The sequence below is a fragment of the Bacillus sp. EKM206B genome, from assembly GCF_011066015.1.
GTDB classification, from domain to species: Bacteria; Bacillota; Bacilli; order Bacillales; family Bacillaceae; genus Bacillus; species Bacillus velezensis.
On record NZ_JAAMNL010000001.1, the window covers coordinates 520,270 to 577,115 of the forward strand.

Below are 56,846 nucleotides of genomic sequence, written 5' to 3' on the forward strand. Positions count from 1 at the left end.
CGACGGAAGCAGCGCATCCGCTTTCAGCTCGCCGTTTTTGATTTGTGTTTTTAATTGTTCCATAATCTGAAAGTAAATCGGAATCGGAGATTGTTTATCAATCTGCATAGGTCAAATCCTTTCAATCGCCGCCCGCAGCCTTTTCATCAATCAAGACCGTCACATCCGGATGCGCGTGCAGGGCGGAGGCGGGGAATGCTTCGCTGAGGCGCCCGTCCAGAAGCTGCTTCACCGCTTGGGCCTTGCTTTTTCCGGATGCCATGATCAAAATCCGTTTGCCGGACAAAATCGTCCCGATCCCCATTGTCAGGGCTTTTACAGGGACTTGATCAATTGACGGAAAGTACCGCGCATTCGCCTGTCTTGTCTCTTCATTCAGCTCAACGACATGGGTTCGGGATTCAAATGGCGTCCCGGGTTCATTAAAGCCGATATGGCCGTTGTGTCCGATGCCTAAAAGCTGTATATCCGCTCCGCCGAGTGTTTGAATCAATCGGTCATAGCGTCCGCATTCGGCATCAAGATCGTCTGCCCGTCCGTCAGGGAGAAAGTGGCGGTCCTTTCGGCTGTCGATATGTGCAAAAAAATGTGTATTCATATAATAATGATAGCTGTTTTTGTCCTCGGGAGAAAGCCCGGCGTATTCATCAAGGTTGATCGTCGTGACATTTCGGAATGACAAGCCCTCTGAGCGGTGCATCCGCACAAGTTCTTTGTATACGCCTTCAGGAGTGCCTCCCGTCGCAAGGCCGAGAACGGCATCCGGCTTTTGTTTCACTGTTTCAGCGATAATCGATGCGGCTTTTTCACTTAATTCTTCATAATGTCTGCATGTGATAACGTTCATGTCCAATCAGCCTCCCTTGAGATATATGCGGTGTTTCCGCGGCAAATCGTTGCCAGCACGCCGCACTGTCCGTCCGTCAGAACAACGTCGGCGTCTTTTCCTTCGGCGATGCTTCCTTTACGGTCGAATATGCCGAGGCGGCGGGCCGCATTTGCCGATGTCATATTTGCTATATCCAGCCATGAGCAGTTTGTAAACCTGCGCATGAGCGCTGCGCCTTCATTCATTTTTAAAATGGAACCGGCCAGCGTCCCGTCAGAGAGAAGCGCCGTGTCCCCGCGAACGGTGACTTTTTGTCCGCCGAATTCGTATTCTCCGTCCTTAAGCCCTTTTGCCCGCATGGAGTCTGTAATCATGATCAGGTTTTTGCTTCCTTTCGCCAAATAGGCAAGCTTAACGGCCAAAGGATGGGAATGAATGCCGTCGGTGATCAGCTCCGCCGTGATGCGGCCGCAGGCGAGAGCCGTACCGATGCCCCCCGGCTCACGATGATGAAAGGAGCTCATGGCGTTGAAGAGGTGCGTCATATGCACCGCCCCGGCATCCGCCGCTTTTTGTAAAAGCTCGGCTCCTGCGTCTGTGTGTCCCATTGACGGGATGATGTTTTGGTCTTTTAAATAACGGATCAGGCTGAAATCAGGATCTTCTTCCGGCGCAAGCGTCACAATTTTGATCATCCCTCCCGAGAGCCGCTCCCATTTCTGAAAGAGCCCGGCATCAGCAGGAGTAATCCATTGTTTCGGCTGTGCTCCCGCCTTTTTCGGAGAGACAAATGGTCCTTCTAAATGAATGCCGATCAACTCAGCGCCTTTTTGGGCCTGCGGTGAGGAAGACGTCCATTCTTTGGCGTTGACGAGCGCTTTTTCAATGTTTTCGTGCTGCTGTGTGATTGTTGTCGCTAGAAAAGAGGTTGTTCCTTCTTCGGGCAGCCGGGCGGACATTGTATCAAGTGCTGCAACATCAGCATCCATCGTATCCGCGCCGTATCCGCCGTGAATATGAATATCAATCATTCCGGGAAGCGCATACGAGCCCGCGGGCGCCTTCCATTCCTTCTCATACGTTTCTTGCGGTCTTGTTTTCCCCGCGTAAGAAATGATGCCGTTCTTTATACCAAGAAATCCGTTTCGGATGATTTCTTCTTCTGTTACGATGTCCGCACCGCTGATTAACAAGCTTTCAGCCACTTTAAAACACGCCTTTCTGGTTAGTTGTTAGTTTTATTTTACTCCTTTTCAGACTAGTTATCTATACCAGTTATGCCGGAATTGTATAAATCTGTTTTGGTTCAGACGGTAAAGTGATAAAATATAACTGTTCAAAGCTCGGAACATCCCAGAACAGGAGGAACATATCTTGGCAAAGGTTCGGACCAAAGACGTAATGGAGCAGTTCCATTTAGAATTGATCAGCGGAGAAGAAGGGATTAACCGCCCGATTACGATGAGTGATTTATCACGGCCCGGTATTGAAATCGCCGGTTATTTTACATATTACCCGAGAGAACGGGTGCAGCTTTTAGGAAAAACGGAGCTGTCATTTTTCGATCAGCTTCCCGAGGAAGATAAGAAACAGCGGATGAAATCGCTGTGCACCGATGTGACGCCGGCTATCATACTTTCCAGAGATATGCCGATCCCGCCGGAGCTTGTAGAAGCTTCTGAGCAAAACGGCGTGCCTGTGCTCAGATCCCCTCTGAAAACAACCAGGCTGTCAAGCAGACTGACGAATTTTCTTGAGAGCCGTCTCGCGCCGACAACGGCCATTCACGGCGTGCTTGTGGATATATACGGCGTCGGCGTGCTCATTACGGGAAAAAGCGGCGTCGGTAAAAGTGAAACAGCGCTGGAGCTTGTCAAACGAGGCCATCGTCTTGTCGCGGATGACTGCGTTGAAATCCGGCAGGAGGATCAGGATACCCTTGTCGGGAACGCGCCTGATCTGATTGAGCATCTGCTCGAAATCAGGGGGCTCGGCATTATAAATGTCATGACGCTGTTCGGAGCGGGCGCCGTCAGAAGCAATAAAAGAATTACAATCGTCATGGACCTTGAGCTTTGGGAGCAAGGGAAACAATACGACCGTCTCGGACTTGAAGAAGAAAAAATGAAAATCATTGATACGGAAATTACAAAACTGACCATTCCTGTCCGCCCGGGGCGGAATCTCGCCGTTATTATCGAAGTTGCGGCGATGAACTTCAGATTGAAGCGGATGGGCTTAAATGCTGCCGAGCAATTCACGAATAAGCTGGCGGATGTCATTGAAGACGGCGAACAAGACGAATAGGAGTTGGCAATGATATGAATGAAGCAGGAACACCAATCAATCCGATTGCCTTTCAGCTCGGGCCATTATCCGTGCACTGGTACGGAATCATTATCGGCGCGGGCGCGTTATTAGGGCTTTGGATGGCCATGAGGGAGAGTGAAAAGCGGGGGCTGAAAAAGGACATTTTTATTGATCTTGTTCTTTTCGCCATCCCGATCGCAATCATTTGCGCAAGGGCATATTATGTGCTTTTCGAGTGGAGCTATTACTCGGAACACCCCGGGGAAATCATTAAAATTTGGAAAGGCGGCATCGCGATTCACGGCGGATTAATCGGCGCAATCGCGACGGGAATCGTCTTTTCAAAAATAAGAGGCATCTCATTCTGGAAGCTGGCGGATATTGCCGCGCCGAGTATTCTGCTTGGCCAGGCCATCGGGCGCTGGGGGAACTTTATCAACCAAGAGGCTCACGGTGAAGCGGTCAGCCGGTCATTTTTGGAAAGTCTGCATCTTCCGGATTTCATCATTAATCAGATGTACATAGACGGACAATATTATCACCCGACGTTTTTGTATGAATCGCTGTGGAGTTTTGCGGGCGTCGTGATTCTGCTTCTGCTCCGCCGCGTGAACCTGCGCAGGGGCAATCTGTTTTTGACGTATGTGATCTGGTATTCGATCGGCAGATACTTTATTGAGGGAATGCGGACGGACAGCCTGATGCTTACGAGCCAGCTTCGGATCGCGCAGGTCATTTCCATTGTGCTGATTGTACTTGCGTTTATTTTAATGATTTTCAGACGCATGAAGGGGTATGCCGATCAGCGGTATGCCGACACGGACTGACGTCTGAAATCGGAAAGGACATAAGATGACTGATAAACGTGTAACCGCCATTTTATTTGATCTCGACGGCACGCTGATTGACACGAATGAACTGATTATCGCTTCTTACCTTCATACGCTTGATCATTATTGCCCGGGGCAGTTTAAAAGGGAAGATGTGCTTCCGTTTATCGGCCCGCCTCTGTATGAAACGTTTTCAGGCATTAATGCTGAAAAGTGCGATGAGATGATCAGCATGTACAGAGCATTCAACCATGAAAAGCACGATGAGCTCGTCACGGAGTACGAAACGGTTTATGAAACGCTGGATGAATTGAAAAAAGCGGGCTATCAGCTCGGGATTGTCACCACAAAGCTGAGGGATACAGTCAATATGGGATTGAAGCTGACAGGCATCGGGGCGTTTTTCGATACTGTCGTCACGCTTGATGATGTAAAGCATCCGAAGCCTGACCCCGAGCCTGTGCGGCTTGCGCTCAGCTGGCTTGGGTGCGATCCGTCGGAAGCCATAATGGTCGGTGACAATTATCACGATGTCATGGCGGGAAAAAACGCCGGCACGAAAACAGCCGGCGTCGCGTGGACGATTAAAGGCGCACAGACGCTTTCCGCCTATGAACCCGATTATATGCTCGAGAAAATGAGTGATTTATTGCACATCACCGGAGTGAAGTAATCCGTGAGAAAAACAGACCGCCATCCGGTTTCAGGTGCAAATTCATTGTGGCATGTTTATCAGACGGTTCCCTTTCTGAAGGTGATGAAAAATTTCATCATCATTCAGATCGCAAGGTATACGCCGTTTTTAAGCGTGAAAAACTGGCTGTACCGAACCTTTTTGAAAATGAATGTCGGAAAAAAGACGTCATTCGCGCTGATGGTGATGCCGGATATCATGTTTCCCGAAAAAATCACTGTCGGAAAAAACAGCATCATCGGCTACAATACGACGATTTTGGCTCATGAATATTTAATACATGAGTACCGGACCGGTTTTGTCACAATCGGTGACGAGGTGATGATCGGGGCAAACACAACCATTCTGCCCGGCGTCACCATCGGGAGCGGAGCCGTTGTATCAGCCGGCACGCTGGTGCACAAAGATGTCCCGGCCGGGGCGTTTGTCGGAGGAAATCCGATGCAGGTGATCTATACGGACGAAGAAATGAAAGAACGAATGGGAAAACCCCGCTGATTAACGTCAGCGGGGTTTTTTTATGACTTGATCACAATGGCCTGGCTGCCCATCTGCTTCCAGGCTTTTTCAAAGTCAGACCGATCTGTTTTTCTGTTTTTATAGCCGTAGGGATCATTGACGTATACATAATCGTGATCATAACCGGTGACGGCTACGCTATGCATGCTGAACGTAACGTCGATCTTTCCGTTCGGCGTATTCCAAGTCTGCATATTATCAACCGGCTTAAAGGATGTGGTGGTAATCACCCAGACCGGCCGCCCTTTTTCAAGCTGGCGGTACACTGAAGAAATGTCTTTTCCCGTCAGATCGTATACTTTGTTTCCCGCATATTCTTTGGCAAGTTTATCAATCGGCTCATGATAAACGCCTAAACCCGGGCCGTTTTCCATATCTCCGGCAAATCCTTCATTCGGATCTCCCTTCAGCCCGCTGCTGTATGTGAGCGGAACTTTATTGATTTTATCCGCCAATGTATTTTTTGATACATGATATCCGGCATTGTTCAAAATCATGGCAAGGCTTGTCACCTCACAGCCATTGTAAAGTCTGGGAGAATCCATCTGTCTGTACAGAACGACATTCAGCGGTGACGCGCTCCCTTTTAACGGTGTTTTCTCATCAGGCTCGTCGGACTGCTGATTGAAAAAATTCAAATGAATATCGTTTGTATAGATGTTATATCCCAGATAGACAAGGACGGCTGTCAGAATCAGCACACATAATGTTCCAAGCGTCTTCATTATCAATTCTTCTCCCTTGTTTCTGTTGAAGCTATTCTATGTATTATAGCACTTCTGCTCAATATGATTCGATCGTTCCGATATGTTTACAGGTTTGTTCATTCTTTAGCCATGTTTATGGAAAAGAATAGGCGGACATTGGGCGTTGCAATTCATTCTTTTATCTGCTAACATATTATCATATTAGCGAACTAAAGGATTCGGAATTTTCCTTCAGACAAAGCGGAGGTGTAAAAGGCAAATGTTTATGTTTGAGAAACCGCATGGCATGAGAGATACGCTGCCCGGTTTATACGAAGCCAAGAAAAAAGTCCGTTCCACACTGACGGATTTAATTGATAAATGGGGTTATCAGTTTATGGAGACGCCGACCCTTGAATTTTATGAAACAGTAGGCGTCCAGTCAGCCATTGAAGAACAGCAGCTGTTTAAGCTTCTCGATCAGGACGGAAAAACGCTTGTGCTTCGGCCTGACATGACCGGACCGATTGCCAGGGTGGCGGCGTCTAAGCTGCACAAACACAATCATCCGCTCAGAGCGGGGTACGCGGCAAGCGTCTATCGCGCTCAGGAGCGGGAAGGCGGACGTCCGGCCGAATTCGAACAGGTCGGCGCGGAGCTGATCGGCGACGGATCAACAAGCGCGGACGCCGAGGTGATTGCGCTGGCGGCCGGCGCTTTGAAAAACGCGGGATTGCACCGGTTTAAAATCGCGATCGGCCATGCCGGACTCGCTGATGAGCTGTTTGTCGAGGTTCTGGGCAATGCCGAGCGGGCGGATGTTCTGCGGCGCTTTCTCTTTGAAAAGAATTACGTGGGATACAGGGAACATGTCAAATCGCTTCCGCTTTCTTCAATAGATAAAAGCCGGCTGCTCGCACTTCTGGAATTGCGAGGCGGGAAAGAGATCTGCGCCAAAGCGGAGGAGATCATCGGCATCTCCGGACAAAGCTTGATTCAGGAGCTGGAAGACCTGTGGGACATTCTTGAGGATTACGGATGTGCCGAGCATATTCGCCTTGATCTGAATATGGTAAGCCATATGAGTTATTACACGGGAATTTTATTCGAAGTGTATGCGGCAAATGTCGGTTTTGTCATCGGAAGCGGCGGACGCTATAACAATCTTCTCGGCCATTTCGGCAGTCCCGCTCCCGCCACGGGTTTCGGGCTCCGTATCGACAGGCTGATTGAAGCGCTCGGCATCCAGGAAGAAACTAGTGAAGCGGACGCCGTGATTTTCAGCAAGGAGCAGCGGGCGCAGGCCATTTTATTCGCGGAGGAAGAAAGGGCGAGAGGCAGAAAAGTCGTCCTGCAGGATCTGGCGGGCATTGAAAATATCGATCATATGACAAAATCATTCGCAAACGTCACATACTTTATCGGTGCCAGAAAGGAAGAGCAGAATGGGTAAGGTACTCACAATGGCAATGCCAAAAGGACGGATATTCGAAGAAGCGGCCGGGTTGCTGCGGCAGGCCGGGTACAGGCTGCCCGAGGAGTTTGAAGAATCGAGAAAGCTGATCATTGACGTTCCTGAAGAAAATCTCCGCTTTATTCTGGCAAAGCCGATGGATGTCACGACTTATGTCGAGCATGGCGTCGCTGATGCCGGTATTGCCGGAAAGGATGTCATGCTTGAGGAAGAGCGTGACGTGTATGAGGTGCTCGATCTGAAAATCAGCAAATGCCATCTCGCCGTTGCGGGGCTTCCCGGAGCGGATTGGAACGGAGTCGCCCCGAGGATTGCGACGAAATATCCGAATGTTGCGTCAAGTTATTTCAGAGAGCAGGGCGAGCAGGTGGAAATCATTAAGCTGAACGGTTCGATTGAATTGGCGCCTTTAATCGGGCTTGCTGACAGAATCGTAGATATCGTATCAACCGGGCGGACATTAAAAGAAAACGGTCTCGTTGAATCAGAACATATTTGTGACATCACATCGCGTTTTATCGTCAATCCGGTCAGCTACCGTATGAAGGATGATGTAATCGACGAAATGGCGGCCAGGCTGGCCAGGGTTGTGGAAGGAGAAACGGCACAATGAAAATAACCGCAGTAAAAAGAAGCGAGCGGTTCTCACTGAAGCGTTCCATCGACAGCGGAACCGAAGAGCAGCGGAAAACCGTCAGGGGGATTATTGAAGACGTCAGACAAAACGGTGACAAAGCCGTTTTGGCCTATACAAAAACATTTGACGGCATCAGCCTGAACCAAATGGCCGTGAGTGCAGAGGAAGTCACCGAGGCGTACCGTCTGCTTGATGATCAGCTGCTGGAAGTGATCAGAAAGGCGATTGCCAATATTAAAGAATATCACGAACGTCAGCTGCAATCCTCGTGGTTTTACCATCGCAAAGACGGCTCGATGCTCGGGCAGAAAATAACGGCGCTCGATTCCGCGGGCGTATACGTGCCGGGCGGGACGGCCGCTTATCCGTCTTCCGTTTTAATGAATGTCATCCCCGCTCTCGCTGCGGGAGTGGAGCGGATCGTACTCGTCAGTCCTCCGGGAAAAGACGGCCGCCTTTCGCCGGGCGTTCTGGCGGCGGCGTCTGAGCTCGGCATAAAGGAAATTTACAAAGCGGGAGGCGCGCAGGCGATTGCCGCGCTCGCTTACGGAACCGAAACGATACAGCCTGTTGATAAGATCACGGGCCCCGGCAATATATTTGTAGCACTCGCGAAGCGCGAAGTCTTCGGCGTTGTGGATATTGACATGATTGCCGGGCCCAGTGAAATCGTGGTCCTTGCAGACGATACGGCGGTGCCCACAGAAGTCGCCGCTGACCTGCTTTCACAGGCCGAACACGATACGCTCAGCTCAAGCGTGCTTGTCACCGACTCACGGAAGCTTGCCGAAGCCGTATCAGATGAGGTGGATAAACAGCTTCAGACGCTGCCGCGTAAAGAAATCGCCGAAGCGTCGATCAAGGATCACGGCCGCATTTATATCGCGGAATCGATGGAAGATGCAGTGGACACGGTGAATGCGCTGGCACCCGAGCATTTAGAAATCATGACGCATTCGCCGGAGGCTTTGCTTGGAAGCATCAGACACGCGGGGGCGATTTTCTTAGGGCGATACAGCGCTGAACCGGTCGGCGATTATTTTGCCGGACCGAATCACGTTTTGCCGACAAACGGAACGGCGCGGTTTTCAAGCCCGTTGAATGTAACAGATTTTCAAAAGAAATCGAGCATCATCTCATACAGCCGGAAGGCATTTGAAACGCACGCGGACAGCATTTCCGCCTTCGCGAGACTGGAAGGGCTTGAAGCGCACGCAAGATCGATTGAAGCGAGAAACGGAGGAATGACCGATGAGAAAAGCGGAACGCGCCAGAACAACAAATGAGACCGATATTAAGCTGGCTTTCGAAATAGATGGAGAAGGAAAAGCCGACATCAGCACGGATGTGCCGTTTATGACTCATATGCTTGATTTGTTCACAAAGCACGGGCAATTCAATTTAACTGTTGACGCAAAAGGCGATACGGAGATAGATGATCACCACACGACTGAAGACATCGGCATCTGCTTAGGGCAGGCTTTTTTGGAGGCGCTCGGTGATAAAAAAGGGATCAAACGGTACGGATCAGCGCTAGTACCGATGGACGAAGCGCTCGCCCAAGTCGCCGTAGACCTGAGCAACCGGCCGCACCTTGAGATGCGCGCTGCATTTCCGCAAGCGAAAGTCGGAACGTTTGATACTGAGCTGGTACATGAATTCTTATGGAAACTGGCGCTGGAAGCGAGAATGAATCTGCACGTCATCGTTCAATACGGCACGAATACGCATCATATGATAGAAGCCGTGTTTAAGGCGCTTGGCAGAGCGCTGGACGAAGCGTCATCCATTGATCCGCGTGTCAAGGGTGTGCCGTCTACGAAAGGAATGCTGTAAATGATCGGTGTAATTGATTACGGTATGGGCAATTTATTCAGCGTGTCGAAGGCGCTGGAACGCGTCGGTGTCCCGTATGTCGTATCAGACCGGCCGGAAGAGCTTGAAAAAGCGGATGCTTTTATTCTCCCCGGTGTCGGATCATTCAGTGACGCCATGGACAATTTACGCAGCGCGAAGCTTGATCAATTCATACACCGTATGGTTGACGAGGGGAAGCTGCTCCTCGGCATCTGCCTCGGCATGCAGCTCATTTTCGAAGAAAGCACCGAAAACGGCTCTGCAAAAGGACTCGGTTTATTAGCCGGAAAAGCTGTGAGACTCAAAGACAGAGATGCCGAAGGAAACAAGCTGAAGGTGCCGCATATGGGCTGGAACCGGCTGACGTTTCACCAAACGTCTCCTTTGCTTTCGGAAGCGGAAGAAGGCTTCGTTTACTTTGTCCATTCCTATTATATAGACGGGATGGAAGACGGCGATCTTCTGGCAAGCGCTGAGTACGGCGTTCGTGTTCCGGCCGTCGTCGGGAAACGCAATGTCTTCGGTGCACAGTTTCACCCGGAAAAAAGCGGTACGGCCGGAATGGCGATCTTAACGCAATTTACAAAAATGGCAGCGGAACAGAAGGTGAAGAAATGAACGCTTTTACATTATATCCGGCAATCGATATGAGAAACGGCAAATGCGTCCGCCTCATCCAAGGCGATTACGGCAAGGAAACGATATACGGTGACTCTCCTTTAGACATGGCGGCGCAATTTGCAAACGAAGGTGCCGAATGGATTCATCTCGTGGATCTTGACGGCGCGAAAGCAGGCAGGAAAGTAAACGACAGGCATGTTCTTGACATTGCGCGGCAGCTTGATGCCAAAGTCGAGATCGGCGGCGGGATCCGTTCTGAAGCGGATGTGTACGGTTATTTATCACAAGGTGTTGATCGCGTCATTCTCGGCAGCTCGGCCGTTTCCGATCCGGCATTTGTGAAGAGCATGCTGAAACAATACGGCGGCAAAATCGCGATCGGTCTTGATGCAAGGAACGGATATGTCTCGACGGAAGGCTGGCTGGAAACATCCTCGGTAAGGGCGGCCGATCTGGGTCGTGAATTGGCGGCCGAAGGAGCGGAAACCTTCATTTTCACGGATATTGCAACTGACGGCATGCTGTCAGGACCGAACATCGAAAGCACCGTTCAGCTCGCAAAAGCAACGGGAAAAACCGTCATCGCTTCAGGCGGAGTCAGCTCAGTCGCCGACCTCAAAGCACTGGCCCGCTTCAAAGACGCCGGCGTATCGGGAGCGATTATCGGAAAAGCGCTGTATACAAAACAATTTACATTGGCCGAAGCGCTCAGCGGGGTGAAGGACGCATGATCACGAAACGAATCATTCCGTGTCTCGATGTGAAAGAAGGCCGCGTCGTCAAAGGCATTCAATTTCTCGGGCTGAAAGATGCGGGCGATCCTGTCGAGCTGGCCGAAGCTTACGACAGAGAGGGCGCTGACGAACTTGTTTTTCTCGACATTTCCGCCTCTCACGAAGGCCGCAAGACGATGACGGACGTCGTAGAACAGGTTGCGGCAAAACTGGCGATTCCGTTTACGGTCGGCGGCGGAATCAATCAATTAAGCGATATGAAACGAATGCTTCGCGCCGGCGCTGATAAAGTATCCGTTAATACAGCGGCCGTTCTCCGCCCCGAGCTGATTACGGAAGGAGCAGATTTTTTCGGCTCGCAATGCATCGTAGCGGCGATTGACGCAAAGTATGATGAAGATTCGGATTGCTATAAAGTGTACACACACGGCGGGAGAAAGAAAACCGAGTGGGAAGTCACGGCCTGGGCAAAAGAAGCCGTCAGCCGGGGAGCGGGTGAAATCCTGCTGACAAGCATGGACGCAGACGGTGAGAAAACAGGCTTTAATCATACGCTCACACAGCTTGTCACACGTGCCGTCCCGGTGCCCGTCATTGCGTCAGGGGGAGCCGGCAGCGCGCGCCATATGCTTGAAGCCTTCACGATCGGTGAAGCGGACGCCGCGCTTGCAGCTTCCATTTTCCATTACAAAGAGACATCTATAAAAGAAGTGAAAGATTATATGAAGAAACACGGGGTGAATGTGAGATGAAACGGGCAGATGAACTGCGGTTTGACGAGGCCGGACTGATTCCCGCCATCGTGCAGGATGCGGCAAGCAAAGAAGTACTGACACTGGCTTATATGAATCGTGAATCCTACGAAAAAACGATAGAAACGAAAGAAACCTGGTTTTACAGCCGTTCACGCGGGGAGCTGTGGCATAAAGGAGCGACGTCGGGGAATACCCAAAAGGTGAAAGCCATCCGCTATGATTGCGATCAAGATGCTCTTGTCGTGCTTGCGGAGCCCTCAGGACCCGCATGCCATAAGGGAAGCTACAGCTGCTTTTCTCCGGAAAAAGCGGACGCGCAGGATCGTTTCGGCATCTTAAATGAACTGGAAAGCGTAATCGCCAAACGGCAGGCGGAGATGCCTGACGGAGCCTACACAACGTATCTGTTTCGGGAAGGCGTCGATAAAATCCTCAAAAAAGTCGGCGAAGAAGCCGCAGAGGTTATTATCGCCGCGAAAAACCGCGACCATGAAGAATTAAAATGGGAAGCGGCGGATTTGCTGTATCATTTGCTCGTTCTTCTGCGTGAGCAGTCGCTTCCTTTGGACGACGTGCTTGACGTTCTTGCAAAACGCCATTCAGCATCTGAGTAAAACAAACCTCACGGAGAGATCCGTGAGGTTTTTAATCTGTCAAACTTAAACATTCAATTAAATATTCCTTATTTCCGCAACCGGAGGCAGATGAATTTGATAATATTGACTAATAGAGTTTATTTTGGTTTTTATCAAAAATATACGTTTTGTTCATATTCCGTTCATGCACATCCGTTATAGTATAAACAGTGATATAGGAGGAAAACATATGCCGAATAAACAACCAAAACCTAAAGGGAAATTCAGCTCATTCTTTTCATTAGTCAAAAAAACAAAACCATCATACGGTATGCTGGCCTTCGCGCTGTCTCTCAGTATTGTGACAACGCTCGTCAGCCTGCTGATTCCGCTGTTGACAAAGCAGCTCGTTGACGGCTTTTCCATGTCGTCGCTGTCAGGCGTGCAAATCGGAATCATCGCAGCCGTGTTTATCGTACAGGCCGCATTAAGCGCCTACGCCACCTACGCCCTGAACTACAGCGGCCAGAAAATCATCTCGGGACTGCGTGATTTGTTGTGGCAGAAATTAATTAAACTGCCCGTCTCTTATTTTGACAAAAACGCCACGGGAGAAACGATCAGCCGTGTCACCAATGACACAATGGTGGTAAAAGAGCTGATCACAAACAATATCAGCGGATTTATTACCGGAATCATTTCCGTTATCGGGTCACTGACGATCTTATTTTTCATGAACTGGAAGCTCACATTGCTCGTGCTGATCGTCGTGCCGCTGGCTGCGGTGATTTTAGTGCCGATCGGCCGGAAAATGTTTAAAATTTCTCGGGAAACACAGGATGAAACGGCGAGATTCACCGGATTATTAAACCACATCCTCCCGGAAATCAGGCTTGTAAAAGCGTCAAACGCTGAAGAAGCGGAATACGGACGCGGAAAAGCAGGCATCATGGCACTCTTTAAACTCGGGCTGCGTGAAGCGAAAGTGCAGTCGCTCGTAGGCCCGCTTATTACACTTGTATTAATGGCGGCGCTGGTCGCTGTCATCGGGTACGGCGGGATGCAGGTGTCATCCGGTGAATTGACAGCCGGCGCACTCGTTGCCTTTATTCTGTATTTGTTTCAGATCATTATGCCGATGGGTCAGATCACTTCATTTTTCACACAGCTTCAAAAATCCGTCGGCGCAACGGAACGGATGATTCATATTCTTGCAGAAAAAGAAGAAGATATCCAAACCGGAAAAGCCATTGAAAACGCGGATCAGCCGATTAAGCTTGAACAAGTCTCATTCGGCTACAAAACAGATCAAACCATCTTAAAAGACATTACGGCTACGATTGAGGCCGGCAAAGTCACCGCGATCGTCGGACCTAGCGGCGGCGGGAAAACAACGTTATTTAAGCTGCTTGAACGATTCTACAATCCGACTGCGGGCAGCATCCTGCTCGGAAATGAACCGATTGATGCGTATTCCCTTGAGTCATGGCGGGAGCATATCGGCTACGTGTCGCAAGAAAGCCCGTTAATGTCAGGCACCATCCGCGACAATATCTGCTACGGATTAAAACGCGAGGTGACCGATGAGGAACTGAGGCAAGCGGCTGACATGGCCTACGCTCTGCAATTTATTGAAGACTTACCGAAGAAATTTGAAACCGAGGTCGGTGAGCGGGGAATTATGCTGTCAGGCGGACAGCGCCAGCGCATCGCCATTGCCAGAGCGCTCCTTCGCAACCCGAGCATTCTGATGCTTGATGAAGCGACATCAAGTCTGGACAGCCAATCTGAAAAATGGGTGCAGCAGGCGCTGGAAGTTCTAATGGAAGGGCGGACCACGATTGTGATCGCCCACCGTTTATCCACGGTTGTGGATGCAGATCAGCTTCTCTTTGTCGAACAGGGTGAAATCACCGGACGGGGCACACACCATGAATTAATGGCATCCCATTCGCTGTACCGCGATTTTGCGGAGCAGCAGCTGAAGCTGAATGCCGACTTAGAAAACAAAGCTGTGTAAAGCAAGACTTTATGAATCAAAAGCAGCTGAAAAAGCTGCTTTTTATTTTGCAGCCGGAGTCCTGTTCATACGGGTGTACGGTCGGTAACGATGAAGAGCCAAGCCATAAGCGTGTATGCCGGTACAGGAGACAATGAAAAAATTCGGTTTATAAACATCATGTCGATTCATGAAAAGAAAAAAGCAGAAGGAGGGGTTTTCATGGCTGTCATATTGGTTGTGGATGATGACCGCCATATCCGTGAGCTTGTCCGCCTTATGATGGAGCAGAGCGGTTTTGACGTCGCAGAAGCGGAGGACGGGGAAGCGGCGGTGCGGCTGATCGAATCAGCACCTATAGATCTCATCATACTGGATGTGATGATGCCGAAAATGGACGGGTTTGAAGTCAGTGAAGCCGTCCGCAGCTTTACGGACATTCCGATTTTGATGCTGACGGCAAAAGGCGAAACGCTGGACAAAGTGCAAGGTTTTACTTCCGGAGCGGATGATTATCTCGTCAAACCGTTTGAGCCGCTTGAGCTGGAAGCAAGGGTCAAAGCATTGCTGAAACGGTACCGGATCACCGCTGAAAAACTGCTGACCATCGGAACGGTCACATTAGATAAGCAATCCCGCACCGTAACGCGCGGCGGCGGAGCGGGATTGACACTGCCCCGGCGTGAATTTGAGCTTTTATTTAAGCTTGCCGGTTATCCGAATAAGACGTTTTCAAGAGAACAATTAATAGAAGATATTTGGGGCTTTGATTATGAAGGTGACGAGCGGACGGTTGATGTGCATATTAAAAGGCTGAGAGAACGGTTTCCGGAAAAAGACTATCCGTTTGCCATCCATACGGTGCGGGGGCTCGGGTATCGGTTTGTGGTGACAGGATGAAACGGATCTTCAGAACGGCTGGAAAAATCATCATCCTTCTCACCGTCACCGCATTCTTATGGCTGGCGGCTCACCTGATTGTTCAGGGATTCGGTCTCATATGGCCGATTTTGCTTGTGCCGTACGCCGAGCAGATTCTGACGCTTTGGCTTGTTTTCGGCCTGCTGTTTGTAACGATGTTTATTTTTTCAAAGTCAGCACGTGAAAGGCATCATGCGATCTGGGATTCGCTGACCGCCACGATCAAGCAAATGTCGAGCGGCAACTTCACAGCGGCCGCTTCCCGGAAAATGGAGAAGATTGAGCGGAACCATCCCGTGACGAAATTGGCTGATGAACTGTCGACACTCGCCGCGGAACTGAGTGAAATGGAAAAACTGAAACAAGAATTTATTTCGAACGTTTCCCATGAAATCCAAACCCCGCTCACTTCATTAAAGGGCTACGCGCATCTTCTGAAAAAAACGGATTTATCATATGAGGAGCGGGGGCGCTACTTACACATCATCGAAACAGAAACAGAACGACTATCAAAAATCAGTGAAAATCTGCTGAAGCTCACTGCGCTCGAACGCCAAACCGAACCGATACAAAAAAAACCGTTCCGCATTGACAAACAGCTGCGGCGCACCATATTGACCTGTGAGCCTGAATGGTCCGCCAAACAGATTGAGTTTCTCATTGATTTACAGGAGTCGTATGTGTACGGAGATGAAGCGCTGCTCAGCCAAGTATGGATGAATCTGATTCACAATGCCGTGAAATTTACCGGTGAAGGCGGCCGCATTTCCGTTAAAATTGTTGATCTGCCGGGAGCGGCCGCTGTCGAAATCGCCGACGACGGAATCGGAATGGAGCCTGAACAGGCGGAGCGTGTATTTGAACGGTTTTATAAAGCGGACAAGGCGAGAAACGAAGGAGGAAGCGGGCTCGGCCTGTCCATCGCCCAAAAAATCGCAGAGCTGCACGGCGGTTCGATAGAGGTTGAGAGCAAGCGCGGCGAAGGAACCCTTTTCCGTGTCATTCTTCCAGCCGAGCCTCGTGAAAAAAACAGCTAAAATCTGGTCGAACCAGCCAGTAAAAAACGAAGCCGATCCTGTCTTTTGAACTATTGAGGTGAAACCGTTTTATGGTATACTACTGACGGTAATACGTATAAAACGGAGGATATTTGTGGGAAAACACACTTCTGAACAGAAAAAGCACGCGCAAATTGTCCAGCTGCTTCAGGATGGACAATATTTTTTTCATAAAGGCTTAAAAGCATATAAAGAGCGGAATTTAAAGCGGGCCAGCAAACTGATTCAGCGGGCCGTCCACCTCGAGCCGAATGATTCCGAAATGCTGTCCCGGCTGGCCGTCATTTATTCTGAAATGGGCCACTACCAGCAGTCAAATGAGCTGTTCGACTTTATTTTGGTGAACCTGAAAGAAGAAATGCCCGAGTGTCATTACTTTAAGGCGAATAATTTCGCGCATTTGGGGCTCTTTCAGGAAGCATACAAAGAAGCAGCGGCTTATTCAGATGCCGATCCGGACGGGGAATTCAGCGAAGAAATTGAAAATCTGATGGAGCTTTTGGATTTCGGCGAAGCGGGTGAAAACGAATCGCTCTATGACCAGGATGAGCTGCTGATCAGGCAGGATCGGGCAAAAGCGCTTCTTGAGAGCGGCCAGCTTCATGAAGCGGTTGTCATGCTTGAAGAGATTACGGCCGATTACCCCGAGCTTTGGTCTGCATACAACAACCTGGCGCTCGCTTACTTTTACTCAGGCAATGTCACAAAAGCGAAACAAACAGTATTCGAAGTGCTTGAGAAAAATGAAGGCAATCTCCATGCCCTGTGCAACCTCCTTGTATTCTGCTATTACGAGAGGGAAGATGAAAAAGTCGGAGAATTGAGCGGGAAACTCGCCAATGTGTATCCGATTTTATTCGAACAGCGCTATAAGCTGGGGGCGACGCTTGCGCTTGTCGGCAGACATGATCTCGGTTATAAATGGCTCCGTTCTCTTTACAAAAGCGGATTCGAAGGCGACGAAACGTTTTATTACTGGCTGGCCGCCTCAGCCTACGGGACAGGCCGCACAGAATTTGCGGAAACCATTTGGAAAAAGGCCGAAGCCGAATTTCCCGAATCAGACCGGCCCGCGCCTTGGGCGGAGCGGCAGGAACCCCTGCCTGCTTCACTTGAACAGCGGCTTGCCGCCTATTATATCAGCAGCGCTGAAGGAGAGCGGAACCAGCTTGAAAAAGTTCTGACGGCAAAACGCGCCGTTTCACCGTTTGAACAAGATTTCGTCAAACTGCTGCTTTCCGGTGAAAAAGGCGCTTCAGGCGTCTCCGGTGATGCGCTGTTCACGTATCGGACGGTCAAGCTGCTGGAGAAAGCGGAAGCCGACAGTTTAAAAACTGACGTCATGAGCTGCTGGGTTTTTCACGTCATTCAGCATATCCGGGCCGCCGCTGCCGTACAGAATGAGCGGGCATGGGCCGCAGCCATCGCATATGTATGGAAAGAAGCAAACGGCGAAAAAACGACGAAAAAAGAAACGGCCGCCGTTTACGGTATAACCCCGGCAACACTTTCGAAATACATCAGACAAATAGATGATATATTAGAATAAAACCGATTCTTTCTATATAAAGAGTCGGTTCTTTTTTTATCAGAAAGGGGCAAAACAGAACTTTACCGCCGAAAAAAGAGGTATTCATACGTATTTTTTTGCTTTTCGAATCGAAATCAGGCCGTAATCACCGTTTATTTTGCAAAATATGAGATTTGCAATCACATTGAAATATAACTGTAATAAAAATTGTCGAAACATGATGGTATAATGAGTCTCGTACATAAGAGATTAGTTTATTTTACATGTGCTGTATAATCTATACCAATTTAAAAGATTTAAAGATTCATACATAAAAATCATCAGCCTCACGGGTATGTGAGGGAGCGTAACTTTGATGTTCATAATAGAATTCCAAATGAGAACAGGTTTAAAGTAAAAGGGAGGAAAGAAAAAGTGAAAAAGAGTTTATTAACACTTGGTTTGGCTTCCGTCATCGGGACAAGCAGTTTTTTGATCCCGTTTACAAAAACTGCATCGGCGGAAACATTAGACAGCAAAAAAGCAAAAATTGAAAGCAAGCAATCTGAGGTGGCTTCAAGCCTTGAAGCAAAAGAAAGAGAATTGTCTAAGCTTCAGGACAAGCAGGCTAAGATTGAAAAAGAACTGAAAGACATTAACGCTAAAGCGTTGGATACAAGCAATAAAATCGAAGATAAAAAAGCTGAAAACGAAAAAACGAAAAAGCAGATCGCTGATTTGAAAAAAGAAATCAAAGAAACAGAAGCGCGTATTGAAAAACGCAATGAAATCCTAAAAAAACGCGTTCGTTCTTTACAGGAAAACGGCGGTTCTCAAGGATACATAGATGTTCTTTTAGGGGCGACAAGCTTCGGAGACTTCATTTCCCGTGCGACTGCAGTATCTTCTATCGTTGATGCGGATAAAGACCTGATCAAACAGCAGGAGCAGGATAAAGCGAAACTCGAAGACGCAGAAGCTGAACTTAACGTGAAGCTGAAAAAAGTTCAAGATGATCTTGCGAAACTCGAGTCTATGCAAAAAGACCTGAACAAACAGCTTGATCAGAAAGACAAGCTTTTCGACGAAGCGAAAAACGGTCAGAAAAAAGCGGCTTCCGCTATCTCTGATCTGAAAAAAGAAGCATCAAAGCTTGCAAACGAAAAAGCTGACACTGAAAAAGAACAGAAGCGCATTAAAGCTGAGCAGGCTGCAGCGGCTGCCCTGATCAAAAAACAGGAAGAAGCGCAAAAAGCTTCTGAAGACCAAAACCAAAAAGATGACAGCCAGCCGGCACCGGCGGTTAAAACTGTGAAAAAAGCGGCTGTTTCAACATCATCTGATTCATCTGACAGCTCAAGCAAGAGCACTTCAGGCGGATCATCTCATAACAGCGGCGGTTCAGATGATTCTGACGGCGGATCTGTTATTTCAAATTCTGGCGGTATTGAAGGCGCCATCAGCGTAGGATCAAGCCTTGTGGGTAAATCTCCGTACAAATTCGGCGGCGGACGCACTCAATCTGATATTGACAACCGTATTTTTGACTGCTCTTCATTCGTACGCTGGGCTTATGCTAACGCAGGCGTTAACCTCGGACCTGTCAGCGGAACAAGCACAGATACTTTAATTAACAGAGGGAAAGCTGTCAGTGCGTCTGATATGAAACGCGGAGACTTAGTGTTCTTCAACACGTATAAAACAAACGGCCACGTCGGCATCTACTTAGGCAACGGAACGTTCCTGAACGATAATACATCGCATGGTGTATCTATCGATTCTATGAGCAACCCTTATTGGAAAAAATATTTCAACGGTAATGTAAGACGTGTCGTTCAATAATGAATAAGACAAGGGCCTTCTATCCCGGAAGGCTCTTTCTTTATTTGTATACCCGCTCAGGAGCTGCCTAATCACGGTTTTTCAGAAAAATGAGCAAAAAAATAGCGAATTGCCTTCAGATTTAATAGGATATGGGTAAGGAATACGATTGATGGGGATTCTTAGTCATATAGGGTGCGCCCCATTTCGAAAAGGAGTGAATCATGGTGTCAGAAGAAAAAATTTATGATGTGATCATTATCGGCGCGGGTCCGGCGGGGATGACCGCTGCTGTTTACACATCACGAGCGAACTTATCCACATTAATGATCGAAAGAGGAATTCCGGGCGGCCAGATGGCCAACACGGAGGATGTTGAAAACTATCCGGGTTTTGAAAGCATTCTCGGCCCTGAACTTTCTAATAAAATGTTTGAACATGCGAAAAAATTCGGTGCGGAATATGCGTACGGCGATATTAAAGAAATCGTTGACGGTAAAGAATATAAAACGGTCAAAGCCGGTTCAAAAGAATATAAAGCGCGTGCCATCGTCATTTCTGCCGGAGCGGAATACAAAAAGATCGGTGTTCCCGGCGAAAAAGAACTGGGCGGCCGCGGCGTATCGTACTGCGCGGTTTGTGACGGCGCGTTCTTTAAAAATAAAGAGCTTGTCGTTGTCGGCGGCGGAGACTCCGCCGTTGAAGAAGGCGTCTATCTGACACGCTTCGCTTCAAAAGTCACCATCGTTCACAGACGTGACAAATTGCGTGCGCAAAGCATTCTTCAGGCGCGTGCCTTTGACAATGAGAAAATTGACTTCAAATGGAACAAAACCGTAAAAGAAATCCATGAGGAAAACGGAAAAGTCGGCAGACTTACTCTTGTGGATACCGTGACGGGAGAAGAGGAAGAATTCAAAGCTGACGGCGTCTTTATTTATATCGGTATGCTTCCGCTTTCTAAACCGTTCGAGAACTTGGGCATCACAAATGAAGAAGGCTACATTGAAACAAACGCTCAAATGGAAACAAAAGTTCCAGGCATTTTCGCCGCGGGAGACATCCGTGAAAAAACGCTCCGCCAGATCGTAACGGCGACAGGCGACGGAAGTATTGCGGCTCAAAGCGTTCAGCATTATGTGGAAGAGCTTGAGGAAACGCTCAAAACCGTTAAATAATCACTGTAATGTTCAGTTTTTGAATCGTTACTGTGTTTTAATTACGCTGTAACACGGGTGAAATACTGATGTTTTAAGATGAATGTAGTAATTGACCCCCTTTTTAATGAATACACTTTGGCACGGATTCCAGTATCCGTGCCCTTTTTTTGCGATTTTCTGTTTTCTGTCAAATAAAAGAAAAGGATGTCGGTGTCTCTGCATTGTGAGAGACATGCCGAAACGGTATAATGAAGAGACGATGATTTGTTGAGAAGGTTAGGTGACGTACTTGTGCAAAGAGTGACAAATTGTGTGCTGCAGACAGATGATCAGGTTCTCCTTCTCCAAAAGCCGAGACGGGGCTGGTGGGTCGCGCCCGGCGGGAAGATGGAAAGCGGCGAGTCCGTCAGAGATTCCGTCATCAGAGAGTACAGAGAAGAGACGGGCATTTATATACTAAATCCGCAGTTAAAAGGCGTGTTTACCTTTATTATTAAGGAACAGGAACAAATCGTGTCAGAGTGGATGATGTTTACTTTCGTCGCCGACTCCTACACGGGGCGGAATGTCGCTGAATCAGAGGAAGGCGTTCTGAAGTGGCATGACGTAAAAGATATCCACAGCCTTCCGATGGCCCCCGGAGACGGGCATATCCTTGATTTTATGATCAAGGGCCAAGGGCTTTTGCACGGCACCTTTACGTATACGCCGGACTTCGAGCTGCTCAGCTATCGTTTAGATCCGCAGCTTATCAAATAAAAGAAAGACCGCAGGGGGGAGAAAGATGAGTATGAATGAAAACCATGATATTCAGCTCGTCATCATTACGGGAATGTCTGGAGCGGGGAAAACCGTCGCCATTCAAAGCTTTGAGGATCTCGGTTATTTTTGCGTTGACAATCTGCCGCCTTCCTTGCTGCCGAAATTTTTGGAGCTGATGAAAGAATCAAGTTCAAAAATGAGCAAGGTCGCGCTTGTCATGGATCTGCGGGGACGTGAATTTTTTGACAGGCTGATTGAGGCGCTGGATGAAATGGCGGAAAATCCGTGGATTACACCGCGCATTCTCTTTTTAGACGCTAAGGATTCCATCCTTGTGACGAGATACAAAGAAACGAGGCGTTCTCACCCGCTGGCCGCTACCGGGCTTCCTCTTGAAGGAATCGCGCTGGAACGCCAGCTGCTTGAAGAATTGAAAGGGCGCTCTCAGCTGATCTATGACACATCGGATATGAAACCGCGTGATCTGCGTGAAAAAATCGTGGCGCATTTCGCCACGAACCAAGGTGAAACATTTACAGTGAACGTAATGTCATTCGGTTTCAAATACGGGCTTCCGATAGATGCCGACCTCGTGTTTGATGTAAGGTTTCTGCCGAATCCGTTCTACATTGAAAGCATGAGGCCGCTTACGGGGAAAGATGAGGAAGTGTCATCCTATGTGATGAAGTGGAACGAAACACAAAAGTTTATTGAAAAGCTTGTTGATCTGCTCGGCTTTATGCTTCCGTCTTATAAGCGGGAAGGTAAAAGCCAACTTGTCATCGCGATCGGCTGTACGGGCGGCCAGCACCGCTCCGTCACGCTCGCTGAATATTTGGCTGACTATTTTAAAAAAGATTTCTATACTCATGTCACTCACCGGGACATTGAAAAGAGAAGCCGGAAATGAATAAAAAGCCGAAAATCGCAATCTTCGGCGGCGGAACGGGTCTGTCCGTGCTGCTTCGGGGGTTAAAGCATAAGCCCGTTGATATTACGGCGATTGTGACAGTTGCTGATGACGGCGGAAGTTCAGGCCGTCTGCGGGATGAACTTCAAATTCCGCCGCCGGGTGACATCCGTAACGTACTGGCTGCTTTGTCAGATGTTGAGCCGCTCGTTGAAAATCTGTTTCAGCACCGTTTCAACAAAGGAAGCGACTTAACCGGACATTCGCTCGGCAATTTGATTTTGGCAGCGATGACAAATATAACCGGTGATTTCTTTCACGCTGTCACCGAAATGAGCAAGGTGCTGAATGTCCGCGGCAGAGTGCTGCCTGCTGCCAACACCAGTGTCGTTCTTCACGCTGAAATGGAGGACGGGCAGGTCGTCTCCGGAGAATCGACAATCCCTTCTTACGGCCAGCGGATTAAACGGGTGTTTCTTACGCCTGAAAAAATTGATCCGCTCCCGGAAACGATTGACGTCATCCGTCAGGCCGATTTAATCATTATCGGTCCGGGAAGCCTGTACACAAGCATTCTTCCGAATCTGCTCGTTCCGAAAATCGGAGAGGAAGTCGTCAAGGCTGCGGCCAAAAAAGTATATATATGCAACGTCATGACACAGCCCGGAGAGACGCTGCAATACAGTGCGGCCGACCATGTCAAGGCGCTGAACGATCATATGGAGCAGCCGTTTATCGACACGATCTTAATCAACAATGAGGAGATCCCTGACGAAATCAAAAGCAAATATGCGAAAGAGCTGGCCCGGCCCGTCGACTTCAATGTTGAAAAGCTGAAATCCATGGGGCTTGAGGTCATCAGGGATCAGATTATCACGTATAAAAATGGCGTAATCCGTCACGATACACATAAAGTGGCTTCTCTTCTTGTCGATTTATTAAGGGACTAGAGGCCTTTTGAAATGAGGTGGCTAATATGTCATTTGCATCGGAAACAAAAAAAGAACTGACGAATCTGGAAGTGAAGGACTGCTGCGCCAAGGCGGAGCTGTCCGCGCTGATTCGGATGAACGGTTCACTGTCATTTTCAAACCGCCATCTCGTGCTTGACGTTCAAACCGAAAATGCGGCGATTGCCCGCCGCATTTATACATTGCTGAAGAAACAATATGATGTATCGGTCGAACTGTTAGTCAGAAAAAAAATGCGGCTGAAAAAAAACAATGTTTATATTGTGCGCTTTTCTGAAAATGCAAAGCTGATTTTAGAGGAATTGAAAATCCTCGGAGAGAACTTTGTATTTGAACGGAATATTTCTGAGGAACTGGTGGCGAAACGCTGCTGCAAACGTTCTTATATGAGAGGGGCGTTTTTGGCGGGGGGATCTGTGAATAATCCCGAAACATCGTCGTACCACTTGGAAATCTTCTCGCTTTATAAGGAACATAACGATTCATTATGCGCGCTGCTGAATGAATTTCATCTGAACAGCAAAACGCTTGAACGGAAAAAAGGCTATATTACGTATTTAAAAGAGGCGGAAAAAATCACTGAATTTCTGAATGTCATCGGCGCTCACAATTCACTGCTGCGTTTTGAAGATGTGCGGATTGTCAGAGACATGAGAAACTCAGTGAACCGCCTCGTCAATTGCGAAACAGCAAACTTAAACAAAACCATCGGTGCTTCTCTCAGACAGGTGGAAAATATTAAATACATTGATGAACGGATCGGTCTTGAAGCGCTGCCGGAAAAGCTTCGCGAAATTGCGCAGCTGCGGATTGATTATCAGGAGGTCACGCTGAAAGAACTGGGGGAAATGGTTGCAAGCGGGAAAATCAGCAAATCCGGCATCAATCACAGGCTGAGAAAGCTCGATGAAATCGCAGAACAGCTGCGTACAGGACAAAGCATCACTTTGAAATAACCGTACAGAAAAGGGGAGATCTTATGGTTCAGGGGAAAGTGGAAGTGCGTTTAAAGACGGGATTGCAGGCGCGTCCCGCTGCATTGTTTGTACAGGAGGCAAATCGTTTTGCATCAGATGTGTTTCTTGAGAAAAACGGCAAGAAAGTGAATGCCAAAAGCATTATGGGATTAATGAGTCTGGCGGTCAGCACGGGGACGGAAGTCACTCTGATCGCTGAAGGCGACGATGAAAAGGAAGCGCTGGAAAAGTTGTCCGCTTATGTGCAGGAAGAAGTGTAAACACTTTGTAAGGGGGACGGAACGATGAATGAGTTTCTGAAAGATTGTTATCAAACGATAGGCTGGGAAAAGGATTCCCTCGATTTCAGCAACCTGCCGGAGTTTTTAAAGGCGCTCGCATATCGGTTTCCGTTTGAAAATCGCGCGGTTTTGTCCAAAAAAGAATATGACGTCACGAAAGAAGGACTGTGGCGGCACATGGTGAAGGAACCTCATGGCGGCCTTTGTTATGACTTGAACGGACTGCTTTATTTCATCTTGAAAGATGCCGAATTTGATGTCAAATTGATCCGCGGAACGGTCTGGAAAAACGGCTGGGCGCTGCCCGGCACACATGCGGCCGTACTTCTTTCCGCCGGGGGGAATGAGTACATCGCTGATGCAGGCTTCGGACTCAATCTCGCCATGCAGCCTGTGCCGATGTCGGGAGACGAGACGGTATCAGCGGCCGGAGCGTTCCGCGTGAGGATAGAAGAGACGGAATTCGGGACATACCTGCTTGAAATGAACAAAGGGGACGGCTGGCAGACAGGTTACGCATTTTCGCTTGAAGAAATCGATGAAAAGGACCTCAAGTCTATGAAACAAACAATCTTTGAACATGAACGCTCTCCTTTCAACAAACGCCTGCTTGCTTCTAAGCGGACACCGGAAGGGCACATGGTTCTGTCTGAACGCAATATAACAATAAAAAAACACGATGGCACGGCGGAAAACAGCAGAATAGACCGGTCAGAGTTTGAAGAAAAATTTACTGCTCATTTTATATGAAGCTCGCAGGTTCTCTGCAAAAAAAAACGGCCTCCGCAGGGAAGCCGTTTTTTGTATGTGTTTATCTCATTTTTGTAAAGGTTTTATAATGATCTGTCGTCTTATAAATCAGCCAGTCGCTTGAGTAAAGAATCCGGTCTGAATTTCTGAAGCCTGATGTATAGTTAATATCCGCTTCACGCCACGTCCGTCCGCTTTTGGCAGGGAGTTTGCCTTCCCTGTTTGAGAAGATGTCTCCGCCGATGCTTTTCCCCGGAGCGACGTCTGCAAGATTCCCCTTTGATGCAACCCAGCCGAGGGCCTGCGCTTCTGACTTTGTAATGTAATTATCAGGAAGCTTATGATAGGTCTGAAGATAATCCGCAACCCCGTCAAACGTGTTGATAACCTGTGCTTCAGTGTGCGCCTTGTGAGAAGATGTATCCGTCTTGGCAGCCGTGGAAAACAGCATCCCCGCCGCGGAGAACAGCACCAGCAAACAAACGGAAATCCACGATAATCGTTTTTTCAAAGCAATACCTCCCATTTTTATCATGTGAAGCTGATTCCTTTTCATTGTATCAGCATCGAGAGAAAGGAATAGAAAGAATTTAAAAATAGTTCTTTTGATCTAGCAAAAAATAAACCCCGGCTGAAACGGCCGGGATTTTTCATCTTATTGAAATTCCTTCGTGAGGTTTTTCGGCGTTTTTCCGTATACGGCGTCAATCATGTTTTGTGCGGCTTGCTTGAACATATTCAAACGGATTTTTGCCGTTGCTGACCCGATATGCGGAAGCAATGTGACGTTTTCCAGCTGCAGGAGCGGATTGTCTTCGGCGATCGGCTCTTTTTCAAACACATCTAAACCGGCGCCTTTTATCCAGCCCTCCTGCAATGCGCGGATGAGCGCTTTCTCATCAACCGTCTTTCCCCGGGAAATATTGACGAAACATGCCGTATCTTTCATCAATTTAAATTCCCGCTCTCCCATCATATGATACGTTTCGTCAGTAAGCGGCGTAATTAACAGCACAAAGTCTGATGTTTTCAGCAGTGTATCTAAGTCGGCATATGTAACCCCGAGTTCCTTCTCAGCATCCGGTTTTCTGCTGCGATTATAATACAGCACGTCCATATCGAAGCCGAATTTTGCCCGTTTGGCAGCTTGTTCACCGATTCTGCCCATGCCGATAATTCCTAATGTCTGATGGTGGACATCCAAACCGAAAAGAGATTCTTCCTCAACGGTTCCCCATTTGCCGGCGCGGACGAATCGATCCAATTCGGCAACCCGTCTGGCGGAAGACAGGATTAATGAAAAAGCCAGATCAGCGACAGTGTCATCTAAGGTGTACGGCGTATGCGTGCCGACAACCCCGCGTCTTTTCATTTCTTCAATATTAAAATTATCATAGCCGACAGAATTATTGCTGACGACCTTCAGCTTCGGCGCGTGATCCAGTAAATCACTGTCAATCGCCGTTCCGGATGTCAGCAGCCCTTCAGCATCTTTCATTTTTTCGTACAGTTCCTCTTTTGGAATGGTATCTTCTTTCCAGATGTCATAGCGGCAATGCTCGCCTATCATTTGCTCGACTTCCGGCGGTATCGGTTTCGCGATGAATACATAGGGTTTCAACGGGCTTCTCCTCCTTTGTCTTTCTTCTCTATTTTATTATATAAGAGAAGCGGTAACGTGAGAAATATTCAAACGCATCACGATAAATTTCTGGTTCTTTTGAACTTAAAATGAAAGAAAAAGAAATGTACATGCTTGATTTCTCCAAACAATAACAGAATCCGCCTATATTTCTGAAGGCAAAATGAGCGGAACCGCTGTTTTCAAAAGCTTTATAGGTTGGTGTAAAGATAAATTTTATTATTTTTGAAAGATATAAATGAACATAATCTGAATTTACAGTCAAATTATCGTGTCTTTTTTTGAAAGCGCTTTTGAGGCCTTTTTCTGTGCTATAATTCCTTACTGTAAGCTGGGTAAGAAGGCTTGCAATACAATCGGATGGGAGATGAATAGAAAAATGGTTTCTTTATCAAGCATTTTGGAGCACAACCAGCAGTTTGTCCAAGAAAGGAAATATGAACCTTACCAAACGACAAAATTCCCGAAAAAAAAGCTTGTCATCGTATCCTGTATGGATACAAGGCTGACGGAGCTTCTGCCGCAGGCGATGGGACTCAGAAACGGCGATGCCAAAATCATAAAAAACGCGGGAGCCATTGTTTCTCACCCATTTGGAAGTGTCATGCGGAGCATTTTGGTTGCCGTTTATGAACTGCAGGCAGAGGAAGTCTGCATCATAGGTCACCGCGAGTGCGGAATGTCGGGATTAAATGCGGCTTCCATATTAAATAAAGCGAAAGAGCGCGGCGTGGAGGACAAATGTCTCAGCCTTCTGCAGCATGCGGGAGTCGATTTGGAAACATGGCTGACCGGCTTTCACAGCGTTGAAGAAAGCGTGGCCCACAGCGTGAATATGGTCAGGCATCATCCGCTCTTGCCTGAAGAGGTGCCGGTGCACGGGCTGGTGATCGATCCGGGGACGGGGACGCTGGATGTTGTCGTTGACGGTTATGAAACAGTCAAAGGAGGATGCAGCTGACGATGCAATTTACCGGCAGATATCAGGGATACAATTTGCAGAAATTTCAGAAAGACCTAATCGCGGGAATTGTGGTGGGAATTGTAGCGATTCCACTGGGAATGGCCTTTGCCATCGCCTCGGGGGTCGGTCCGGAATACGGGCTTTACACCGTTATTGTGGCCGGAATTCTGATTTCGCTGTTGGGCGGTTCTAAATATCAGATCGGCGGGCCTACGGGGGCGTTTGTTCCCATTTTATTTGCCATTGTGATGCAGTATGGTTTTGAGAATTTACTTGTAGCCGGTTTTATGGCAGGCGTCATGCTCGTCCTGTTTGGCGTATTTAAGCTCGGAAAGATTATGAAATTCGTGCCGAAGCCAGTGATCGTCGGATTTACGGCCGGAATCGCGGTGCTGATTTTCTCGGAGCAGATTGCCCATTTTCTCGGTCTGCGCGATATCCAAAAGCATGAAAGCTTTATCCTCAACATTGCGGAAATCGGCAAGAAGATCGGAACCCTTAATTTATACAGCATCCTCATCGCGGGAATTGCTTTGGCCATTTTGCTGTTATCAGCCAGGCTGATGCCGAAGATTCCGGGCGCGCTTGTGGCGCTGCTTGTCTCTACAGCCGCGGCGGTCGTGTTTTTTCCTGACAAAATGGCGACAATCGGTTCTGCTTACGGGGAAATCCCGCGGCAGCTTCCGGCTTTCCAGCTTCCTGATTTCTCAATCGATAACATGATCATGATGTTTCCGTCGGCTCTGATCATTGCGCTTCTCGGCGGACTTGAGTCCATATTATCGGCGATGGTCGCGGACAATATGAAAGGATCACGGCATGACAGCAATAGGGAGCTTGTCGGGCAAGGCATCGCCAATATGGCCGCGCCGCTTTTCGGCGGCATACCGGCAACGGGAGCGATTGCGCGGACCGCAACAAATATTAAAAACGGCGCAGTTTCTCCGATTTCCGGTGTTGTCCACGGAGTCACCGTCCTCCTCGTCCTGCTCGTCTTCGCCCCGCTTGCCGTTCACGTACCGCTGGCAAGCATGGCGCCGGTATTGATGGTTGTGGCTTGGAACATGAGTGAGCGGAGGGAAGTCGCCAATATGATGCGGCTGAAAAACACTGATTCATTCGTACTGGCGGCAACCTTTTTGCTGACGGTTCTGTTTGATTTAATCATCGGCGTTTCTGCCGGTCTCGTGCTCGCTTTTGTTTTCTTTATCAGGAAAATGAGCGAATCAACAAGCATCAAAACACCGCATGCCGCTGTCAAATCGGTTAAAAATGATTCGTCCGTCAGCACATATTCCATTGAAGGGCCGCTGTTTTTCGGTTCAATTGATTCACTGGAATCATCGCTGCTGGAGAGGCTTCAGGAAAAGCCGAAGACGCTTATTCTGCTGATGAATAATGTACATTACATGGATACCTCCGCAGAAGCGGTGCTGGGGAATGTGATGAACCGGATCAAACGGCATAACGGGAGATTGATGATCGTCGGATTGCAATCACAGCCGAGAGAGCTGATCCGGAAGACGGGGCTGTTTCATAAAATCGGGAAACAGCATTTCTTTGAGCATCAGGACGAGATAACGGGATAAAATTCAGATACGGCCTGTCCATGAAAAAGCGGACAGGCCGTGTTTTTATTCGGTTTCAAAGCGCTTGATCAGTTTTTCCTGATGGGCTTTCATCGCATCTTCTAACGTGATGCCGTACTTATCGGCAAGGATGGCCAGATTTCCGAGGACGTCACCCATTTCTTCAATCAGCTCCTGCCTGCGCTCAGCCTGGGTCGCGTCCTTTTCATCCGGCCGGTCTCTACCGATTTCATATGCTCTTACCGCTCGGGCGAGCTCACCCGCCTCTTCCATTAAAAAACCGATTCTGATAAATGGCCCGTACGCCGTCCATCCTCGTTTTTCATAAAAATCTTTCGTCCATTGTTCTGCTTCAGCCATCTGCATGTGAAACACTCCTTATGTCCTGTATGATTCTTATTGATATTATCATATAGAGATGGGACAATATATAGTGTATTTTGATTTATTGATGTACATATATAGATACGGAGATGAAAAAATGAAAACCATTTGTGTATTTGCGGGGTCAAACCCGGGGGTAAATGAAGAGTACAAACGCAAAGCGGCCGAACTGGGTGAATATATGGCGGAGCAGGGAATCGGCCTTGTTTACGGCGGGTCACGGGTCGGTCTGATGGGAACCGTCGCCGACGCGTTAATGGCAGGCGGCGGAAAAGCTGTCGGCGTCATGCCGAGCGGGCTGTTCAGCGGAGAGGTTGTTCATCAGAATCTGACGGAGCTGATTGAAGTCAGCGGCATGCATGAGCGGAAAGCGAAAATGAGTGAACTTGCCGATGGGTACATTGCCATGCCCGGCGGCTTCGGAACATATGAAGAGTTGTTTGAAGTGCTATGCTGGGCGCAAATCGGCATTCATCAAAAACCGATCGGACTGTACAATGTGAACGGGTATTTTGAGCCGATGATGAAAATGGTCAAGTACAGCATTCAGGAAGGATTTTCGAATGAGTCTCATTTGAAGCTGATACACAGCTCCTCCCGGCCGGATGAGCTGATTGAGCAGATGAACAATTACTCGTACCCGATCCTTCAGAAAAAATGGACGGAAATATAAAAAAAGAGCCATCTGGCATGTGTGAGAGTGCCGGGCGGACTTCATTAAAATCGAGTGTGTTTGACAATATGAGATTTCCTTAGGGGAATCTTTTTTTATGTCCAGATTACCATCGTAGTATAATTTAACTAATTCGGATTGGCTATCTAAGCAAAAGCGGAAGGAGACGGAAAATGGCGACGTTGTCAGATGTGGCTAAGAGAGCGAATGTTTCGAAAATGACGGTGTCACGTGTGATTAATCACCCTGATACGGTAACAGATGAACTGAAAAAGCTCGTTCATTCCGCAATGAAAGAGCTGAATTACATCCCTAATTATGCGGCAAGAGCGCTTGTACAAAACAGAACACAGGTTGTCAAATTGCTGATTCTTGAGGAAATGGATACGACCGAACCTTATTACATGAACTTGCTGACCGGAATCAGCCGGGAGCTGGATCGCCATCATTATGCTTTGCAGCTTGTGACAAGAAATTCACTCAATATCGGGCAATGCGACGGCATTATTGCCACCGGCTTGAGAAAGACCGATTTTGAATTTGTCATCAAAGCTTTTGAAAAGCCGTTAGTCGTATTTGGAGAAAATGAAATGGGCTATGATTTCGTCGATGTGAATAACGAAAAAGGGACTTTTATGGCAACCCGCCATGTCATGGGGCTGGGGGAGCGTGAGGTTGTCTTTTTCGGCATTGATTTGGATGAGCCATTCGAACGCTCAAGAGAACAGGGGTATATTCGGGCGATGAAAGAGAGCTGCAGAGAAACGAAGCTGTTTCGGATCGCTAACAGTTCAAAAAAAAGCGAAAGCCTGGCAAGAGAAGTTTTGAAAACGCTCGGCCGGCAAGCCGCGTTTGTCTGCGCCACCGACCGAATCGCGCTCGGGGTCATTCGTGCGGTGCAGTCACTCGGAAAACGAATTCCCGAAGATGTGGCCGTTACTGGAAATGACGGTGTTTTTCTTGACCGCATTTCCTCCCCGCGGCTGACTACGGTCAGACAGCCGGTTGTGGAAATGGGAGAGGCCTGTGCGAAAATGCTGCTGAAAAAAATGAATGAAGGCGGCGCAGCTCAAGGTCATTTGTTTTTTGAACCGGAGTTAATTGTGCGGGAATCAACTTTGTGAAAGCTTGATTCTGTTATCGGTAACAAGAGAAAAACGTTTGCTTCCCCCGATTTCATCATGCTACCTTCAATGAATAAGCCAGCCTATAAAAAGGGGGAAACATGATGGAATATGCCGCAATACATCATCAGCCGTTCAGTGCTGATGCTTATTCTTATGACGGGCGGACGGTGCATATCAAAATCCGGACGAAAAAAGGTGATGCTGATCAGATTCGATTGGTTTGGGGCGATCCTTATGAATACAGCGGCGGCAGATGGTCGGCAGCCGAGCAGCCAATGAGAAAAACAGCCGCAACCCAAAACCATGATTATTGGTTTGCTGAAGTGTCGCCGCCATTCAGGCGTTTGCAATATGCATTTATTGTCTCAGACCAGCATGAAAACATCTTTTTCGGAGCGTCAGGGGTCTGTCCTGTAAATAAAAAAACGCTGGAAACGATTCATTATTATTTTAAGCTTCCGTTTGTTCATGAGGCGGATACATTTCAAGCGCCTGAATGGGCGAAATCAACGGTTTGGTATCAAATTTTTCCGGAACGTTTTGCGAATGGAAGAGAAGACCTGTCACCGGAAGCTGCACTGCCTTGGGGGAGCAAGGACCCGGACGTTAATGATTTTTTTGGCGGAGATTTGCAGGGGATTATCGACAAGCTCGATTATTTAGAAGAATTAGGGGTGAACGGAATTTATTTAACTCCGATCTTCTCCTCTCCATCCAACCATAAATATGACACGCTGGATTACTATTCCATCGATCCGCATTTTGGGGATCGGGAGCTTTTCCGGACATTGGTCAGCCGGCTTCATCAGCGGGGAATGAAAATTATGCTTGATGCTGTTTTTAATCATATAGGCAGCGCTTCTCCGCAGTGGCAGGATGTTGTAAAACACGGGGCCCTGTCCCGCTACAAAGACTGGTTCCATATTCACTCTTTTCCTGTGAAAGAAGACAATTATGACAGGTTTGCGTTTACGCCTGATATGCCGAAGCTGAATACGGCTAATCCGGAAGTGCAGAGGTATTTGTTTGAGATTGGTTTGTACTGGATTCGTGAATTTGACATTGACGGCTGGCGTTTAGATGTGGCAAATGAAGTGGATCACGCTTTTTGGAAGGCATTCAGACAGGCTGTAACGGCAGAGAAGCCCGATCTTTATATTTTGGGTGAGATATGGCATTCATCCGAACCTTGGCTCAGAGGAGATGAGTTTCACGCTGTGATGAATTATCCTTTCACAGAGCCGATGATTGCTTATTTTGCTGACCGGGAGATTTCTGCTTCATCCATGGCCTATCGATTAAACGCGCACTTGATGAATGGGATGCGGCAAGCCAACGAGGTGACGTTCAATTTACTGGACAGCCATGATACAGAACGTCTTCTGACAAGGTGCGGAAATGATGAGAAAACAGCCCGCTCTCTGCTGGCTTTTATGTTTGCCCAGACAGGAGCGCCCTGCATCTACTACGGAACGGAAATCGGTCTGGACGGCGGGAGAGATCCATTATGCCGGAAGTGTATGATTTGGGAAAAGGAAAAGCAAAACCAGGAAATGCTCAGCTTTATGAAACGCTTAATCACCTTGCGCAAAAAAGAAAACGCTTTATTGACGTACGGAAGTCTTGAGTGGCATCTGCTTGATGATCAAAACGATTGTATCAGTTTTTCGAGGGTTTTCAATGGCAGGCAATTGATTTTCTATTTTAATCAGGGGAACCGGGCCGGGGAAATCCGTTTGCAAGATTTTAATATGGAGAGAAGCAGAATAGTTTACGATGCGTGGACGGATCAGATCCTTCAACATGATGCCGCTATTGCTGTTCAGCCGGGAGAATTTTTGATTTTGAGCGCTGACGCCCCTGTCTGAATTCTGTTATCGGTAACAGGCTGAAAGGTTTTGAAACCGCTTTCTCTAACAGAGTAGAATTGTAATAGATTCATAATAAAAGGGGGAAAAGATATGGCGGGGTTCGTCAAAAAGGGATTGGCTTTATTGACGGCATCAGTTTTGGCATTCTGTCTCGGCGCCTGTTCAAATTCAAAAGAATCGGCTGGCTCTGATGGCAAAAAGGTACTGACCGTGTCCGTTGAAGAAACCTATAAAAAATATATTGAAAGCATTAAAGGAGAGTTTGAAAAAGAGAATCACGTCACAATCAACATTGCAGAAAAGCAAATGTTCGATCAGCTTGAGGCGCTTCCTTTGGACGGCCCGGCCGGCAATGCGCCTGACGTTATGCTTGCCGCATATGACCGGATCGGCAGTTTGGCGCAGCAAGGTCATTTGCTTGATTTAAAACCTGCTGATACAAAAAGCTTTGGAGATAAAGAGATGCAGCAGGTAACGGTTAACGGAAAGGTGTATGGAATGCCGCTGGTGATTGAGACGCTTGTTCTGTATTACAACAAAGATCTTATAAAAAAAGCGCCGGCAACATTTAAAGACCTTGAAACATTAACAGAGGATCCCCGGTTTTCATTTGCTTCTGAAAAAGGAAAGTCAACGGGATTTTTAGCAAAGTGGACTGACTTTTATATGTCGTACGGTTTGCTGTCCGGTTACGGCGGATATGTATTCGGGAAAAACGGCACAGATCCCGGGGATATCGGTCTGAACAATAAAGGGGCTGCAGAAGCGGTGAAATACGCGGAGAAATGGTTTAAAACGTATTGGCCAAAAGGCATGCAGGATAACTCAAGCGCAGACGATTTTATTCAGCAAATGTTTTTGGACAAGAAAGCGGCTGCAATCATCGGCGGGCCTTGGTCGGCTGCCAATTTTCAAGAGGCCGGCCTGAACTATGGAGCCGCTCCTATTCCGACATTGCCAAACGGAAAAGAATATGCTCCGTTTGCGGGCGGCAAAGGCTGGGTTGCTTCAAAATATACAAAGGAACCCGAGCTGGCTGAAAAATGGCTTGAGTATGCAACAAATGATGCCAATGCTTACGCCTTTTATGAGGATACAAATGAAGTTCCGGCCAACACAGCCGCAAGGAAGAAAGCGGGGGAGCAAAAAAATGAGCTGGCGTCAGCTGTTATTAAACAATATGAGTCAGCGGCACCTGCGCCGAATATTCCTGAAATGGCCGAGGTATGGACTGGCGCTGAAAGTTTAATGTTTGATGCGGCTTCGGGGAAAAAAACAGCAAAAAAATCGGCGGATGATGCGGTAAACGTCATAAAAGAAAACATCAAAGAAAAGTATGTGAAATAAAATCGGAGGGGAAGTGTCCGTAAGAATAGAGGGCGAAAAATGAATAAAGATGATACACTTTTACACCAAAAACGGAAGGCGTCATGGTTTTTATCGATCATTCCGGGAATTGGACAGATTGCGAATCACCAGATATCAAAGGGGATCTTATTTCTGGTCATTACGAGTTTGTTTGCTGTTGAATTATGCGTTTTCGGTATTGAGGCGCTGACCGGATTGATTACCTTGGGAAGTGTTCCCGGTGAAGATCACTCACTGTTTATGCTGATTGAAGGCACACTGCAATTGATCTTGACGTTGATCTTTCTCATGTTCTATATCTTCTCAGTTTATGATTTCCGTCATACCGCCGCTATGAAAGCGGCGGGTTTGAAGGTGAATACAGCGGCCAAGGATATCATCCGCCATGCGGGAGATAAAGGGTTTCCGTATTTATTTACACTGCCGGCATATCTCATGATGGTGTTTGTGATTATTTTTCCTGTTTTGGTGACTCTGTTTGTTGCCTTAACAAACTATGATTTTTATCATATACCGCCTAACAGTCTGATTGACTGGGTCGGCTTTAAAAATTTCTTGAATATCTTTTTTGTCGGTTCCTACCGGGAAACATTTGTGAATGTACTGGGCTGGACCATGATATGGACAATCTGTGCAACAACGCTGCAAATCATTTTGGGGATCGTGACGGCACTTTTCGTGAATCAAGATTTTATTAAAGGCAGACGGATATTCCGAATGATTTTCTTATTTCCATGGGCTGTTCCGGCATTTATCACAATTATGAGCTTTTCCAATATTTTTAATGACAGTATAGGGGCGATGAACACGCAGGTGATTCCATTAATAAACCACCTGCCGTTTGTGGAACTGCCGGCGATCGCGTGGAAGACTGATGCTTTCTGGACGAAGACCGCTCTGATTATGATTCAGACCTGGCTTGGCTTTCCTTATATTTATGTCATGGTAACGGGGGTCTTGCAGTCGATTCCGGGTGAATTGTATGAAGCCGCAAAGATTGACGGGGCTTCTTTTATGCAGCGCTTTCGCAATATTACATTACCGATGATTTTATTTGCGACAGCACCGGTGATGATTACACAGTACACATTTAACTTTAATAATTTTTCGATCATCTATTTGTTTAATGAAGGCGGTCCGGGAAGCGCGGGAGCCGGTGCCGGGTCGACCGATATTTTAATTTCCTGGATCTATAAACTGACAACCGGCACCTCTCCGCAATATGCTGTGGCAGCGGCCGTGACATTGTTAATTTCTTTCGTCGTCATTGGAATTTCCCTGATTGCTTTTAAAAAGTCAAATGCTTTCGGCAATGAGGAGGTGATGTAGATGGGTTCCAGAACGGCCGGAATGCTTACGAAAATCTGCACCTATTTGTTTTTGCTGATTTTAAGCATTGTCATTTTATATCCGCTGCTGATTACGGCTTCCTCCGCTTTCCGTGCGGGAAATGTGACGGCTTTTCAGCTCGATTTCTCAGGTTCCTGGACTTTTGATCATTTTAAGCGGCTGTTTGAAGAGACGCTCTATCTTCATTGGTACAGCAATACGCTGATTATTGCGCTGTCAGTCATGGTATTGCAGGTCACGATTGTAACGCTTGCCGGGTATACGTACAGCCGCTATCGGTTTGCGGGGCGAAAAAAGAGTCTTGTCTTCTTTTTAATCATTCAAATGGTGCCCACAATGGCAGCGCTGACTGCTTTTTATGTATTGGCCATGCTGATAGGCGCTCTTGATCAATACTGGTTTTTGACAGCGATCTATATCGGCGGCGGAATTCCGATGAACACGTGGCTGATGAAAGGTTATTTTGATACAGTTCCGAGAGAAATTGATGAGGCTGCGCGGATGGATGGAGCGGGGCACTTCAGGATATTTGCCTCCATTGTGCTGCCGCTTGTGAAGCCGATGCTTGCCGTTCAAGCGCTTTGGGCGTTTATGGCGCCGTTCGGGGACTATTTACTGGCGAAGTTTTTGCTTCGCTCGCCGGAAAGGCTGACCATTGCAGTAGGATTGCAGTCGTTCATTTCAAATCCGCAGCAGCAAAAAGTCGCCCTGTTTGCGGCGGGAGCTATACTTGCCGCACTGCCGATATGCATCTTGTTCTTTTTTCTCCAAAAGAACTTTGTATCCGGGCTGGCGGCGGGCGGAACAAAGGGGTAGTTCAATGAAGAATGTGCAAAATGAAAGCTTTATGATCCGCAGTCTTAAAGCGTCGGTGTCTCCGTCAGGTATTTGCCGTTACGGGAAAACATTCAGCTGGCTTCAGCTCTCCTTTCTCTTTATGTTTTTGACGTCCTGCCTTATGGCGCCGTTTACGATGTCGTTTTTGAAAATGGACCGCTTCAGCCTCAAATTGGTTATGCCTGCGGCGCTTTCTGCAGTGAATGATCGTTTTGCCGAACAATTAAACGGTATTCAAATCAGGAACGGAAAACTGACAGGCGGACAGCATTTTGGTCAAATTGAAGAGGGCAAACATCTGCTGGCAGTCGATATGGCGCATGAATGGAAACCAAACGGTGAAAATGGGCGTTTGCGTGTAAAAGGATATGATAACGCGGTCATATTCCAGCCTGACCGGCTGATTATTACCGACCAAAACGGAATGGGGTTTTCAGTTCGCTATGGGAAAGCGGACGCCAGGCTTACGGACTCGGGCGTATATGAGACGGAGGCTGTTATCGGTCAATTGTGGCTGGCGCAGTATAAGCCGATGATCATGATGCTGGGGTGCGCAGTGATTTTTTTGATCCAGCTATTTTTTACAGCTGTGCTTGCGGGAGGCATCTGGATGGCAAAATTATCAAAAATGATCGATATCGCGTCATGTAAGGAAGCAGCTTCTGCAGCGATATGCGCATCGGCTCTGCCTGCATTTGCGGCAGCTGCTATCGGGCTGATCCGCTTTGATTTGATTACTGTATTAATGGTTCATACATGCGGCGTCACGTTGATGATTGCTTTTTTATTCAGATATATGGCCAAAACCCGCCGTCATAATGAAAATGTTCATTCGGGAGGAAGACATGATAAATCAGCGGTTGTTTGAGATTGATGAATGGAAAATCAAAACCAATACATTTCAAAAAGAGTATATACGGCTGCAGGAAAGCCTGACTTCTCTTGCCAACGGCTATATGGGCATCAGGGGGAATTTCGAAGAGGGCTATTCAGGCGGCAGCCATCAAGGCACATATATTGCGGGCGTTTGGTTCCCTGACAAAACGCGGGTAGGCTGGTGGAAAAACGGGTATCCGGACTATTTCGGAAAAGTAATCAATGCGATGAATTTTATTGGTATAGATGTGTATGTTGACGGTGAAAAAGTCGATCTCTATCAAAACCGACTCGAATCATTTGAGTTAGAGCTTCACATGAAAGAAGGAATTCTGAGGAGGAGCGCTGATGTCCGTATTCAGGATAAAACCGTGCGAATCAAATCAGAACGATTTCTCAGCCTGGCCGCAAAAGAGCTATGTGCGATTCATTATGAAGCGGAGTGTCTGACAGGGGACGCCGTTATTACGCTTGTCCCTTATCTTGATGGCAATGTTGTAAACGAAGATTCAAACTATCAAGAGCGGTTTTGGCAGGAAAAAGAATCAGGAGCGGATTACCGCCGCGGGCACATAACGGCAAAAACGCTCGACAATCCGTTCGGAACGCCGCGTTTCACCGTCTCCGCCTTAATGGGAAATTTGACAGAAGAATATGTCAGTCAAAGCTTTCAAACTTCCGGCATGTATGCTGAAAATCGCTTCAGCTACCAAAACAAAGCTTCATTGAAAAAGTTTATTGTTGTCACGACTTCACGCGATGTTCAAGAAGCAGAGCTTACTTCGAAAGGGGAGGAGCTTATGGCGGCTATTCTTATGCAAGGTTATGAAGAAGCGAGACAGCAGCATATTGCCAAGTGGAAGGAAAGATGGGCAAAAGCGGATATAGAGATAAAGGGTGATGAGGAACTTCAGCAAGGCATCCGCTACAATATCTTTCAGTTATTCTCGACATACTACGGGGCAGATGCCCGTTTGAACATCGGACCGAAAGGATTTACAGGCGAAAAATACGGCGGTGCCGCCTATTGGGATACCGAGGCGTATGCCGTTCCGATGTATTTGGCGACAGCCGAGCCGGAAGTCACGAAAAACCTGCTTTTGTACCGCTATCATCATTTGGAGGCTGCCAAACGGAACGCCGCCAAGCTGGGGATGAAGGGGGCGCTTTATCCGATGGTGACGTTTACCGGAGATGAATGCCACAATGAGTGGGAGATTACGTTTGAAGAAATTCACCGCAACGGCGCGATTTGCTATGCGATCTGCAATTATGTCCAATATACAGGGGATCGCGCCTATATGGAAGAATACGGGATAGACGTTCTTGTGGCAGTCAGCAGGTTTTGGGCCGGCCGTGTTCACTTCTCGAAACGAAAAAATAAGTATATGATCCATGGCGTCACAGGGCCGAATGAATACGAAAACAACGTTAACAACAATTGGTATACGAATGTCATTGCGGCTTGGACGTTGGATTATACTCTACAAAGTCTCGAAAGTATCTCAGTGGAGAAACGCCGCCTTCTGGATGTGCAGGAAGAAGAATTGAAAGTCTGGAGAGAAATCATCCAGCACATGTACTATCCGTATAGTGAAGAACTGCAAATTTTCGTTCAGCATGACACATTTTTGGACAAAGACCTGCAATCAGTTGACGAATTAGATCCAGCTGAACGGCCTCTTTATCAAAATTGGTCATGGGACAAAATCCTCCGCTCCAGCTTTATTAAACAAGCCGATGTGCTGCAAGGCATTTATTTATTTCCTGACCGTTTCTCTATAGACGAAAAACGCCGCAACTATGAATTTTATGAACCGATGACGGTTCATGAATCAAGCTTATCGCCCTCCATTCACGCGGTGCTCGCTGCCGAATTGAGGATGGAAAAGAAGGCGCTTGAATTATATAAGCGTACAGCAAGGCTTGATCTCGACAATTACAATCGTGATACGGAGGAAGGCCTTCACATTACTTCAATGACGGGAAGCTGGCTGGCGATCGTCCAAGGGTTTGCCGGCATGCGTACTTTAAAAGGAACGCTCTCATTCACCCCATTTTTGCCGAATGAATGGGACGGTTACTCGTTCCATATCAATTATCGAAACCGCTTGATCAAGGTGACGGTCGAAGAAAGGCGCGCCATTTTCGAGCTTATCAAAGGGGAACCGGTGTCCATCACAGTTTATGGAGAGCCGATGGTTCTGAATGAACGATGTGAAAGGAGAATGCCTGATGAGTGAATGGTGGAAAGAAGCTGTCGTGTATCAAATTTACCCGCGCAGTTTTTATGATTCCAATGGAGATGGATTTGGGGATTTACAAGGCATTATCAAAAAGCTTGATTATATCAAAAGGCTTGGCGCGGATGTGATCTGGCTGTCGCCCGTGTTTGATTCTCCGCAGGATGACAACGGCTATGACATCAGTGACTACAGAAACATGTACGAAAAATTCGGAACAAATGAAGATATGTTTCAGTTAATTGATGAAGTGCATCAGCGCGGAATGAAAATCATCATGGATCTGGTCGTGAACCACACGTCGGATGAACATGCCTGGTTTGCCGAAAGCCGCAAGTCGAAGGACAATCCTTACCGGGATTATTATTTTTGGAAAGACCCGAAACCGGACGGTTCTGAGCCGAATAATTGGGGATCGATCTTTTCAGGCTCGGCGTGGACGTTCGATGAAGGGACAGGACAGTATTATTTGCACTACTTTTCGAAAAAACAGCCTGATTTAAATTGGGAAAATGAAGCCGTTCGCCGGGAAGTGTATGATCTGATGAAGTTCTGGATGGATAAAGGCGTTGACGGCTGGCGGATGGATGTGATCGGTTCCATTTCCAAATATACCGATTTTCCGGACTATGAAACAGATGACAGCCGCCTCTATATCGTCGGCCGTTATCATTCTAACGGCCCCCGCCTGCATGAATTTATTCAAGAGATGAATAGGGAAGTGCTTTCTCATTATGATTGCATGACGGTCGGAGAGGCAAACGGTTCTGATATTGAAGAGGCGAAAAAATATACGGATGCAGGCAGGCAAGAGCTGAATATGATCTTTACATTTGAACATATGGATATCGATACAGAACAAAACTCGCCAAATGGGAAATGGCAGATCAAGCCGTTTGATGTGATTGCTTTAAAACAAACGATGACAAGGTGGCAGACCGGGTTGATGAATAGCGGCTGGAATACCTTGTATTTTGAGAATCATGATCAGCCGAGAGTGATTTCCCGCTGGGGCAATGACGGTGAGCTGCGAAAACAATGTGCGAAAGCATTCGCAACGGTTCTCCACGGGATGAAAGGCACACCGTTTATTTACCAGGGAGAAGAAATCGGCATGGTCAACAGTGATATGCCGCTGGAGATGTATGACGATCTCGAGATCAAAAACGCATACCGCGAACTAGTCATCGAAAACAAGACGATGACGAAGGAAGACTTCCGGAAAGCCGCGGCGAAGAAAGGGCGGGATCACGCGAGGACGCCGATGCAATGGGATGCAGGAAAACATGCCGGATTCACAGCCGGAGACCCTTGGTTAGCGCTCAATTCCCGCTATCAAGAAATCAATGTGAAAGAAACCTTGGAAGATCAAGATTCAATTTTCTATTACTATCAGAAGCTCATTCAATTACGAAAGCAATATAAGATCATGGTATACGGAGATTATCAGCTGCTGCTGGAAGATGATCCGCGAATCTATTGTTATATCCGTAAATATCAGGGGAAAAAGCTTCTCGTCGTTGTGAATTTGTCGGAAGACAAGGCCCAGTTCGAAGCGCCTCCGGAACTGATCCATGAGCGTTGGAAAATCCTGATTTCGAACTATCCGCAGGAACCGGCGGACTTGACGGGCATGTGCCTCGCACCTTATGAAGCTGTGATGGGCATCAGCATATGAAAGCGGTTATTTTTGATTTAGACGGTGTGATAACAGATACTGCGGAATATCATTTTCTCGCTTGGAAATATACGGCGGAACAAATCGATATTCCCCTAGACAGAAGTGTGAATGAAAGCCTGAAAGGAATCAGCCGGGAAGCGTCACTTGAAAGGATCCTTATTTTTGGCGGAGCGGAAAAAAGGTTTACACATGCGGAGAAACAAGAACTGCTGCATCAAAAAAACCAATATTATCAAACGTTGATCAGCAGATTGACGCGGGAAGATCTCTTGCCGGGAATCGGCAGGCTTCTTTGTGAATTAAAAAATGAAAATATAAAAATCGGGTTAGCATCTTCAAGCCGCAATGCCCGCGCGATCTTAAAACGTTTGGCGATTATCGATGATTTTCAAGCCATTGTTGACCCGGCGGCTCTTGCGAAGGGGAAGCCTGATCCCGAAATCTTTTTAACAGCTGCAGCGCTGCTCGGTGTTTCCACGGCTGAATGCGCGGCAATAGAAGATGCTGAAGCAGGAATATCTGCAATCAAATCTGCCGGGATGTTCGCGGTCGGTGTCGGGCGTGAACAGTCGATGCTTGGTGCTGATCTGGTTGTGAGGCAAACCGGTGAATTGTCGTTTGAGCTGTTGAAGGAAGAATGGAAGCAGTATAGGGGAAAGGTTTTAAAAAGCATCAGAGAGTGAAAAAAACCTGCAAGAGACATCATCTCTTGCAGGTTTTTTGGGCATTACTTCTGGTCTTCTGTATTGCGTGTCAGCACTTTATCGATTAAGCCGTATTCTAAGGCTTCATCAGCTGATTTGAAGTTGTCGCGGTCTGTATCGCGCTCAATGACTTCAAGCGGCTGGCCGGTACGTTCAGCAAGCACTTTGTTTAATTTGTCGCGAAGCAAGAGAATGCGTTTTGCCGCGATTTCAATTTCTGTCGCCTGTCCTTGCGCTCCGCCAAGCGGCTGGTGAATCATAACTTCACTGTTAGGAAGCGCGTAACGTTTGCCTTTTTCTCCGGCTGCAAGTAAAAATGCTCCCATAGAAGCGGCCATACCGATGCAGATCGTGGATACTTTCGGTTTAATGAACTGCATTGTATCATAGATTGCCATACCGGCAGTGATTGATCCGCCAGGGCTGTTAATATAAATGGAAATATCTTTTTCAGGGTCTTCCGCTTCAAGGAATAAAAGCTGTGACACGATGGAGTTCGCAACGTTGTCATCAATCGCAGATCCAAGCATGATAATACGGTCCTTCAAAAGACGGGAGTAAATGTCATAAGCTCTTTCTCCGCGGTTCGTTTGTTCAATGACTGTAGGTATTAAATTCATAATGCTCCTCCTTCACCTTTTAGGTAAGTATGTATTTACATGATACATTTTTGGTCAATAAAGGTCAAACAAAACGCTGACCAAAATGCCAACCTTTTCTTCTAACACCATTTTTCCCATAAAACAAAAAGTTCAAACAGCAAAGTGGAAATGAGGATGATCAGCGCCGGCGCTTGAGAAAATGATATGGCGGGAGCGCTCAAAATAGACCGCAATCGCGTCGCTACGTACGGCTGAAGGGTCTGACTACGTTGTCCGCCCTTCCAAAAGCCGTACCGGCAAATATGTTTCCAGCGGCAAATCATCAAATTCGCCTTCAATTTCTTTTGCTAAAATCTTGATGGCTGTTTTGGAAATCAATTCAATCGGCTGCTGGATGGTCGTTAAGTCCGGCAGAACCGATTGAACGGTTTCAGTGCCGTCATAACCGATCACTTTTAATTGATTCGGGATGTCTATTCCCCGTTTTTTGGCCTCGGTCATCACTGCAGCCGCCATGATATCATCGCTGGCAAAAATTCCGTCGGTGTCAGGCTGTTCATCGAATAATGTTGAAATAATGTCATGGTAATGCTGATAAAAGGGTACTTCATATGTAATAGGCTTCCGTCCGTGTTCATGCATGACGTCTTCGTATGCTTTTCTTCTGAGGTTTGCCGGTGTTTCGAGTTCAATCGGGCCGTTGATATGGACGATGTGCCGGCACCCTTTTTCAATCAGCAGTTCTGCCGCCTTTTTTCCGCCGTCATAGTTGTCTGAGCCGACGACGGGAATCGTGTCCGATAAGTAATGATCAATGGCGACAATCGGCAGATTTTGCTTGTGATAATTGAGAATTCCCCGGTTGTAAGTCACGGCGATCACGCCGTCCACTTGGTTTCTTATGAGCATCTCCAAATATTTTTCTTCCTTATCCTTTCGATGTAAACTGTTGCAAAGCAGCAGTTTGTAGCCCATGGACGTACAAATGCTTTCAATATGAAAGGCGAGTTCGCCGAAAAACGGATTGCTGGAGTTTGGGATGATAAGCCCTATTAAATTGGTTCGTTTTCGGAATAAAGAGCGGGCCAGATCGTTTGGAAAGTAATTGATTTCTTCCATCGCCTTGTACACTTTTTCTTTTGTTTTTTCGCTGATATAGCCGCGGTTATTTAATACCCGCGAAACGGTTGTAGATGAAACTCCCGCTATTTTCGCAACATCATGAATGCTAGGCTTCATTCCCGTGCCCTCCTGCTTACTGAAATGGCTTACAATTTCCGTCACGCACTTATTTTAGAGAATCAGGCTGACATGTGCAAGGACATTCCATGTTTCTGTTTTCATATAAAGAGGGTGCGTTTTGTTTGATTAAAATAATCAGAAAATTATATGTCAACCGATTGACATATGGAACCGGTTGACATACAATTCTTTTTGAAAGCGCTTTATTCGCAGAGTGAAGGGAAGTGACGGGTATGGAGAGATGGCTGGCGGCAATAAAGTGAAAGAATCGAGCAACAGTGTAAAGTAAGCGCTTACTCAGAGATCGCATGTATGTGATGAAAATGAAGAAGGAAGTATGCGGCTCTAAAACGGCTATTAAAAGGTCCTATTAAAGGAGCGGTGCAAATGAAAAGCTCAAAAAGTCTGTATTGGAAACTGAGTGCTTATTTCTTCTTTTTCTTTTTTACTTGGTCTTCCAGCTATTCTTTATTTGCGATTTGGTTAGGGCAGGAAATCAATTTAAACGGATCAGCGACAGGCATTATCTTTTCTGTAAACGCCGTATTTGCTCTCTGCATGCAGCCTCTTTACGGTTTTATCTCTGACAAATTGGGGCTGAAGAAAAAGATATTGTTTATGATCAGCTGTCTTCTCATATTCACGGGTCCGTTTTATATCTTCGTCTATGGGCCGCTTTTACAATACAACGTCTTTCTTGGCGCCGTTGTCGGAGGCTTATATTTGGGAGCCGCTTTTTTGGCGGGGATAGGCGCGATTGAAACGTACATTGAAAAGGTCAGCCGTAAATATGATTTCGAGTATGGAAAATCGAGAATGTGGGGCTCGCTGGGCTGGGCGGCGGCTGCATTTTTTGCAGGGCAGCTTTTCAATATCAATCCCAATATCAACTTCTGGATCGCGTCTGTTTCCGCCGTCATATTAACGGCCATTATCATGTCTGTGAAAATAGAAATGACCGATCATGAGAAAAACAGAGCGGATTCGGTCCGGTTAAAAGATGTGGGGCGGCTCTTTTTACTAAGAGATTTCTGGTTTTTTATGATGTACATTATCGGGGTGACTTGCATTTACGGTGTATATGATCAGCAGTTCCCGATCTACTATGCGTCTTTGTTTCCTTCAGTGTCGATGGGTAACCAAGTATTCGGCTATCTTAATTCATTCCAGGTGTTTTTGGAGGCCGGCATGATGTTTCTTGCGCCTTTTATCGTCAATAAGTTCGGGGCGAAAAACAGTTTGATTTTAGCGGGGTTTTTAATGGCTTTCCGTATCGTCGGGTCCGGAATTGCAGTTGAGCCTGTAGGCATTTCATCAATGAAACTCATCCACGCACTGGAATTGCCGATTATGCTGATCGCCGTTTTTAAATATTTGGCTGCCAATTTTGATACGCGTCTGTCGTCCGTCCTTTATCTCGTCGGTTTTCAATTCGCATCTCAGGCAGGCGCGTCGATTCTGTCGCCGCTTGCGGGAGGATTATATGACAGTGCGGGGTTCCGTCAAACCTATCTCATCATGGGAATCGTCGTCTTCGGTTTTACCTTCATCTCCATATTTACTTTATTGGGCCCGAAACAAAACAGCAGGCGTGTCCAGCGTCTGCAAAAAATCGGATAGAGAGGATGTTACAAATGGATAGAATTCAGCAGGCGGAAGAAGCTTTGAAGGAAGCCGAGGGTAAAGTGAAACAAAGATATCGATTGGGGTACCATATTATGCCCCGGGCGAATTGGATCAATGATCCGAACGGTCTTATTCAATTTAAAGGAGAATACCACGTCTTTTTTCAGCATCATCCGTATGATGAGCATTGGGGGCCGATGCATTGGGGACATGTAAAAAGTAAAGATCTCATTCATTGGGAGCACCTGCCGGTTGCCTTAGCTCCGGGGGATGAATTCGACCAAAGCGGCTGTTTTTCGGGAAGCGCGGTCGATGATCATGGAAGATTAGCCCTCATCTATACAGGACATAATATAATTGATCAAGAGAAAGACCTATTCTATCAAACTCAAAATATCGCTGTCAGCCAAGATGGAATCGTGTTTGAAAAGCTTCAGGAAAACCCTGTTATTGCGGAACCGCCGGAAGACAGCGCCTGTCATTTCCGTGATCCGAAAGTTTGGAAGCATCGCGATGTTTGGTATATGGTCATCGGCAACTCTTCAAAAGAAAACGTCGGACGGGTCGTTTTATACCGTTCACCTGATTTGCGTGATTGGGAATACGCGGGAGTTCTCGCCCAAAGTGACGGTAATCTCGGCTATATGTGGGAATGTCCTGATTTCTTTGAATTAGGCGGCAAGCATGTCCTGCTGATTTCGCCCCAGGGGATCGAGGCGGACGGTGATTCCTATCAAAATTTACATCAAACCGGTTATTTAATCGGTGACTATCATGATGGAACAAACAAATTTACACACGGCGCTTTTAAAGAATTGGATCACGGCCATGACTTTTACGCCGTGCAAACATTATTAGATGATAAAGGACGCAGAATTGCTATCGGGTGGATGGATATGTGGGAATCTGAGATGCCGACAAAAGCGGACGGATGGTGCGGTGCACTGACTTTGCCGCGAGAACTGACTTTGCGTGATGATCATAAACTTTTGATGAATCCCGTGGAAGAAACCAAGCAGCTGCGGAAAATGGAGTATCGGGAATGTGCCGGACGATCGGTTTCAGGGAGTTACTTGGCAAAGACGTCCGAAGACCTGCTTGAAGTCCGGGCCGTGTTTGATGTGAACGATTCCGATGCCGAAACGGCAGGTTTTAAGATTCGCGGCCTTGATGAAGAAGAACTTGTGCTGACATACAATCTAACGGATAAAAAGCTGACACTTGATTGCACCAAGATGGGGAAAGCGAAAGACGGTGTGAGAAGGGTGCAGACGGATACAAACGGCAAGCTGGCGCTGCGTATCTTTATTGACAGATCCTCGATTGAAGTATTCGCCAATCATGGAGAAACAACGATGACAAGCCGTATCTATCCGAATGAAGGCAGATTGGGGATTGAGCTGTTTTCTGAGAAAGGCGCCGTAAAGGTTGAGGAATTCACCTATTGGACGTTAAAAGATATTTGGAAAAAAAGCTGAAACGGGTGATTACCGCTTTTTCTGCAGTGATTGAAAATGTACTGAGCCGGGGGCAGTCCGCCTGAAATGAGTTTTTTGTGAAAATCAATGCCGGTAAACGATGCAGGATTATGCTGCATGAGGACGCTGCATAATCCTGTTGTGCATTATCAAAAAAGAGTTGCTTTCTGCGCGTTTCTTTATTATAATATAAAGGTATCTGATTGAAAAAACGTGCGCTCGTAGCTCAGTTGGATAGAGCGGTGGTTTCCGGTACCACGTCTGTCGGGGGTTCGAATCCCTCCGAGCGCGTCTCAGTTAAGACGATAGGAAAAACCTCGCAGATGATAAATCTGCGAGGTTTTTTTATTTTATCTTGTTTTGAAACTGTTAATGAATGTGTCCCTGTTATTTTCTGTGCCGGCAATCAGCCGCGCACTTTCACTGATCCGCTGTGCGAGAGCTTTTTGCGCCTTGCCTTCGAAGCTGTTCAATAGTGCTGAATACACTTCATATAATTCATCTTTCAATGTGTCCATTTCGAATGTCGGCTTCAGCGTTTGGCGCACTGTTTCCAGTTTTGTTCCCGTTGCCTGCGTCATGACGGTTTTCAGCATTTGCCGCTGCAGCCTTTTCTTCATTGGATCGTCCTTGTGTTCTAAAAGTTCGTCTAATGTCGGCATTATGTATACACCTCTATCATCTTAACCAGTTTGCGAGCATCTGGTCTTTTTCCTGAAATTCGTCTGCTATTTTATGTAAGAATCCGCCGATCTCTTCCAGGTCTGTGATCGCCGCCTGCAAAGAATCAATAAACGCCTGCTCAGCCTGAGTGTCATAAAAAATCGGGCCTTTCTCGTAAGATAGCGCAATATCTTCAATGGTATTGGTCACGTCCTGTGCTTGAAGCTGGTCATACAAGCCGTGTCCGACTTGACCGTAGAATTCCGTTTTCAGCTCGGCGATTTTTTCATCGTGCTCCTGATAGGCGTTCTGCGCTTCTTTTTTCATCGTCCGCAAATCCTCAGCCATGGCCTGCACCTTTTCAGCCAGCTTCTTTGCGTTTGTCGGCGTTACTTTTATTGTATCTGCGCTTCCGATCGCACCGGCCGGCAGAAGAGCGCCGAGGTTTTTGTCAAAGACTAATTCATCTCCGTTCGGATTTGCGATAGTTCCGTTTCTGTCGAACACGAAATTTGCTTCGTTTAAGCCGTGTGTATCCGGATTTCTCAGAATGACGGTAGTGAAGAAATAAGCGAGATTCTTGCTGATCTGCTCGCTCAAGTTCCCGCCAAGCCGCTGCTTCCGGCTGAACTGTGAGAGCGAGGGGTTTTTCGTATAAATTGTTGTCCCGTTGTGGCGGTCATATTCGTTCCAATAACCTGCCCCGACCATGTCGTCCGGATTGATAATTGACCGGATGTAAGGATCGTAAATGCCGCTGTTGATGTCTTTCTGTGTTTCCTCATCGTGCAGTTTCACGACGGAAGGACTGTTAAACGCGACGGCATACACATCATTATTCACCGCGCTGTATTCCGCCTCAGCGCCGCCAAGTGAATGGCCGGTTGTTGAAATAATCGTTGACGTTCCGGCATACTTTTTCTTTACGCTGCGTACTAGCTGATCGGCTTGATCGATTTGCGAAGTTTTCGTCATCAGCTTATACTTTCCGGTTGTGAGCATGGCGTCTTGAGAGGGCGTTCCGTGATAGGCTCCGAGCGTTTTCGAGGTATCCTTTGCGTCTTTTTTTACAATATAATGTACTTCTTTTTTCGGATCATTTCCGAAAACAATATTCCCGCCGTCCGCTTTTACGCCGTCATTGATCGGGTCTTTTGCGATATCGGTTCCCGCAAAGGCGACGACCACGTTTTCGGGGTTTTTTGATTTTGTCCAGTTACCATCTTGTGTTTTTTCCCCTTGTGATAGTACAACCGCGTCTAATCCGGTATCTTCGTCCGTTTTTATTTTTTCAACGTACCAATAAGTTTTTTGGTCTGTTTGTATCGGTTTCCCCGTTTTCATTTTATCAGCTAATCTTTCGCGGTTGTAAGATTCCTGACTTAGCGTATAATAAGTTTTATCTGTAATTTTTGGAACTTTAATCTTGTAATTCATATACAACGCCTCCTTATTTTTGTAAAATGAGACAGGAAAGGGTTGATTTCCAAATGAAAAAGAAAAACTACATAATTATCCTTATTTTAATAATTATAGCAGTTGGGGGACTTTTTATGAAGCATCAGTATGATCAAAAGGAAAAAGAGATTGCGTTATTCGAAGAAGCCCAGAATCATATGGAAAAGTTTTTAACAACGAACTATAAAAATGTGAAAGATATCCATTTTTCTAAGGGTTACTATATTAACCCAATGGGCGGTATTAGTGTTAAGGGTTATACTAACGGAAAAAAAGAGTTTGAAGGTCTATATGACCCAGGCAATAAAGAAATATTGTCATATACGGTTGATGCCGAACCAAAAGAAGAATGTAAAGATAAACTTTGTACAAGATAAATTAGCCTGCTCAATCGAGCTGGGCTAATTTTGTTGTATTGCTCTTCCTCTAATCTCCTCGACATAAAACAAATTTTCCATAGGTACATTTAATCCTCTGTTAATAATGAATAGTGTTGTGATATCATATCTTGTATTTGTTTTAAATCTGCTTATCGTAACCTCAGTAGAACCAACTAAATCAGCCAAATCCTTTTGGCTTTGAATTCCCTTCTCCTTCATAACTTCATTAAATCTAGATCTGACTATAAACTTTTTTAGAAATTCACACACCCTTCAGGCTAGTCTAACTAACGCTTATATAAAAGTAATCTCGATCACTGATATTTGATACATTGATGTTTTTTTAGACATGTACAACACTCTGAGGTTGATGTAAATTTAATCTAAGAAAGGATGAGTCTGTGAAGAAATACATGGTTGTCCTGATATTTGTAATAACTATAGCGTCAGGAAGTATCTACATGAAGTACCAACATGATAAAAAAGAAGCAGAACAAGAACTTTTTATCCAAGCGAAAAATAAAATGGAAAGCTATATAAAAGCTAATTACAAAAATATAAAGCAAATTACATACATTAACGATTATAAAATAAATCCTATGGGTGGTATTTCCGTGAAGGGGTACTTGAATGGTAATAAGGAAAAAGAATTTTTCGGACTTTATGACAAAACGAATGATGAAATAGGAGTTTCGTCAGTCGATGCGGAAGAGAAACCCGAATGTCAGGAAAAAGAATGTGAATACTAAAAGACGCAAAATAAAGAAGTTCTCTTGTTTGCCGGTTTGTATGATCCGCTGTGAACATTGAAGAAAAACTTTAAGTCGCCTAAATGGCGTCTGTTTTTGTATGAATTAATGCACCGGATGTCACCGGTCATTTTTTTCCAGTCCGCGAGCTTCATCATAACTCATGGAAAGGATGATTCTGTGAAAAAAACATTATTATCTTCATGGTTATTTTTATAGCAGCCGGAGGCTTTATAATGAAGAGTATGAATGATAAAAATGTTCAGGCTGAAGAGATAAAGATTGCTCAAGAACGAATGGAGAAATTTACCAAAGCGAATTATGAAGGAATACATAACGTTACATTTAAAGATAAATACGAAATAGATCCAATGGGCGGGATAGAGGTATTTGGCTATTACAACGGTGATACATCGAATAAATTCGATGGTACTTACGATAAGGCAAATGACAAGATCATGGGGCACTCAATAGACGCTGTAAGAAAGAAAGAATGCAGAGATAAAGATTGCGATTACTAAGAAGACGCTCGTCTGGCATTTTTTGTATATGAGCATAATAAAAAAGACAAGGGTTTCGGCATGTGCCGCCCTTGTCTTTTTTATTGAACACTGTAAAACATAACCGGAAACAGCTCATTATTTGACAGTCCATTTTAACAGCGTTACAATTAAACGTGTAAATAGTTACATGTTCAAGTAAACATAATAACTCGGGAGGTGATACGTCTTGAAGGAACCTTCTTTAAAAAAAGTGATGTCTCTGCAGATTGAAGTGGATGAACCGATCGTTGCGGGGCAGACTGGATTAGGGAAAAGGCAGTTGATTCCGATACGGGGCGGAACGGTCAGCGGCGCCGTAAAGGGACGTGTTCTTCCGGGCGGGGCAGATGCCCAGATCATCCGTCCGAACGGCCGGGTTGATCTTTCTGCCAGATATGCGCTGGAGACGGAGGAGCATGAAGTCATCTATGTAGAGAACAACGGCATCCGCCAAGTCAGTGAACCGTTCCGCCAACAGGCTGCAGAGGGGCGCATCATTGATCCCGAGCACGTGTATTTCCGCACTGTGCCTGTGTTTGAAACAAGCAGTGAGGCATATCAGCATCTGCAGGACCGGCTGTTTATCGGGGCTGCGGTCAGATTGCCGGATGACATTCGGTTAGATATTTATGAAGTTCAATAATAATATGGAGAGTGAGTCAACATGGAAAACTTTATCGGAAGCCATATGATTTACACGTATGAAAACGGCTGGGAGTATGAAATCTATATTAAAAATGATCATACGATCGACTATCGGATTCATAGCGGAATGGTAGGCGGCCGCTGGGTGCGCGACCAGGAAGTGAATATCGTCAAGCTGACAGAAGGCGTATACAAAGTGTCATGGACTGAACCGACAGGCACAGACGTTTCCTTAAACTTTATGCCGAATGAAAAACGGATGCACGGAATTATTTTCTTCCCGAAATGGGTGCATGAGCATCCGGAAATCACGGTGTGCTACCAAAATGATTACATTGACGTGATGAAAGAGTCACGTGAGAAATATGAAACATACCCGAAATATGTCGTTCCCGAGTTTGCGGATATTACCTATCTCAACAATGCGGGAATCAATAACGAAGCACTGATTTCAGAAGCGCCGTACGAAGGAATGACCGATGATATCCGTGCGGGAAAATTAAAATAAGAGAAAAAACCCGGCAGCTTGGCCGGGTTTTTTTGTATCCTTTTACGACAGGGTTTTGGTCATGATAAAGTCGACTTGTTTATCATCCCCCATATAAAAAGAGTGTTCTCCGGTTTGGACAAACCCCATTTTTTGATAAAAGGCGATTGCATTTTCGTTTTTTTCCCATACGCCCAGCCAGATTTTCTTTTTATTGTGTGCTGTTGCGATTTTCACAGCTTCATTCAGCAGATATTTGCCGAGTCCGTGTTTCTGGTGGTTTTTTCTTATATAAATTCTCTCAATCTCAAGAGAATCTTCACCCATTTTTTCTGATTGTGCTTCGTTCATGTTGACTTTTATATACCCCGCAAGGTCATCATGATAATAAACAAAATAGAATTGAGAAGACAGATTGGATAATTCCTTTTTCAGCTGTTCAGAGCGGAATGCATTTTCCAAATAAGCTTTCATATTTTCTGGTGAATTTTGATCCTTAAATGTATCATTGAATGTTTCAATGCTTATCTCCCGGAGCTCTGTTATATCGTTAAGGCTGCACTTTTTTAATTGAATACTCATGGTCATACAGCTCCTTTCTTCATTTATCATATCAGCTGATTTTTTTGTTGTATTTGCAATGAAAATACCGTATAGTAAACATATCGTATTTTTGTTGTATTTGCAACATAAAATAAGAAAATGAGGACGATAAAGTGAAATATGTTTTTTATGTTTTAGGAATCATGATCTTGACCTTTGGTATTTCTGTCACGATTCAATCAGATCTTGGAACGTCGCCTTTTGATGCGCTTATTGTGGGATTATCCGTCCATGCAGGGCTTACCGTGGGAAGCTGGGAAATCATCATCGCTTTCCTGTTAATTTGCTGTAATTCAATGTTAAAAAGGCAAAGGCCGGAATTTTCAGGGATGATTACGGCGTTTATAACGGGAATCGGGATTGATATGTGGCTTTTTTTTCTGCATCGAGTCATAACGCCTGAACTATGGTACGGAAAGGCGGGCTGTTTTGCAATCGGTTTAGTTGTGATAGGGATAGGAACCGCAACCTACCTGCACACAAATTTCGCACCGATCCCGGTTGATCGGTTAACGTTAATTGTCCGCGAATTAACCGGGAGAAGCATCTTTTTTTCAAGAACGGTCATTTACTTCATATTTTTCATACTGGCCGTGATGCTAAAAGGTCCGGTAGGCATCGGAACGTTATTAACCGTTTGTTTAGGAGGGGTCATTCTCCATTTCTTTATGCCGATTACCGGAAGATGGATAGACGGCATATTAACAGCATCTCCAAAACAGGAAGAAACGAAAACCCGGTAGCGGGGGTTTTTACCCGATTCTATCATTTTTCATTTCATCCGCATGTTCAAGGTATAATAAAAAAGGGGGAGGGATTTTTATGAGCGGTCAAAGAAAGCTCGTTTTTTACGGAGCTGTCAGCGCAGATGGCTATCTTGCGCGGGAAAATCACTCTTTAGATTGGTTAATCGGAACTGAAGGTGAAGACGGCACCGATTATGAAGGTTTCTATGAATCTGTCGATACGATCATCATGGGCAGAAAAACATACGAGGACATATTGGTTTTATTGCCTGAGGAATTTCCGTACAAAGGTAAAGAATGCTATGTGTTTTCGCGGACATTGACCGGGGGCACTGAACATGTGCGGTTTATTCATGAAGAGCCTGCCGATTTTATAAAAGCATTGAAACGCCAAGAAGGCAAGCGGATTTGGATTGTCGGCGGGAGTGAGCTGCTGCACCCGGTTTTGGAGGAAAAACTTGTCGATGAGTTTATCATTCAGATCGCCCCCGTTCTGCTCGGCCGCGGAATTTCTTTGTTCAAACCCGGAGACCGGGAGACAGGGCTGAAGCTGACTGATGTCAGGCGCTATAAGCAATTTGCGGAGTTGCATTATGAAGTGAGATAAAATGAAGTGTATGAAAGAAACCCAGTAAAGGTTACCGGGTTTCTTTTTCATGTTTGTTTTTATGTTTTGAAATGGTGTGGGCCGGCCCGCATGAAAACCCTGCAACCATGATAACAACCCCTATCCACCTCACGGCATAGAAATCAGTGTCGCGCAGGAAGATAAATGAAACTAAGGTCATAAGCGCCCCGATTATAACGGCAGCTGTGCCGATAATACTTGATTTCTCCATATAAAAACTCCTTTATGAATGTTTGGTTAACGTATTGGGTTAGAATATAACATATCAGGGTAATGCGGAAATGGATTTTCTGCGATGTCTGAAGTAAGATGAAAACGAAACGCCAAGGGAGCCGGCTCCCTTGACGTTTTTTATGCTTGAAACAGGATGCGGCGTTTTGCTGAATCGGGATCACTTTCGACAGCGGTATCCGTGTTGAAAAGCAAAGTTTCGCGTGAATCGGTATCATATTCAGGCCAATTGAAGTGAGAGGTGTTCGGGTTTCCGGTTTTTGCAAAAGCGAGCCATGCGGATTGGATTTGTTTGGAAAGCTGTTCTGCGTTATCACCGAGCGGTTCTTGCAGCGTCTTTCTCAAAGAATCAAAGTTTCCGAACACAAACGGCAATTCCAGAGCGTGAACGGCTTTATGAAACGGCGGTGTTTCGCCATGCCAATCAAAGCGGTACATCCAGACCGGTGCGTGCTGCGACTGTCCTTGTGCGAAAGCGACAGCCGGCCGCCAGAAAATCAGATCCGTCATCATATCGATTTGTCCCTTTAATGAATGCGGATATAAATCTGCTGCTTGCTCGGTGCAGTTCTCTCCGAGGTGATAATGCAAATAATCTTGCTGCTTTTTCTCGGAATGAATGTCTGTATCAGGGGTGAAAAACAAATATGCTTCATCACGATTGGTTCCGATGATCATAGGTATGCCTTCTGCGGCCCCGTCTGCTATGGCTTTCACCGGTACCGCAGGCAATGTGGCCGAATCGATGGCGGGCTGAAACAAAAGCTGAAAAATGTTTTGATCTAGTGAGCGCCGCACTTTATCCGCAGTCTTAAGCAGGTCATTAACGGAAAGCTCCTGCAATTGATCAGTGCCGGCTTCATGAATAAATGCCGCCGCGATGTCTTTTGCCATGTCCGCCGGGATCGTATGAGAGGCTCCGCTTTCTAAAATGGCTTTATGAAACAGGCCTTTTGCGTCAGGCATTGCCATAAGCGCAGCGATGCTCATGCCGCCTGCCGATTCACCAAATATCGTGACGTTATCCGGGTCTCCTCCAAATTCGGAGATATTGTCCCTCACCCAGCGCAGGGCGGCGATCTGATCGAGCAGCCCGATATTGGCGGAATACGCGTCATGAATAGAAGACAAATGTAAAAAGCCGAACGGTCCGAGCCTGTAATTGAGTGTCACTACAATGACATCTCCGTCAGCGGCAAGGGCAGATCCGTCGTAAAGCGGTTCGCTTCCGGCACCTAAATAAAATGCCCCGCCGTGTATCCATACCATGACAGGCTTTTTTTCGCCCTTTGAATCAGGGGCGAAAACATTGAGGTAAAGGCAATCTTCAGATTGAGGCGGTACATCTCCGGAAAACGATATAGACAGCATATCATCCGGCTGCGGACAAACCGGTCCGAACGAATCGGCATGTTTTACGCCGTCCCAAGGTGCGGGCGGCTCCGGCGCTTTAAATCTCAGCTCTCCGACGGGCGGCTTCGCGTACGGTATGCCCTTCCATGTGCGGGCACCGCGGCCGGCAGTTCCTTTCAGTGCGCCGGAGCGGGTTTGAACGGTAAGTTTTGTCATGATTTCATCCCCTTTTTTCTTTTCATTATAAACAGAGATGAAGACATGAAGCGAATAAAAGCCTTTTCATCAGCATATCATTAGTAACGCTTCCGTTCTAAAAATGATCTGACTTCCTGAACGGACAAGCCGAGTTCTTTGGCTTCCTGCATCAGCGCTTTCCATTCCTCAATGTTGGATTCAGTCAGTTTTCTGTTGCGGTAGGGTGCGGGCTCCGGGCGTTTTTCAGTCAATTTGTTCGTAAAGG

General features: G+C 46.6%; 61 protein-coding genes and 1 tRNA gene (2 of these 62 only partly in view). 46 read left to right on the plus strand and 16 right to left on the minus strand.

The genetic code is table 11. The features are described 5' to 3' along the window. The 3 genes in view from G9F50_RS02585 to nagA are tightly spaced (at most 13 nt apart) and all read right to left on the minus strand, a layout consistent with a single transcriptional unit that may run on beyond the window. Window positions 1-108: the 5' portion of a GntR family transcriptional regulator gene (locus G9F50_RS02585; protein ID WP_012118554.1), read on the minus strand. The gene continues 624 nt to the left of window position 1, outside the view; 108 of the gene's 732 nt are visible here — the first part of the coding sequence; the start codon lies at window positions 106-108; the stop codon falls past the left edge of the window. A gap of 13 nt (window positions 109-121) precedes the next feature. Further along, complete coding sequence (nagB, locus tag G9F50_RS02590) at window positions 122-847, minus strand: glucosamine-6-phosphate deaminase (protein WP_060562503.1); 726 nt, start codon at window positions 845-847, stop codon at window positions 122-124. After that, window positions 844-2,034, minus strand: coding sequence for an N-acetylglucosamine-6-phosphate deacetylase (gene nagA, locus G9F50_RS02595; RefSeq protein WP_060562504.1), 1,191 nt, complete (start codon window positions 2,032-2,034; stop codon window positions 844-846). The genes nagB and nagA overlap by 4 nt, the downstream gene beginning before the upstream one ends. Before the next feature lie 169 nt (window positions 2,035-2,203). On the opposite strand from nagA, the gene hprK reads away from it, so the two are divergent. Genes hprK through G9F50_RS02615 form a run of 4 tightly spaced genes read left to right on the plus strand, consistent with a single transcriptional unit; the run spans window position 2,204 to window position 5,161 of the window. Further along, complete coding sequence (hprK, locus tag G9F50_RS02600) at window positions 2,204-3,136, plus strand: HPr(Ser) kinase/phosphatase (protein WP_003151456.1); 933 nt, start codon at window positions 2,204-2,206, stop codon at window positions 3,134-3,136. Between the two features lie 14 nt (window positions 3,137-3,150). Next, a complete protein-coding gene (lgt, locus tag G9F50_RS02605; protein WP_060562505.1) occupies window positions 3,151-3,966 on the plus strand; it encodes a prolipoprotein diacylglyceryl transferase in 816 nt (271 codons plus the stop codon). A gap of 25 nt (window positions 3,967-3,991) precedes the next feature. Then, window positions 3,992-4,642: a pyrophosphatase PpaX gene (gene ppaX / locus G9F50_RS02610; RefSeq protein WP_060562506.1), complete on the plus strand. Its 651-nt coding sequence runs from the start codon at window positions 3,992-3,994 to the stop codon at window positions 4,640-4,642. Window positions 4,643-4,645: 3 nt separating this feature from the next. Further along, complete coding sequence (locus G9F50_RS02615) at window positions 4,646-5,161, plus strand: acyltransferase (protein WP_060562507.1); 516 nt, start codon at window positions 4,646-4,648, stop codon at window positions 5,159-5,161. Between the two features lie 20 nt (window positions 5,162-5,181). Here the strand turns inward: G9F50_RS02615 and G9F50_RS02620 are convergent, their stop codons facing one another. Continuing rightward, window positions 5,182-5,907 carry a C39 family peptidase gene (locus G9F50_RS02620; protein WP_012118548.1) on the minus strand — a complete coding sequence of 242 codons (726 nt, stop codon included), beginning with the start codon at window positions 5,905-5,907 and terminating at the stop codon, window positions 5,182-5,184. A 241-nt stretch (window positions 5,908-6,148) separates the two neighbouring features. Here G9F50_RS02620 and G9F50_RS02625 point away from each other — a divergent pair, with 241 nt between their 5' ends. From G9F50_RS02625 to G9F50_RS02720, 20 genes are all read left to right on the plus strand, one after another. Next, window positions 6,149-7,321, plus strand: coding sequence for an ATP phosphoribosyltransferase regulatory subunit (locus G9F50_RS02625; protein WP_007407436.1), 1,173 nt, complete (start codon window positions 6,149-6,151; stop codon window positions 7,319-7,321). Next, complete coding sequence (gene hisG / locus G9F50_RS02630) at window positions 7,314-7,955, plus strand: ATP phosphoribosyltransferase (protein WP_012118547.1); 642 nt, start codon at window positions 7,314-7,316, stop codon at window positions 7,953-7,955. The genes G9F50_RS02625 and hisG overlap by 8 nt, the downstream gene beginning before the upstream one ends. Then, the gene (gene hisD / locus G9F50_RS02635) at window positions 7,952-9,265 is read left to right on the plus strand and encodes a histidinol dehydrogenase (protein WP_060562508.1); all 1,314 of its coding nucleotides are present in this window, start codon (window positions 7,952-7,954) and stop codon (window positions 9,263-9,265) included. The genes hisG and hisD overlap by 4 nt, the downstream gene beginning before the upstream one ends. Next, window positions 9,231-9,815: an imidazoleglycerol-phosphate dehydratase HisB gene (hisB, locus tag G9F50_RS02640; protein WP_060562509.1), complete on the plus strand. Its 585-nt coding sequence runs from the start codon at window positions 9,231-9,233 to the stop codon at window positions 9,813-9,815. Before hisD ends, hisB begins: the two co-directional genes overlap by 35 nt. Next, window positions 9,816-10,454: an imidazole glycerol phosphate synthase subunit HisH gene (gene hisH / locus G9F50_RS02645; RefSeq protein ID WP_007407432.1), complete on the plus strand. Its 639-nt coding sequence runs from the start codon at window positions 9,816-9,818 to the stop codon at window positions 10,452-10,454. After that, window positions 10,451-11,188: a 1-(5-phosphoribosyl)-5-[(5-phosphoribosylamino)methylideneamino]imidazole-4-carboxamide isomerase gene (hisA, locus tag G9F50_RS02650; RefSeq protein WP_020956401.1), complete on the plus strand. Its 738-nt coding sequence runs from the start codon at window positions 10,451-10,453 to the stop codon at window positions 11,186-11,188. The genes hisH and hisA overlap by 4 nt, the downstream gene beginning before the upstream one ends. Continuing rightward, window positions 11,185-11,943, plus strand: coding sequence for an imidazole glycerol phosphate synthase subunit HisF (gene hisF / locus G9F50_RS02655; RefSeq protein ID WP_007407430.1), 759 nt, complete (start codon window positions 11,185-11,187; stop codon window positions 11,941-11,943). Before hisA ends, hisF begins: the two co-directional genes overlap by 4 nt. Continuing rightward, complete coding sequence (gene hisIE, locus G9F50_RS02660) at window positions 11,940-12,560, plus strand: bifunctional phosphoribosyl-AMP cyclohydrolase/phosphoribosyl-ATP diphosphatase HisIE (RefSeq protein ID WP_007407429.1); 621 nt, start codon at window positions 11,940-11,942, stop codon at window positions 12,558-12,560. Before hisF ends, hisIE begins: the two co-directional genes overlap by 4 nt. A 211-nt stretch (window positions 12,561-12,771) precedes the next feature. Continuing rightward, on the plus strand, window positions 12,772-14,541 hold the full coding sequence (locus G9F50_RS02665) for an ABC transporter ATP-binding protein (RefSeq protein ID WP_007407428.1): 1,770 nt from the start codon (window positions 12,772-12,774) through the stop codon (window positions 14,539-14,541). 201 nt (window positions 14,542-14,742) lie between these two features. Continuing rightward, window positions 14,743-15,420: a response regulator transcription factor gene (locus G9F50_RS02670; RefSeq protein WP_060562580.1), complete on the plus strand. Its 678-nt coding sequence runs from the start codon at window positions 14,743-14,745 to the stop codon at window positions 15,418-15,420. Then, complete coding sequence (locus G9F50_RS02675) at window positions 15,417-16,478, plus strand: sensor histidine kinase (RefSeq protein ID WP_060562510.1); 1,062 nt, start codon at window positions 15,417-15,419, stop codon at window positions 16,476-16,478. Before G9F50_RS02670 ends, G9F50_RS02675 begins: the two co-directional genes overlap by 4 nt. A gap of 115 nt (window positions 16,479-16,593) precedes the next feature. Continuing rightward, entirely contained in the window at window positions 16,594-18,048 is a 1,455-nt protein-coding gene (locus G9F50_RS02680) for a tetratricopeptide repeat protein (RefSeq protein ID WP_012118538.1), read from the plus strand. Between the two features lie 396 nt (window positions 18,049-18,444). Next, on the plus strand, window positions 18,445-19,851 hold the full coding sequence (gene cwlO / locus G9F50_RS02685; RefSeq protein WP_060562511.1) for a peptidoglycan DL-endopeptidase CwlO: 1,407 nt from the start codon (window positions 18,445-18,447) through the stop codon (window positions 19,849-19,851). Window positions 19,852-20,057: 206 nt separating this feature from the next. After that, a complete protein-coding gene (gene trxB / locus G9F50_RS02690) occupies window positions 20,058-21,008 on the plus strand; it encodes a thioredoxin-disulfide reductase (protein ID WP_007407423.1) in 951 nt (316 codons plus the stop codon). A 273-nt stretch (window positions 21,009-21,281) separates the two neighbouring features. Next, a complete protein-coding gene (locus tag G9F50_RS02695; RefSeq protein ID WP_003151491.1) occupies window positions 21,282-21,749 on the plus strand; it encodes an 8-oxo-dGTP diphosphatase in 468 nt (155 codons plus the stop codon). A gap of 25 nt (window positions 21,750-21,774) precedes the next feature. After that, window positions 21,775-22,662, plus strand: a complete 888-nt coding sequence (rapZ, locus tag G9F50_RS02700) for an RNase adapter RapZ (protein ID WP_012118535.1) — start codon at window positions 21,775-21,777, stop codon at window positions 22,660-22,662. Beyond that, window positions 22,659-23,612 (plus strand): gluconeogenesis factor YvcK family protein, encoded by a 954-nt coding sequence (locus G9F50_RS02705; RefSeq protein ID WP_007407422.1) that lies wholly within the window; start codon window positions 22,659-22,661, stop codon window positions 23,610-23,612. Before rapZ ends, G9F50_RS02705 begins: the two co-directional genes overlap by 4 nt. Window positions 23,613-23,638: 26 nt before the next feature. Further along, window positions 23,639-24,589, plus strand: a complete 951-nt coding sequence (gene whiA / locus G9F50_RS02710; RefSeq protein ID WP_007407421.1) for a DNA-binding protein WhiA — start codon at window positions 23,639-23,641, stop codon at window positions 24,587-24,589. Between the two features lie 23 nt (window positions 24,590-24,612). After that, window positions 24,613-24,870, plus strand: coding sequence for an HPr family phosphocarrier protein (locus G9F50_RS02715; RefSeq protein WP_003151495.1), 258 nt, complete (start codon window positions 24,613-24,615; stop codon window positions 24,868-24,870). A 24-nt stretch (window positions 24,871-24,894) separates the two neighbouring features. Next, window positions 24,895-25,641 carry an arylamine N-acetyltransferase family protein gene (locus G9F50_RS02720; protein ID WP_060562512.1) on the plus strand — a complete coding sequence of 249 codons (747 nt, stop codon included), beginning with the start codon at window positions 24,895-24,897 and terminating at the stop codon, window positions 25,639-25,641. A gap of 61 nt (window positions 25,642-25,702) precedes the next feature. On the opposite strand, the gene G9F50_RS02725 is transcribed toward G9F50_RS02720, so the two are convergent. Together G9F50_RS02725 and G9F50_RS02730 are read right to left on the minus strand one after the other, a co-directional pair. Beyond that, window positions 25,703-26,092, minus strand: a complete 390-nt coding sequence (locus G9F50_RS02725) for a ribonuclease (protein WP_223204413.1) — start codon at window positions 26,090-26,092, stop codon at window positions 25,703-25,705. A gap of 204 nt (window positions 26,093-26,296) precedes the next feature. Beyond that, the gene (locus G9F50_RS02730; RefSeq protein WP_060562513.1) at window positions 26,297-27,262 is read right to left on the minus strand and encodes a 2-hydroxyacid dehydrogenase; all 966 of its coding nucleotides are present in this window, start codon (window positions 27,260-27,262) and stop codon (window positions 26,297-26,299) included. A gap of 400 nt (window positions 27,263-27,662) precedes the next feature. Between G9F50_RS02730 and G9F50_RS02740 the strand changes: the two genes are divergently transcribed. Further along, on the plus strand, window positions 27,663-28,244 hold the full coding sequence (locus tag G9F50_RS02740) for a beta-class carbonic anhydrase (protein ID WP_003151503.1): 582 nt from the start codon (window positions 27,663-27,665) through the stop codon (window positions 28,242-28,244). 2 nt (window positions 28,245-28,246) lie between these two features. Then, window positions 28,247-29,836, plus strand: coding sequence for a SulP family inorganic anion transporter (locus G9F50_RS02745; RefSeq protein ID WP_060562581.1), 1,590 nt, complete (start codon window positions 28,247-28,249; stop codon window positions 29,834-29,836). A gap of 45 nt (window positions 29,837-29,881) precedes the next feature. Here G9F50_RS02745 and G9F50_RS02750 read toward each other — a convergent pair whose 3' ends face one another. Next, window positions 29,882-30,202 (minus strand): MazG nucleotide pyrophosphohydrolase domain-containing protein, encoded by a 321-nt coding sequence (locus G9F50_RS02750; RefSeq protein ID WP_003151506.1) that lies wholly within the window; start codon window positions 30,200-30,202, stop codon window positions 29,882-29,884. A gap of 115 nt (window positions 30,203-30,317) precedes the next feature. Here G9F50_RS02750 and G9F50_RS02755 point away from each other — a divergent pair, with 115 nt between their 5' ends. The 10 genes from G9F50_RS02755 to pgmB all read left to right on the plus strand — a co-directional run bounded on the left by G9F50_RS02755 (window position 30,318) and on the right by pgmB (window position 42,929). Further along, complete coding sequence (locus G9F50_RS02755) at window positions 30,318-30,893, plus strand: LOG family protein (protein ID WP_014418959.1); 576 nt, start codon at window positions 30,318-30,320, stop codon at window positions 30,891-30,893. Window positions 30,894-31,066: 173 nt separating this feature from the next. Further along, on the plus strand, window positions 31,067-32,017 hold the full coding sequence (locus G9F50_RS02760; RefSeq protein WP_060562514.1) for a LacI family DNA-binding transcriptional regulator: 951 nt from the start codon (window positions 31,067-31,069) through the stop codon (window positions 32,015-32,017). A 101-nt stretch (window positions 32,018-32,118) separates the two neighbouring features. Further along, complete coding sequence (locus G9F50_RS02765; RefSeq protein WP_060562515.1) at window positions 32,119-33,888, plus strand: glycoside hydrolase family 13 protein; 1,770 nt, start codon at window positions 32,119-32,121, stop codon at window positions 33,886-33,888. A 93-nt stretch (window positions 33,889-33,981) separates the two neighbouring features. After that, window positions 33,982-35,238 (plus strand): extracellular solute-binding protein, encoded by a 1,257-nt coding sequence (locus G9F50_RS02770; protein ID WP_060562516.1) that lies wholly within the window; start codon window positions 33,982-33,984, stop codon window positions 35,236-35,238. Between the two features lie 39 nt (window positions 35,239-35,277). Beyond that, the gene (locus G9F50_RS02775; RefSeq protein WP_060562517.1) at window positions 35,278-36,588 is read left to right on the plus strand and encodes a carbohydrate ABC transporter permease; all 1,311 of its coding nucleotides are present in this window, start codon (window positions 35,278-35,280) and stop codon (window positions 36,586-36,588) included. After that, on the plus strand, window positions 36,589-37,425 hold the full coding sequence (locus tag G9F50_RS02780; protein WP_060562518.1) for a sugar ABC transporter permease: 837 nt from the start codon (window positions 36,589-36,591) through the stop codon (window positions 37,423-37,425). Between the two features lie 4 nt (window positions 37,426-37,429). Next, a complete protein-coding gene (locus G9F50_RS02785; protein ID WP_060562519.1) occupies window positions 37,430-38,314 on the plus strand; it encodes a DUF1189 family protein in 885 nt (294 codons plus the stop codon). Continuing rightward, window positions 38,292-40,565 (plus strand): glycoside hydrolase family 65 protein, encoded by a 2,274-nt coding sequence (locus G9F50_RS02790; protein WP_060562520.1) that lies wholly within the window; start codon window positions 38,292-38,294, stop codon window positions 40,563-40,565. Before G9F50_RS02785 ends, G9F50_RS02790 begins: the two co-directional genes overlap by 23 nt. Further along, a complete protein-coding gene (locus G9F50_RS02795; RefSeq protein WP_060562521.1) occupies window positions 40,558-42,243 on the plus strand; it encodes a glycoside hydrolase family 13 protein in 1,686 nt (561 codons plus the stop codon). The genes G9F50_RS02790 and G9F50_RS02795 overlap by 8 nt, the downstream gene beginning before the upstream one ends. Next, complete coding sequence (gene pgmB, locus G9F50_RS02800) at window positions 42,240-42,929, plus strand: beta-phosphoglucomutase (RefSeq protein ID WP_060562522.1); 690 nt, start codon at window positions 42,240-42,242, stop codon at window positions 42,927-42,929. The genes G9F50_RS02795 and pgmB overlap by 4 nt, the downstream gene beginning before the upstream one ends. Window positions 42,930-42,973: 44 nt before the next feature. Here the strand turns inward: pgmB and clpP are convergent, their stop codons facing one another. Both clpP and G9F50_RS02810 read right to left on the minus strand, forming a co-directional pair. Further along, the gene (gene clpP, locus G9F50_RS02805; protein ID WP_003151513.1) at window positions 42,974-43,570 is read right to left on the minus strand and encodes an ATP-dependent Clp endopeptidase proteolytic subunit ClpP; all 597 of its coding nucleotides are present in this window, start codon (window positions 43,568-43,570) and stop codon (window positions 42,974-42,976) included. A gap of 246 nt (window positions 43,571-43,816) precedes the next feature. Continuing rightward, entirely contained in the window at window positions 43,817-44,791 is a 975-nt protein-coding gene (locus G9F50_RS02810) for a LacI family DNA-binding transcriptional regulator (protein ID WP_060562523.1), read from the minus strand. A 390-nt stretch (window positions 44,792-45,181) separates the two neighbouring features. Here G9F50_RS02810 and G9F50_RS02815 point away from each other — a divergent pair, with 390 nt between their 5' ends. The 3 genes from G9F50_RS02815 (at window position 45,182) to G9F50_RS02825 (ending at window position 48,189) form a co-directional block, all read left to right on the plus strand. Further along, entirely contained in the window at window positions 45,182-46,414 is a 1,233-nt protein-coding gene (locus G9F50_RS02815; protein WP_060562524.1) for an MFS transporter, read from the plus strand. Window positions 46,415-46,428: 14 nt separating this feature from the next. Then, window positions 46,429-47,898 (plus strand): glycoside hydrolase family 32 protein, encoded by a 1,470-nt coding sequence (locus tag G9F50_RS02820; RefSeq protein WP_060562525.1) that lies wholly within the window; start codon window positions 46,429-46,431, stop codon window positions 47,896-47,898. Between the two features lie 215 nt (window positions 47,899-48,113). Beyond that, a tRNA-Arg gene (locus tag G9F50_RS02825) sits at window positions 48,114-48,189 on the plus strand. A gap of 59 nt (window positions 48,190-48,248) precedes the next feature. On the opposite strand, the gene G9F50_RS02830 is transcribed toward G9F50_RS02825, so the two are convergent. Both G9F50_RS02830 and G9F50_RS02835 read right to left on the minus strand, forming a co-directional pair. Beyond that, window positions 48,249-48,560, minus strand: coding sequence for a hypothetical protein (locus G9F50_RS02830; protein WP_060562526.1), 312 nt, complete (start codon window positions 48,558-48,560; stop codon window positions 48,249-48,251). 16 nt (window positions 48,561-48,576) lie between these two features. Next, complete coding sequence (locus G9F50_RS02835; RefSeq protein WP_060562527.1) at window positions 48,577-49,998, minus strand: lipase; 1,422 nt, start codon at window positions 49,996-49,998, stop codon at window positions 48,577-48,579. Between the two features lie 53 nt (window positions 49,999-50,051). Between G9F50_RS02835 and G9F50_RS02840 the strand changes: the two genes are divergently transcribed. Next, window positions 50,052-50,396 (plus strand): DUF1433 domain-containing protein, encoded by a 345-nt coding sequence (locus G9F50_RS02840; protein ID WP_060562528.1) that lies wholly within the window; start codon window positions 50,052-50,054, stop codon window positions 50,394-50,396. A 24-nt stretch (window positions 50,397-50,420) separates the two neighbouring features. Here the strand turns inward: G9F50_RS02840 and G9F50_RS02845 are convergent, their stop codons facing one another. After that, a complete protein-coding gene (locus tag G9F50_RS02845; RefSeq protein WP_029325821.1) occupies window positions 50,421-50,618 on the minus strand; it encodes a helix-turn-helix transcriptional regulator in 198 nt (65 codons plus the stop codon). Between the two features lie 242 nt (window positions 50,619-50,860). On the opposite strand from G9F50_RS02845, the gene G9F50_RS02850 reads away from it, so the two are divergent. The 4 genes from G9F50_RS02850 to G9F50_RS02865 all read left to right on the plus strand — a co-directional run bounded on the left by G9F50_RS02850 (window position 50,861) and on the right by G9F50_RS02865 (window position 52,843). After that, a complete protein-coding gene (locus G9F50_RS02850) occupies window positions 50,861-51,148 on the plus strand; it encodes a DUF1433 domain-containing protein (protein ID WP_029973541.1) in 288 nt (95 codons plus the stop codon). A 236-nt stretch (window positions 51,149-51,384) separates the two neighbouring features. Then, window positions 51,385-51,669, plus strand: a complete 285-nt coding sequence (locus G9F50_RS02855; protein WP_050569577.1) for a DUF1433 domain-containing protein — start codon at window positions 51,385-51,387, stop codon at window positions 51,667-51,669. 208 nt (window positions 51,670-51,877) lie between these two features. After that, window positions 51,878-52,333, plus strand: a complete 456-nt coding sequence (locus G9F50_RS02860) for a DUF3237 domain-containing protein (RefSeq protein WP_014418941.1) — start codon at window positions 51,878-51,880, stop codon at window positions 52,331-52,333. A 21-nt stretch (window positions 52,334-52,354) separates the two neighbouring features. Further along, a complete protein-coding gene (locus G9F50_RS02865; RefSeq protein WP_007407400.1) occupies window positions 52,355-52,843 on the plus strand; it encodes a phenolic acid decarboxylase in 489 nt (162 codons plus the stop codon). A 42-nt stretch (window positions 52,844-52,885) separates the two neighbouring features. On the opposite strand, the gene paiA is transcribed toward G9F50_RS02865, so the two are convergent. Next, window positions 52,886-53,404 carry a spermidine/spermine N(1)-acetyltransferase gene (gene paiA / locus G9F50_RS02870; RefSeq protein WP_060562529.1) on the minus strand — a complete coding sequence of 173 codons (519 nt, stop codon included), beginning with the start codon at window positions 53,402-53,404 and terminating at the stop codon, window positions 52,886-52,888. Between the two features lie 134 nt (window positions 53,405-53,538). On the opposite strand from paiA, the gene G9F50_RS02875 reads away from it, so the two are divergent. Both G9F50_RS02875 and G9F50_RS02880 read left to right on the plus strand, forming a co-directional pair. Beyond that, a complete protein-coding gene (locus G9F50_RS02875) occupies window positions 53,539-54,168 on the plus strand; it encodes a YczE/YyaS/YitT family protein (protein ID WP_060562530.1) in 630 nt (209 codons plus the stop codon). 79 nt (window positions 54,169-54,247) lie between these two features. After that, window positions 54,248-54,778, plus strand: coding sequence for a dihydrofolate reductase family protein (locus G9F50_RS02880; protein ID WP_060562531.1), 531 nt, complete (start codon window positions 54,248-54,250; stop codon window positions 54,776-54,778). 31 nt (window positions 54,779-54,809) lie between these two features. Here G9F50_RS02880 and G9F50_RS02885 read toward each other — a convergent pair whose 3' ends face one another. The 3 genes from G9F50_RS02885 to slrR all read right to left on the minus strand — a co-directional run. Beyond that, entirely contained in the window at window positions 54,810-55,010 is a 201-nt protein-coding gene (locus G9F50_RS02885; protein ID WP_014418938.1) for a hypothetical protein, read from the minus strand. A gap of 140 nt (window positions 55,011-55,150) precedes the next feature. Continuing rightward, window positions 55,151-56,599, minus strand: coding sequence for a carboxylesterase/lipase family protein (locus G9F50_RS02890; RefSeq protein ID WP_060562532.1), 1,449 nt, complete (start codon window positions 56,597-56,599; stop codon window positions 55,151-55,153). 80 nt (window positions 56,600-56,679) lie between these two features. After that, window positions 56,680-56,846, minus strand: the final stretch of a protein-coding gene (slrR, locus tag G9F50_RS02895) for an HTH-type transcriptional regulator SlrR (protein WP_003151541.1). The gene runs 289 nt beyond the window's last position; only the last 167 of its 456 coding nucleotides appear in the window; the start codon falls outside the window, past its right edge; it ends in the stop codon at window positions 56,680-56,682.

Coding starts and splice junctions, on each gene's coding strand:
- hisB (WP_060562509.1), top strand. CDS start 9,231: ATGAGAAAAGCGGAACGCGCCAGAACAACAAATGAGACCGATATTAAG.
- G9F50_RS02675 (WP_060562510.1), top strand. CDS start 15,417: ATGAAACGGATCTTCAGAACGGCTGGAAAAATCATCATCCTTCTCACC.
- hisH (WP_007407432.1), top strand. CDS start 9,816: ATGATCGGTGTAATTGATTACGGTATGGGCAATTTATTCAGCGTGTCG.
- whiA (WP_007407421.1), top strand. CDS start 23,639: ATGTCATTTGCATCGGAAACAAAAAAAGAACTGACGAATCTGGAAGTG.
- G9F50_RS02620 (WP_012118548.1), bottom strand. CDS start 5,907: ATGAAGACGCTTGGAACATTATGTGTGCTGATTCTGACAGCCGTCCTT.
- lgt (WP_060562505.1), top strand. CDS start 3,151: ATGAATGAAGCAGGAACACCAATCAATCCGATTGCCTTTCAGCTCGGG.
- G9F50_RS02760 (WP_060562514.1), top strand. CDS start 31,067: ATGGCGACGTTGTCAGATGTGGCTAAGAGAGCGAATGTTTCGAAAATG.
- nagB (WP_060562503.1), bottom strand. CDS start 847: ATGAACGTTATCACATGCAGACATTATGAAGAATTAAGTGAAAAAGCC.
- G9F50_RS02845 (WP_029325821.1), bottom strand. CDS start 50,618: ATGAAGGAGAAGGGAATTCAAAGCCAAAAGGATTTGGCTGATTTAGTT.
- G9F50_RS02780 (WP_060562518.1), top strand. CDS start 36,589: ATGGGTTCCAGAACGGCCGGAATGCTTACGAAAATCTGCACCTATTTG.
- G9F50_RS02840 (WP_060562528.1), top strand. CDS start 50,052: ATGAAAAAGAAAAACTACATAATTATCCTTATTTTAATAATTATAGCA.
- G9F50_RS02705 (WP_007407422.1), top strand. CDS start 22,659: ATGAATAAAAAGCCGAAAATCGCAATCTTCGGCGGCGGAACGGGTCTG.
- hisA (WP_020956401.1), top strand. CDS start 10,451: ATGAACGCTTTTACATTATATCCGGCAATCGATATGAGAAACGGCAAA.
- G9F50_RS02815 (WP_060562524.1), top strand. CDS start 45,182: ATGAAAAGCTCAAAAAGTCTGTATTGGAAACTGAGTGCTTATTTCTTC.
- G9F50_RS02785 (WP_060562519.1), top strand. CDS start 37,430: ATGAAGAATGTGCAAAATGAAAGCTTTATGATCCGCAGTCTTAAAGCG.
- G9F50_RS02770 (WP_060562516.1), top strand. CDS start 33,982: ATGGCGGGGTTCGTCAAAAAGGGATTGGCTTTATTGACGGCATCAGTT.
- G9F50_RS02755 (WP_014418959.1), top strand. CDS start 30,318: ATGAAAACCATTTGTGTATTTGCGGGGTCAAACCCGGGGGTAAATGAA.
- G9F50_RS02890 (WP_060562532.1), bottom strand. CDS start 56,599: ATGACAAAACTTACCGTTCAAACCCGCTCCGGCGCACTGAAAGGAACT.
- hisG (WP_012118547.1), top strand. CDS start 7,314: ATGGGTAAGGTACTCACAATGGCAATGCCAAAAGGACGGATATTCGAA.
- paiA (WP_060562529.1), bottom strand. CDS start 53,404: ATGAGTATTCAATTAAAAAAGTGCAGCCTTAACGATATAACAGAGCTC.
- G9F50_RS02795 (WP_060562521.1), top strand. CDS start 40,558: ATGAGTGAATGGTGGAAAGAAGCTGTCGTGTATCAAATTTACCCGCGC.
- hisD (WP_060562508.1), top strand. CDS start 7,952: ATGAAAATAACCGCAGTAAAAAGAAGCGAGCGGTTCTCACTGAAGCGT.
- G9F50_RS02810 (WP_060562523.1), bottom strand. CDS start 44,791: ATGAAGCCTAGCATTCATGATGTTGCGAAAATAGCGGGAGTTTCATCT.
- G9F50_RS02745 (WP_060562581.1), top strand. CDS start 28,247: ATGCAATTTACCGGCAGATATCAGGGATACAATTTGCAGAAATTTCAG.
- G9F50_RS02725 (WP_223204413.1), bottom strand. CDS start 26,092: ATGCTGTTTTCCACGGCTGCCAAGACGGATACATCTTCTCACAAGGCG.
- G9F50_RS02790 (WP_060562520.1), top strand. CDS start 38,292: ATGATAAATCAGCGGTTGTTTGAGATTGATGAATGGAAAATCAAAACC.
- G9F50_RS02740 (WP_003151503.1), top strand. CDS start 27,663: ATGGTTTCTTTATCAAGCATTTTGGAGCACAACCAGCAGTTTGTCCAA.
- G9F50_RS02720 (WP_060562512.1), top strand. CDS start 24,895: ATGAATGAGTTTCTGAAAGATTGTTATCAAACGATAGGCTGGGAAAAG.
- G9F50_RS02625 (WP_007407436.1), top strand. CDS start 6,149: ATGTTTATGTTTGAGAAACCGCATGGCATGAGAGATACGCTGCCCGGT.
- G9F50_RS02715 (WP_003151495.1), top strand. CDS start 24,613: ATGGTTCAGGGGAAAGTGGAAGTGCGTTTAAAGACGGGATTGCAGGCG.
- G9F50_RS02880 (WP_060562531.1), top strand. CDS start 54,248: ATGAGCGGTCAAAGAAAGCTCGTTTTTTACGGAGCTGTCAGCGCAGAT.
- G9F50_RS02820 (WP_060562525.1), top strand. CDS start 46,429: ATGGATAGAATTCAGCAGGCGGAAGAAGCTTTGAAGGAAGCCGAGGGT.
- ppaX (WP_060562506.1), top strand. CDS start 3,992: ATGACTGATAAACGTGTAACCGCCATTTTATTTGATCTCGACGGCACG.
- G9F50_RS02865 (WP_007407400.1), top strand. CDS start 52,355: ATGGAAAACTTTATCGGAAGCCATATGATTTACACGTATGAAAACGGC.
- G9F50_RS02850 (WP_029973541.1), top strand. CDS start 50,861: ATGAAGTACCAACATGATAAAAAAGAAGCAGAACAAGAACTTTTTATC.
- G9F50_RS02855 (WP_050569577.1), top strand. CDS start 51,385: ATGAAGAGTATGAATGATAAAAATGTTCAGGCTGAAGAGATAAAGATT.
- G9F50_RS02830 (WP_060562526.1), bottom strand. CDS start 48,560: ATGCCGACATTAGACGAACTTTTAGAACACAAGGACGATCCAATGAAG.
- G9F50_RS02665 (WP_007407428.1), top strand. CDS start 12,772: ATGCCGAATAAACAACCAAAACCTAAAGGGAAATTCAGCTCATTCTTT.
- G9F50_RS02765 (WP_060562515.1), top strand. CDS start 32,119: ATGATGGAATATGCCGCAATACATCATCAGCCGTTCAGTGCTGATGCT.
- pgmB (WP_060562522.1), top strand. CDS start 42,240: ATGAAAGCGGTTATTTTTGATTTAGACGGTGTGATAACAGATACTGCG.
- G9F50_RS02885 (WP_014418938.1), bottom strand. CDS start 55,010: ATGGAGAAATCAAGTATTATCGGCACAGCTGCCGTTATAATCGGGGCG.
- clpP (WP_003151513.1), bottom strand. CDS start 43,570: ATGAATTTAATACCTACAGTCATTGAACAAACGAACCGCGGAGAAAGA.
- G9F50_RS02750 (WP_003151506.1), bottom strand. CDS start 30,202: ATGCAGATGGCTGAAGCAGAACAATGGACGAAAGATTTTTATGAAAAA.
- G9F50_RS02670 (WP_060562580.1), top strand. CDS start 14,743: ATGGCTGTCATATTGGTTGTGGATGATGACCGCCATATCCGTGAGCTT.
- rapZ (WP_012118535.1), top strand. CDS start 21,775: ATGAGTATGAATGAAAACCATGATATTCAGCTCGTCATCATTACGGGA.
- hisIE (WP_007407429.1), top strand. CDS start 11,940: ATGAAACGGGCAGATGAACTGCGGTTTGACGAGGCCGGACTGATTCCC.
- G9F50_RS02775 (WP_060562517.1), top strand. CDS start 35,278: ATGAATAAAGATGATACACTTTTACACCAAAAACGGAAGGCGTCATGG.
- G9F50_RS02835 (WP_060562527.1), bottom strand. CDS start 49,998: ATGAATTACAAGATTAAAGTTCCAAAAATTACAGATAAAACTTATTAT.
- hisF (WP_007407430.1), top strand. CDS start 11,185: ATGATCACGAAACGAATCATTCCGTGTCTCGATGTGAAAGAAGGCCGC.